47 protein-coding genes and 1 tRNA gene (1 of these 48 running past the window's edge) are annotated in these 57,671 nt (G+C 72.3%); 19 read left to right on the plus strand and 29 right to left on the minus strand.

Annotated elements, in window-relative coordinates:
* Positions 1 to 65 precede the first annotated feature (65 nt).
* Entirely contained in the window at positions 66 to 1,640 is a 1,575-nt protein-coding gene (gene cysC, locus LP52_RS00005) for an adenylyl-sulfate kinase (protein WP_040269623.1), read from the minus strand.
* A gap of 731 nt (positions 1,641 to 2,371) precedes the next feature.
* On the opposite strand from cysC, the gene mfd reads away from it, so the two are divergent.
* From mfd to LP52_RS00045, 8 genes are all read left to right on the plus strand, one after another.
* On the plus strand, positions 2,372 to 6,043 hold the full coding sequence (mfd, locus tag LP52_RS00010; RefSeq protein ID WP_040269624.1) for a transcription-repair coupling factor: 3,672 nt from the start codon (positions 2,372 to 2,374) through the stop codon (positions 6,041 to 6,043).
* A gap of 565 nt (positions 6,044 to 6,608) precedes the next feature.
* Positions 6,609 to 8,273, plus strand: coding sequence for a Wzz/FepE/Etk N-terminal domain-containing protein (locus LP52_RS00015; protein ID WP_052809245.1), 1,665 nt, complete (start codon positions 6,609 to 6,611; stop codon positions 8,271 to 8,273).
* Positions 8,273 to 9,778: a ligase gene (locus LP52_RS00020; protein ID WP_238580662.1), complete on the plus strand. Its 1,506-nt coding sequence runs from the start codon at positions 8,273 to 8,275 to the stop codon at positions 9,776 to 9,778. Before LP52_RS00015 ends, LP52_RS00020 begins: the two co-directional genes overlap by 1 nt.
* Entirely contained in the window at positions 9,775 to 11,004 is a 1,230-nt protein-coding gene (locus LP52_RS00025; protein WP_040269735.1) for a phosphotransferase, read from the plus strand. The genes LP52_RS00020 and LP52_RS00025 overlap by 4 nt, the downstream gene beginning before the upstream one ends.
* A gap of 60 nt (positions 11,005 to 11,064) precedes the next feature.
* Entirely contained in the window at positions 11,065 to 11,940 is an 876-nt protein-coding gene (locus LP52_RS00030) for a sulfotransferase family protein (protein ID WP_040269625.1), read from the plus strand.
* Positions 11,928 to 13,514: a lipopolysaccharide biosynthesis protein gene (locus LP52_RS00035; protein ID WP_238580663.1), complete on the plus strand. Its 1,587-nt coding sequence runs from the start codon at positions 11,928 to 11,930 to the stop codon at positions 13,512 to 13,514. Before LP52_RS00030 ends, LP52_RS00035 begins: the two co-directional genes overlap by 13 nt.
* Positions 13,515 to 13,604: 90 nt before the next feature.
* Entirely contained in the window at positions 13,605 to 14,063 is a 459-nt protein-coding gene (locus LP52_RS00040) for a glycosyltransferase family 28 protein (RefSeq protein ID WP_040269627.1), read from the plus strand.
* Entirely contained in the window at positions 14,060 to 15,598 is a 1,539-nt protein-coding gene (locus tag LP52_RS00045) for a glycosyltransferase (RefSeq protein ID WP_084722751.1), read from the plus strand. The genes LP52_RS00040 and LP52_RS00045 overlap by 4 nt, the downstream gene beginning before the upstream one ends.
* 212 nt (positions 15,599 to 15,810) lie before the next feature.
* On the opposite strand, the gene LP52_RS00050 is transcribed toward LP52_RS00045, so the two are convergent.
* The gene (locus LP52_RS00050) at positions 15,811 to 16,788 is read right to left on the minus strand and encodes a glycoside hydrolase family 26 protein (RefSeq protein WP_052809247.1); all 978 of its coding nucleotides are present in this window, start codon (positions 16,786 to 16,788) and stop codon (positions 15,811 to 15,813) included.
* Here LP52_RS00050 and LP52_RS00055 point away from each other — a divergent pair.
* Entirely contained in the window at positions 16,787 to 17,398 is a 612-nt protein-coding gene (locus LP52_RS00055) for a hypothetical protein (protein WP_040269628.1), read from the plus strand. The genes LP52_RS00050 and LP52_RS00055 overlap by 2 nt on opposite strands.
* Positions 17,399 to 17,711: 313 nt before the next feature.
* On the opposite strand, the gene LP52_RS00060 is transcribed toward LP52_RS00055, so the two are convergent.
* The 10 genes from LP52_RS00060 to LP52_RS00105 form a co-directional block, all read right to left on the minus strand.
* Positions 17,712 to 18,602: a sulfotransferase family protein gene (locus LP52_RS00060; protein ID WP_040269740.1), complete on the minus strand. Its 891-nt coding sequence runs from the start codon at positions 18,600 to 18,602 to the stop codon at positions 17,712 to 17,714.
* A gap of 211 nt (positions 18,603 to 18,813) precedes the next feature.
* Positions 18,814 to 20,082, minus strand: a complete 1,269-nt coding sequence (locus LP52_RS00065) for a sulfate adenylyltransferase subunit 1 (RefSeq protein WP_040269629.1) — start codon at positions 20,080 to 20,082, stop codon at positions 18,814 to 18,816.
* A gap of 41 nt (positions 20,083 to 20,123) precedes the next feature.
* On the minus strand, positions 20,124 to 21,056 hold the full coding sequence (gene cysD / locus LP52_RS00070; RefSeq protein ID WP_040269630.1) for a sulfate adenylyltransferase subunit CysD: 933 nt from the start codon (positions 21,054 to 21,056) through the stop codon (positions 20,124 to 20,126).
* A gap of 44 nt (positions 21,057 to 21,100) precedes the next feature.
* Positions 21,101 to 21,892, minus strand: coding sequence for a 3'(2'),5'-bisphosphate nucleotidase CysQ (locus LP52_RS00075; RefSeq protein WP_040269631.1), 792 nt, complete (start codon positions 21,890 to 21,892; stop codon positions 21,101 to 21,103).
* A 5-nt stretch (positions 21,893 to 21,897) separates the two neighbouring features.
* Positions 21,898 to 23,364, minus strand: coding sequence for a sugar transferase (locus tag LP52_RS00080; RefSeq protein WP_394298169.1), 1,467 nt, complete (start codon positions 23,362 to 23,364; stop codon positions 21,898 to 21,900).
* Between the two features lie 288 nt (positions 23,365 to 23,652).
* The gene (gene pth / locus LP52_RS00085; protein ID WP_084722752.1) at positions 23,653 to 24,339 is read right to left on the minus strand and encodes an aminoacyl-tRNA hydrolase; all 687 of its coding nucleotides are present in this window, start codon (positions 24,337 to 24,339) and stop codon (positions 23,653 to 23,655) included.
* Between the two features lie 114 nt (positions 24,340 to 24,453).
* Entirely contained in the window at positions 24,454 to 25,131 is a 678-nt protein-coding gene (locus LP52_RS00090) for a 50S ribosomal protein L25/general stress protein Ctc (RefSeq protein WP_040269632.1), read from the minus strand.
* A 356-nt stretch (positions 25,132 to 25,487) separates the two neighbouring features.
* Entirely contained in the window at positions 25,488 to 26,462 is a 975-nt protein-coding gene (locus LP52_RS00095; protein WP_040269633.1) for a ribose-phosphate diphosphokinase, read from the minus strand.
* Positions 26,463 to 26,492: 30 nt separating this feature from the next.
* Complete coding sequence (gene glmU / locus LP52_RS00100) at positions 26,493 to 27,968, minus strand: bifunctional UDP-N-acetylglucosamine diphosphorylase/glucosamine-1-phosphate N-acetyltransferase GlmU (protein ID WP_040269634.1); 1,476 nt, start codon at positions 27,966 to 27,968, stop codon at positions 26,493 to 26,495.
* A gap of 422 nt (positions 27,969 to 28,390) precedes the next feature.
* Positions 28,391 to 28,462: transfer RNA gene (locus LP52_RS00105), tRNA-Gln, on the minus strand.
* 257 nt (positions 28,463 to 28,719) lie between these two features.
* On the opposite strand from LP52_RS00105, the gene LP52_RS00110 reads away from it, so the two are divergent.
* The 4 genes from LP52_RS00110 (at position 28,720) to LP52_RS00125 (ending at position 32,054) form a co-directional block, all read left to right on the plus strand.
* Entirely contained in the window at positions 28,720 to 29,685 is a 966-nt protein-coding gene (locus LP52_RS00110) for an acyl-CoA desaturase (RefSeq protein ID WP_040269635.1), read from the plus strand.
* A gap of 11 nt (positions 29,686 to 29,696) precedes the next feature.
* Positions 29,697 to 30,368 (plus strand): TetR/AcrR family transcriptional regulator, encoded by a 672-nt coding sequence (locus tag LP52_RS00115; protein WP_040269636.1) that lies wholly within the window; start codon positions 29,697 to 29,699, stop codon positions 30,366 to 30,368.
* A gap of 119 nt (positions 30,369 to 30,487) precedes the next feature.
* Positions 30,488 to 30,976 (plus strand): MarR family winged helix-turn-helix transcriptional regulator, encoded by a 489-nt coding sequence (locus tag LP52_RS00120; protein WP_040269637.1) that lies wholly within the window; start codon positions 30,488 to 30,490, stop codon positions 30,974 to 30,976.
* 103 nt (positions 30,977 to 31,079) lie between these two features.
* Positions 31,080 to 32,054: a GDSL-type esterase/lipase family protein gene (locus tag LP52_RS00125; RefSeq protein ID WP_040269638.1), complete on the plus strand. Its 975-nt coding sequence runs from the start codon at positions 31,080 to 31,082 to the stop codon at positions 32,052 to 32,054.
* A gap of 70 nt (positions 32,055 to 32,124) precedes the next feature.
* Here the strand turns inward: LP52_RS00125 and LP52_RS00130 are convergent, their stop codons facing one another.
* From LP52_RS00130 to LP52_RS00145, 4 genes are all read right to left on the minus strand, one after another.
* A complete protein-coding gene (locus tag LP52_RS00130) occupies positions 32,125 to 33,927 on the minus strand; it encodes an ABC-F family ATP-binding cassette domain-containing protein (RefSeq protein ID WP_040269639.1) in 1,803 nt (600 codons plus the stop codon).
* Between the two features lie 129 nt (positions 33,928 to 34,056).
* Positions 34,057 to 34,956, minus strand: a complete 900-nt coding sequence (locus LP52_RS00135; RefSeq protein ID WP_040269744.1) for a transketolase family protein — start codon at positions 34,954 to 34,956, stop codon at positions 34,057 to 34,059.
* A gap of 53 nt (positions 34,957 to 35,009) precedes the next feature.
* Entirely contained in the window at positions 35,010 to 35,705 is a 696-nt protein-coding gene (locus LP52_RS00140) for a thiamine pyrophosphate-dependent enzyme (protein ID WP_040269640.1), read from the minus strand.
* A 139-nt stretch (positions 35,706 to 35,844) separates the two neighbouring features.
* Positions 35,845 to 36,783 (minus strand): 4-(cytidine 5'-diphospho)-2-C-methyl-D-erythritol kinase, encoded by a 939-nt coding sequence (locus tag LP52_RS00145; protein ID WP_040269641.1) that lies wholly within the window; start codon positions 36,781 to 36,783, stop codon positions 35,845 to 35,847.
* 237 nt (positions 36,784 to 37,020) lie between these two features.
* On the opposite strand from LP52_RS00145, the gene LP52_RS00150 reads away from it, so the two are divergent.
* The gene (locus LP52_RS00150; protein ID WP_052809248.1) at positions 37,021 to 39,051 is read left to right on the plus strand and encodes a serine/threonine-protein kinase; all 2,031 of its coding nucleotides are present in this window, start codon (positions 37,021 to 37,023) and stop codon (positions 39,049 to 39,051) included.
* Positions 39,052 to 39,077: 26 nt separating this feature from the next.
* Here LP52_RS00150 and rsmA read toward each other — a convergent pair whose 3' ends face one another.
* The 8 genes from rsmA to LP52_RS00190 all read right to left on the minus strand — a co-directional run bounded on the left by rsmA (position 39,078) and on the right by LP52_RS00190 (position 48,610).
* On the minus strand, positions 39,078 to 40,007 hold the full coding sequence (rsmA, locus tag LP52_RS00155) for a 16S rRNA (adenine(1518)-N(6)/adenine(1519)-N(6))-dimethyltransferase RsmA (RefSeq protein WP_040269642.1): 930 nt from the start codon (positions 40,005 to 40,007) through the stop codon (positions 39,078 to 39,080).
* 127 nt (positions 40,008 to 40,134) lie between these two features.
* Complete coding sequence (locus LP52_RS00160; RefSeq protein WP_040269643.1) at positions 40,135 to 41,130, minus strand: LacI family DNA-binding transcriptional regulator; 996 nt, start codon at positions 41,128 to 41,130, stop codon at positions 40,135 to 40,137.
* A 162-nt stretch (positions 41,131 to 41,292) separates the two neighbouring features.
* On the minus strand, positions 41,293 to 42,822 hold the full coding sequence (locus tag LP52_RS00165; RefSeq protein WP_157036136.1) for an ABC transporter substrate-binding protein: 1,530 nt from the start codon (positions 42,820 to 42,822) through the stop codon (positions 41,293 to 41,295).
* A 51-nt stretch (positions 42,823 to 42,873) separates the two neighbouring features.
* Positions 42,874 to 44,778, minus strand: coding sequence for a P-loop NTPase family protein (locus LP52_RS00170; RefSeq protein ID WP_040269645.1), 1,905 nt, complete (start codon positions 44,776 to 44,778; stop codon positions 42,874 to 42,876).
* Positions 44,779 to 45,348: 570 nt separating this feature from the next.
* Positions 45,349 to 45,702 carry an MGMT family protein gene (locus LP52_RS00175; protein WP_040269647.1) on the minus strand — a complete coding sequence of 118 codons (354 nt, stop codon included), beginning with the start codon at positions 45,700 to 45,702 and terminating at the stop codon, positions 45,349 to 45,351.
* A 54-nt stretch (positions 45,703 to 45,756) separates the two neighbouring features.
* A complete protein-coding gene (locus LP52_RS00180; RefSeq protein ID WP_052809250.1) occupies positions 45,757 to 46,140 on the minus strand; it encodes an SPW repeat protein in 384 nt (127 codons plus the stop codon).
* Between the two features lie 178 nt (positions 46,141 to 46,318).
* Positions 46,319 to 47,479 carry an adenylyltransferase/sulfurtransferase MoeZ gene (gene moeZ / locus LP52_RS00185; RefSeq protein WP_040269648.1) on the minus strand — a complete coding sequence of 387 codons (1,161 nt, stop codon included), beginning with the start codon at positions 47,477 to 47,479 and terminating at the stop codon, positions 46,319 to 46,321.
* Positions 47,480 to 47,659: 180 nt separating this feature from the next.
* The gene (locus tag LP52_RS00190) at positions 47,660 to 48,610 is read right to left on the minus strand and encodes an alpha/beta fold hydrolase (protein WP_040269649.1); all 951 of its coding nucleotides are present in this window, start codon (positions 48,608 to 48,610) and stop codon (positions 47,660 to 47,662) included.
* Between the two features lie 218 nt (positions 48,611 to 48,828).
* On the opposite strand from LP52_RS00190, the gene LP52_RS00195 reads away from it, so the two are divergent.
* The 3 genes from LP52_RS00195 to LP52_RS00205 all read left to right on the plus strand — a co-directional run bounded on the left by LP52_RS00195 (position 48,829) and on the right by LP52_RS00205 (position 50,943).
* Entirely contained in the window at positions 48,829 to 49,029 is a 201-nt protein-coding gene (locus tag LP52_RS00195) for a hypothetical protein (RefSeq protein WP_040269650.1), read from the plus strand.
* A 222-nt stretch (positions 49,030 to 49,251) separates the two neighbouring features.
* Positions 49,252 to 49,875, plus strand: a complete 624-nt coding sequence (locus LP52_RS00200) for a TetR/AcrR family transcriptional regulator (protein ID WP_238580664.1) — start codon at positions 49,252 to 49,254, stop codon at positions 49,873 to 49,875.
* Positions 49,876 to 50,106: 231 nt separating this feature from the next.
* Positions 50,107 to 50,943 carry a mechanosensitive ion channel family protein gene (locus LP52_RS00205; RefSeq protein ID WP_040269652.1) on the plus strand — a complete coding sequence of 279 codons (837 nt, stop codon included), beginning with the start codon at positions 50,107 to 50,109 and terminating at the stop codon, positions 50,941 to 50,943.
* 150 nt (positions 50,944 to 51,093) lie between these two features.
* Here the strand turns inward: LP52_RS00205 and LP52_RS00210 are convergent, their stop codons facing one another.
* The 3 genes from LP52_RS00210 to LP52_RS00220 all read right to left on the minus strand — a co-directional run bounded on the left by LP52_RS00210 (position 51,094) and on the right by LP52_RS00220 (position 52,778).
* Positions 51,094 to 51,342: a hypothetical protein gene (locus LP52_RS00210; protein ID WP_040269653.1), complete on the minus strand. Its 249-nt coding sequence runs from the start codon at positions 51,340 to 51,342 to the stop codon at positions 51,094 to 51,096.
* Between the two features lie 257 nt (positions 51,343 to 51,599).
* Positions 51,600 to 51,911, minus strand: a complete 312-nt coding sequence (locus tag LP52_RS00215) for a DUF6401 family natural product biosynthesis protein (RefSeq protein ID WP_040269655.1) — start codon at positions 51,909 to 51,911, stop codon at positions 51,600 to 51,602.
* A gap of 165 nt (positions 51,912 to 52,076) precedes the next feature.
* Positions 52,077 to 52,778, minus strand: coding sequence for a ferritin-like fold-containing protein (locus tag LP52_RS00220; protein ID WP_052809265.1), 702 nt, complete (start codon positions 52,776 to 52,778; stop codon positions 52,077 to 52,079).
* Between the two features lie 914 nt (positions 52,779 to 53,692).
* Here LP52_RS00220 and LP52_RS00225 point away from each other — a divergent pair.
* Positions 53,693 to 55,183 carry a DEAD/DEAH box helicase gene (locus tag LP52_RS00225; protein ID WP_052809252.1) on the plus strand — a complete coding sequence of 497 codons (1,491 nt, stop codon included), beginning with the start codon at positions 53,693 to 53,695 and terminating at the stop codon, positions 55,181 to 55,183.
* Positions 55,184 to 55,474: 291 nt separating this feature from the next.
* Positions 55,475 to 56,362, plus strand: coding sequence for an alpha/beta fold hydrolase (locus LP52_RS00230; protein WP_040269658.1), 888 nt, complete (start codon positions 55,475 to 55,477; stop codon positions 56,360 to 56,362).
* A 76-nt stretch (positions 56,363 to 56,438) separates the two neighbouring features.
* Here LP52_RS00230 and LP52_RS00235 read toward each other — a convergent pair whose 3' ends face one another.
* Positions 56,439 to 57,479, minus strand: coding sequence for an MBL fold metallo-hydrolase (locus LP52_RS00235; protein ID WP_040269659.1), 1,041 nt, complete (start codon positions 57,477 to 57,479; stop codon positions 56,439 to 56,441).
* Between the two features lie 166 nt (positions 57,480 to 57,645).
* Positions 57,646 to 57,671, minus strand: partial view of a PHP domain-containing protein gene (locus tag LP52_RS00240; protein ID WP_040269660.1) — the 3' end only. It continues 877 nt past the right edge of the window; 26 of the gene's 903 nt are visible here — the last part of the coding sequence; its start codon lies beyond the right edge, outside the window; its stop codon occupies positions 57,646 to 57,648.

The raw sequence follows: 57,671 nt of genomic DNA on the forward strand, positions 1-57,671 counted from the left end.
CTCCCGCCACCACCCCACCGGTGGCGCTCCGCGCCGCGTATCCCGCCGAGCGGAATTCCCGATCCTCAGGCCGACTCGGTCGGCAGCCACCCGCCTGCGCGCAGGGCGTCGAGTGCCTCGGCGACCGACTCCCCGATGGTGCGGCCCTCGGTGTCGAGCACCAGCTCGGCGTCCTCGGGTTCTTCGTAGGGGTCGGAGATCCCGGTGAACTCGGGGATCTCGCCCGCCCGGGCCTTGGCGTAGAGGCCCTTGCGGTCGCGCGCCTCGCACACTTCCAGCGGGGTGGCCACATGCACCAGGAAGAAGTCGCCCACCTCCTCCACCATCGCCCGCACCTCGGCACGCGTGGCGGCGTAAGGCGCGATGGGCGCACAGACGGCGACGCCGCCGTGGCGGGCGATCTCGGCCGCCACGTAGCCGATCCGCCGCACGTTGAGGTCGCGATCGGCGCGCGAGAAGGTCAGTCCCGCCGAGAGCATGCGGCGTACGACGTCGCCGTCGAGCAGGGTCAGTGTTCGGCCCGACTTGCGGATGCCCTCGGCCACCCCGCGGGCGATCGTGGACTTGCCCGAGCCCGAGAGCCCGGTGAAGAACACGGTGAGCCCGCGCTCGGTGCGCGGTGGGCGGATGCGCGCCAGCTCAGCGGCCACCCGGGCGGGGGTGAACCATGCGGGAAGGCCGCGGCCCAGCGCCAGCATCTCCTCGACCTCCGCCTCGTCCGGCAGTTCCGCGGCGGCCTCGGGCGCCACCTCGCCGGCCGGGCGCCACTGGGCTTGCGCCGTGTCGTAGGCCCACTCCGGCGCGCGCACCACCGCCACCGGCGCGTCGTCGGCCGCGGGAACAGCGGGGCCGGAGCCGTCGAGAGCCAGCAGGCGCGTGGCGCCGAAGGCGGCTGCGACGTGGGCACGCAGCAGCTCTCGGCGCTCGGCGGAGAGCGTGGCCGCGCCCTCGGCGGATGCGCGGGGCAGCGTCGCCACGACGAAGCGGGCGGGAGCGGGCAGCAGCGGTTCGGCGGCCAGCACGACCGGCGCCATGCCCGCGCTCTCCAGCGGGGCGTCGATGATCACCAGAACCTCCGCGCGGTCGTCACCGCCCAGCTCCTCGGCGGCGGCGCGGATCTGGTGCAGTTCGCGGTGGTGCAGCGGGCGGTCGGTGACCACGGCCAGCACCGGAACCCCGCCGTCCCCGGCGAGTTCACGCTGGCCGCGGACCTGCTCGGGTGAATCGCGCAGATGGCGCAGGGCACCGTAGACGGGCGGCTGGGCGAAGCGCACCTCGCCGGCCAGCCGGTGGCCGGGCGCGTCGTCGCCGTCGCCCTGCCCTTCCACACCCTCGGCGCCGGACCACCAGCGCTGGCCGACTCGCAACTCCGCCAACGGGGCGCCCTCGGGGTCGGTCAGTGTCAGGCGTTCGGCGTCGGCGAGCTCGTCGGGCACCGGCAGGGTGACCGGTACCGGCCATGCCCCCCCGTCGGGCATGCGGCCGTCCTTGGCCACCGAGGCGACCTCCTCACGGGTCATGAACCCGGTCAGCGGGTAAGCTCCGTTGAGGATCAGCTCCAGGTGGGCCAGGCTCACCGGATCGGGCGTGAACACCTGTGCCGCCGCCTCGTCCTCGTTGCGGTCACTGCTGTCGCTCAACCCGGCCTCCCTGATCGTCTCCGCATCCGCTTCTGCGCAACAGCGTATTCGGGTGATCAGGCGGCGGCACTCCCGCCCGTCACCCACCACCACCCACTCGAAGCGCTCCGCACCACCCACCACCCCAAACGTCACCCACCACCACCCACACCAAGCGCTCCGCACCACCCACCACCCCGAACGTCACCCACCACATCGGCGTCGCCCACCGCAGCCGGAGACGTCACGCGCATGGAACACCCCGGGCCGGTCAGGCGTTACCACTGGTGACCACTGCATTTTCCATCCATGTCGTCCCGGTGTGACCCGTCTGCGTCGCACCAGGGCATCGGGCCGGTTCCGGTCGCGGCGTCTCTCGACGCCCGGCGCTTCCGGGCCTGAGGACATGTGCGCCTCGCGGCCGTCGGCCCGGCGCACCCGATCCCGACTCCGATCGCTCCGCCGCCCCACCTGGGCGGCGCACGCCTACTGCGGCCCCGCGCGGGCGAGAAGGAGGGACATGACCTGGGACACATCCTGGATACGCCACTCCGTGCACCCGCGACAGCCGGGCGGCGTAGGCTTGCGTGCGGGGAGCCCGTCGCCCCTCCGAGGGCCGGGCACCGATCCGCCACGGCGTGCATCCGGTGCACCGCACCCGGCAGCCGCACGTACCGGGCACCCGCTCTCCCGATCGCGCGCCGCGGAGCGCAGCACGGCCGAATCCCTGTCACAGTCTTCTCTCTGGTGATATGACGCCCTCCCAATCGTCCACCGCCCACAACGGTGACGCACAGCGCCCGCTTGCCGGGCTCCTTTCCGTCGTCTCCGATGACCCGGCGCTCAGCCGGGCGGTCGAGACCGCCCGCACCGGCCGGGACCCGCGCCTCGATCTCGTCGCGCCGGCGTCGCTGCGCCCGTTCGTGATCGCGGCGCTGGCCGCCGACGCCCCCGTGGGCGCCGAGCGCCCGGTGCTGGCCATCACCGCCACGGAGCGCGAGGCAGGCGACCTCACCGAGGCGCTGGGCTCGCTGCTGCCGGAGAACTCGGTCGCCAACTTCCCGGCGTGGGAGACCCTGCCGCACGAGCGCCTCTCGCCCCGTTCCGACACGGTCGGCCAGCGGCTGGCGGTGCTGCGCCGCCTTGCCCACCCCGACCCGTCCGACCCGCTTACCGCTCCGCTGCGCGTCGTAGTGGCACCGGTACGCAGCGTCCTGCAGCCGCTGGTGGCCGGACTGGGCGACCTCAAGCCCGTGCGGGTACGCCAAGGCGACGAGGTGGGCCTGGAGGAACTGGTCCAGTCGCTGGTCGACGCCGGCTACGCGCGCACCGACCTGGTCGAGAAGCGCGGCGACATCGCCGTGCGCGGCGGGATCCTGGACGTGTTCCCGCCCACCGAGGAGCACCCGCTGCGCCTGGAGTTCTGGGGCGACCAGGTCGAGGAGATCCGCTACTTCCAGGTCGCCGACCAGCGCTCGCTCGGCGAGGGCACCCAGGCCGAGGCCGAGTCCGGGCTGTTCGCTCCGCCGTGCCGCGAGCTGCTGCTGACGCCCCAGGTGCGCGAGCGCGCCCGCGAGCTGTCCGGCCGTTACCCGGCGGTCGCCGAGGTTCTGGAGAAGCTCGCCGACGGCGTGACGGTCGAGGGCATGGAGGCCTTCGCCTCCGTGCTGGCCGACCACATGGAACTGCTGTTCGACTACCTCCCCCAGGGCGCCCACATCGTCGGTTGCGACCCCGAGCGCATCCGCAGCCGCTCCCTGGAGCTGGAGGCCACCAGCAGGGAGTTCCTCGACGCCTCCTGGATCAACGCCGCCTCCGGCGGCGAGGCGCCCATCGACCTGGGCGGCTCCGTCTACAAGTCCATCGCCGAGATCCGCTCCGACGCCGATGCGCTGAGCCTGCCCTGGTGGTCGATTTCGCCGTTCGACTCCGGCGGCGTCGCGGAGCCCGCGGAAGGCACGGCCGACGATGAGGACGGCCGCGCTGACGACGCCGGCCTGGAGCTGGGCGCGGTGGCCGCCGACACCTACCGCGGCGACACCGAGCGGGCGCTTGCCGATGTGAAGTCGTGGCTTCACGACAGCTGGAGCGTCGTGCTGCTGACACCCGGGCACGGGCCCGCCGAGCGGCTCGTGTCCATGCTGCACGACGCCGGGCTGGGGGCCCAGCTGCGCTCGGAGATCGACACCGCGCCCGAACGGGCCGTGGCCACCGTGGCCACCGGCATGATCGAGCACGGGTTCGTGTGGCGCTCGGTGCGCCTGGTGGTGCTGACCGAGACCGACCTCGTCGGCCAGCGGTCCTCCACCCGCGACATGCGGCGCATGCCCAGCCGGCGCCGCGGCACCGTCGACCCGCTGCAGCTCAAGTCCGGCGACTACGTCGTCCACGAGCAGCACGGCGTGGGCCGCTTCATCGAGATGGTCAGCCGCAGCATCCAGGGCGCCACTCGCGACTACCTGGTCATCGAGTACGCCGCCAGCAAGCGCGGCCAGCCCGGCGACCGGCTGTTCGTCCCCACCGACCAGCTCGACGAGGTCACCCGCTACGTCGGCGGCGAAGCACCCACTCTGTCCAAGATGGGCGGCGCCGACTGGTCCAAGACCAAGAGCCGTGCGCGCAAGGCCGTTCGCGAGATCGCCGGCGACCTCATCCGCCTCTACAGCGCCCGCCAGGCCTCCCCCGGCCACGCCTTCGGACCCGACACCCCTTGGCAGGGCGAGCTGGAGGACGCCTTCCCCTACGTCGAGACCCCCGATCAGCTCGCCGCGATCGAGGAGGTCAAGCGGGACATGGAGAAGCCGGTGCCGATGGACCGGCTCATCTGCGGCGACGTCGGCTACGGCAAGACCGAAGTCGCGGTGCGCGCCGCGTTCAAGGCGGTGCAGGACGGCAAGCAGGTCGCGGTGCTGGTGCCCACCACGCTGCTGGTCCAGCAGCACATGTCGACTTTCACCGAGCGCTACGCCTCGTTCCCGGTGACGGTGCGGGCCATGTCGCGCTTCCAGACCGACGGCGAGGTCGAGGCCACCCGCGAGGGACTGCGCACGGGCGCGATCGACGTGGTGATCGGCACGCACCGGCTGCTGTCCAGCGAGACCAAGATGAAGAATCTGGGTCTGATCATCATCGACGAGGAGCAGCGCTTCGGCGTCGAGCACAAGGAGACCCTGAAGCGGCTGCGCACCCAGGTCGACGTGCTGGCGATGTCGGCCACGCCCATCCCGCGCACGTTGGAGATGGGTGTCACCGGCATCCGCGAGATGACCACGATCCTCACCCCGCCTGAGGAACGGCACCCCGTGCTCACCTTCGTCGGGGCCTACGAGGAGAAGCAGATCGCCGCGGCCATCCGGCGCGAGCTGATGCGCGAAGGCCAGGTGTTCTTCGTGCACAACCGGGTGGCCTCGATCGACAAGGTCGCGTCGTCGCTCAGCCAGCTGGTGCCCGAGGCACGGATCGCCTATGCCCACGGGCAGATGAACGAGCAGCAGCTCGAACGGGTGATGATCGACTTCTGGGAGAAGAACTACGACGTCCTGGTCTCCACGACGATCGTGGAGTCGGGGCTGGACGTGCCCAACGCCAACACGCTGATCGTCGACCGCGCCGACACCTACGGCCTGGCCCAGCTGCACCAGCTGCGCGGCCGCGTCGGGCGCGGGCGCGAGCGGGCCTACGCCTACTTCCTGTACCCGCCGGAGCGGCCGCTGAGCGAGACCGCCCACGAGCGGCTGGCCACCGTCGCCCAGCACACGGAGACCGGCGCCGGCATGTACGTGGCGATGAAGGACCTGGAGATCCGCGGCGCGGGCAACATCCTGGGGGCCGAACAGTCCGGCAGCATCGCCGGGGTCGGGTTCGACCTGTACGTGCGCATGGTCGGCGAGGCCGTGCGCGAGCTCAAGGGCGACCCGAACGCGAGCGAGGACGAGACCGAGACCAGGGTCGAGCTGCCCATCGACGCCCACATCCCGCACGACTACGTGCCCGGCGAGCGGCTGCGGCTTCAGGCCTACAAGCGCATCGCCGGCGTGGGCGGCGAAGAGGACATCGCCGCGGCCCGCGAGGAGCTGGTCGACCGCTACGGCCCGCCGCCCGAGCCGGTGGACAACCTCCTGCAGGTCGCGCGGTTCCGCGTACTGGCCAAGAGCGCCGGTCTCTCCGACGTCGTGCTTCAGGGAAACCAGATCCGCTTCGCCCCGGTCGAGCTGCGCGAGTCCCAGCGCCTGCGGCTGAAGCGGCTGCACCCCAAGGCCGTCTACAAGGAACCCGCCCAGACCCTCCTGGTCCCTGCACCCAAGGCCGGCGGCATCGGCGGCCGCCAGCTGCGCGACCTGGAGCTGCTGACATGGTGCCGCGAACTCGTGGAAGCCGTGTTCGAGCCCGGGAAGAAAGAGGCACCGGCACCGGCTTCGGGCTGACGAGTGGTGGCTGACGTCCCTGCGGGGACGGCGGGCGACAGCGACGACGGCGGGCGGCCGGGGGCGGCCGCTCATCGGTCCTGCTCGCGGTTGGTCACGCGCCCGGCGTGGCGGCGGCGACCCGGTCTCGGCTCTACGCATCAGCGTTGATCTTGTACCTACGGTCATTGTGAGCGATCACATGTGACCGTAGGTACAAGATCAACGGGGGAAAGCGGTCGTCGCCGTGATCTCGCGTCGGCGCAGGTGGGCCCGGTTGGCGCGCGAGGAGTAGGCCGTGCCCCCGCCAGGGCGGCCCGCCATCCGCCGACCGCACCGACACCGGCCTTCCGCCGCCCTCGCCGCCCCGTGGGATACCTCGCCTGACGCCGACCGAACCGATCAACGCCGACCCGGACGACCGCCCTCGCCGCCCCTTCGCGCGCCCACCACCCCACCGGCTTCCGACCGACACGCTCCAACGGCCCGATCTTGCGTGTGGATCACCTGTGCGTGACCGTAAAACAACTACTCTTAGTGTTTGTTGCAGTACCGAAAGTGGTATCCGGGGAAAGGATCAGCCGGTATGGACACATCCGCCGGAGGAGACCTCACTGACGTGGCGGCCACTGTGCGCCGCCGGTGGCGGGTGGTGGCCGCGTGTGCCGCCGCCGGGCTGGTGCTGGCCGCGCTCGCGCTGCTGGTGGTACCGCCGACCTACACCTCCACGACGGCGGTCCACGTGCGCCCCACCGGCGTCCCCGAGATCACCGGCGAGCAGTCCGGGCGGACCGTCGGAGACGTCAATCTCGACACCGAGGCGCAGATCGTGCGGTCGGCCGAGGTCTCGGCGGCGGCCGCGGAGCGGCTCGGTTCCGGCGCCGACCCCGCCGAACTGCGGCGCAGGGTCGAGGTCACCGTGCCACCCAACAGCAGCGTGCTGCAGATCTCCTACCCGGGTTCCGACCGGCGGTCGGCCCGCCGGGCCTCGGCCGCGTTCGCCGACGCCTACCTCGAGTACCGGGAGGACCAGATCGACCGGCAGGTCGGCGACATCCTCTCCTCCCTGCGGGACGAGGTCGACGCCCGCTACACCGAGCTGGACCGGATCCCCGACGAGGACGGCGACGGTGCGCTCCGGCAAGGGCGCATCGCCGCTGTGCAGGACGAGATCGCCGAACTGAACAAGGAGATCCACCCGCTCACCGCCTTGCGGTCCTCGGTCGTGCCCGCACGGATCATCACCCCGGCCACCACGCCGGAGGAGGCGACCTCGCCCGTACCCGTGCTGTGGCTGGCCGCCGGAGGCGTGCTGGGTCTGGCCGCCGGGCTCACGGCGGCCTTCGGCGCGGACCGGCGCGACCGCCGTCTGCACACCGTGCGCGACGCCGAGCGCGCCGCCGGCGTTCCGGTGCTGCTGCGCACGCAGCGCTCGGAGAGCGCCGACGGCGCCGAGCCGGCGCGGGAGGCGCAGCAGGCCAACCGGGCCGCGCTGAGTCTGGTGTCCGGTATCGGGGACCTCGGCGCCCAGCGCCGTTCCGGTGCCGTCGTACTCGTACCGGGCGTCTCCCGCGGCGGGGCGTCCGCAACCGCGGCCACTGTGCTCGCCGCCGCCCTGGCTCGCGTGGGCGCCGACGTGCTGCTGGTCCGCGCCGACCCGGCCTCCGCCGGCGCGGCCGACGGTGCCGGGCTGGCCGACGCGCTGCTCGGCGGAGCCGATCCCGCCGAGCTGGAGCGGCGCACCGCCTCCGCGCCCGGGCTGCGCATCCTCGACTACGGCGGCGCCGACGCCGCGGACATGTTGCAGCGCCCGGCCATGTCCGGGCTGCTCGACCGGCTGCGCACACAGGCCGACTACGTCGTCGTCGCGACGGCACCCACCGGCGAGCGCGCCGACGCCTGCGCGCTGGCCCGCGGTGCCGATGCCGTCGTTCCCGTGATCGAGCTGGGTGCGACCCGCATCGAGGACCTGGCCTCGGCGCTGGCCGCCTTCGCCGCCGTGGACGCCACCGTTCCCGGAACGGTCGCCGCCCCCGCCGGGGTCCGCAAGCGGCTCCTGCTCCGCGGGCGGAGCGAGCGGGCGGAGCGTGCGGCCTCCCGGCACCGCGAGGAGGCCGCGGAACCGGATTCCATTGCGTCCGCAGAGCCGGAGGCGGCCGAAGAGGAGGCAGCCGCGCAGTCCCCGCAGGAGCAGACCGGGGTCGGCGGCGCCGACGCCCATGACGGCACCGACCTCGCACTGAAGCGCTGATGCCGACGTCCGAGGCCCCTTCCCCCGGCCCCGGCGGCAGACGCCCGCCGACCGGCGGCGCGGGGACCGCCACCGCGGGTTCCGCACCGGCACCGCTCGTTCGGGGCGGTCCCGTACCCGCGCCGCTGCTCCACCGCCTGTTCTCCCCCGGCTGGCCGGTGCTGTGGCTGCTGGCCGGATACCCGCTGTGGTGGGCGCTGGGGCTGGGCCGGTTCGCGTTCGTCGTGTTCGCCGTGCCGATGGCCGTCGGGCTCGTGCGGCGCCACAGGTCCGGCGGTCTCCGGCTGCCGCCGGGGTTCGGTCTGTGGGCCCTGTTCCTGCTGTGGTGCACGGCCGGTCTCACCCTCATCGGCGCCACGCTTCCGGGCACCCTGCCCGGAAGCGGCGGTCCGGTCGGGGCGCTGGCGCGGCTGGCCGGGTACCTCGCGCTGACCGTCCTGCTGCTCTACATCGGCAACCTGAGCCGCCGAGAGCTGAGTGACCTGGCCGTGGCGCGCGCGCTGGGGTGGCTGTGCCTGGCGACCGTCGCCGGCGGATGGCTGGGGCTGGCGGCACCGCGCTTCGAGTTCACCTCGCCGGTGGAGCTGCTGCTTCCCGCCGGACTGGCCGCCGATCCTTACGTCCAAGACCTCATCCATCCCGCCGCCGCCCAGGTCATGGAGGTGCTGGGCTACGACTCCGCGCGCCCCAAGGCGCCGTGGGAGTACACCAACACCTGGGGCAACATGCTCTCGCTGCTGCTGGTGTGGCTGGTGGCGGGCTGGATGCCGACGCGGGAACCGGCCGGAGCGGCGACGGGCGCGGCGCGGCGCTCCCGCGCCGACGTGGTGCGCGCCTGGATCGCGGGCGGGGCGATCGCGATGGCGGCCGCCCCCGTCGTCTACTCGCTGAACCGCGCGGTGTGGGCGGGACTGGTGCTGTCCCTCGGTTTCGTGCTGGTCCAGCTGCTGCGGCGGGGCCGCTCGGCCGCGGTCGCGGCGGTGAGCGCCGCCGCCTGCGCCGCGTTGCTGGCCGTGCTGCTGTCCCCGCTGACGGACGTGGTCCGCGAGCGACTCGACAACCCGCACAGCGACGGCGGCCGCGCCGCCACCAGCCTCGCCGCCGTGGAGGCCGCCAACGCCTCGCCGGTGCTCGGCTGGGGGACCACTCGGGACATGGCGGGCAGCTCGCAGTCGATCGCGATCGGCTCCTCGCCCGAATGCCCCGACTGCGGCAACCACACCATCGGCAACAACGGGCAGTTCTGGCTGCTCCTGGTGGCCAACGGGTGGGTCGGCACCGCGCTGTTCCTCGCCTTCTTCGCCCAGGCGCTGTGGCGCTACCGGCACGAGACGTCGGTACCGGGCTCGGCGGCGCTGCTGTCGATCCTGCTGCTGTTCTGGTACATGTTCTTCTACGTCGCGCTCGCGGCGCCCCTGGCCGTCACGATGATCGCCGTCGCCCTGCTGTGGCGGCGCGCGGCCGAGGCCCGCGGCGCCGGAGCCGTGCCGGGGGGTACGGGGTGAACGGCGAGACGACTTATCTGACCGGCCTGGCCGAGGTGCTGTGGCCCTGCGGCGGCCTGCTGGGGCGCGGCGAGCCGGGGACGGTCCCCGGCGGGTCGGCGAAGGACGGCGGCACCCGCGCGTACCTGCCGGTGCCCTCGGCTCACGATCCGCGGGTGATTCTGCCGGTGGCCGACCGCTACGCCGCGGCCCGCGCCGTGGCCGCCTTCGCCCAGCGCCACTCGGTGCGGGAGCGGCTGCGCGCGGCAGCGCTCACGACGGCCTTCGCCAGCGGGCTGGCGCCGCTCCTGCTGCGTGACCGGCTGCATGTCGGGCCCGGCCACACCATCGAGCACGAACTGTCGGCGGCGCTGGACCGCCGCGTGGTCATCGCGGTCCACGTGGGCCCTCCGCGAGCCAACCGCAAACCCGTCCTGCTGCTGCTGACCCCCGCGGGACGCACCGTGGGTTACGCCAAGATCGGGGTCAACGAGCTGACCTCGCGCCTGGTGCGCGCCGAGACCCGCGCGCTGGAGCGGCTGGCGCAGGCGCGTCTGCCCGAGATCACCGTGCCGCGGCTGCTGCACGAGGGCGAGTGGAACGGCCGTCCGCTGCTGGTTCAGGACGCACTGCCGGTGGGCGCCCAGACCCACCTGCCCACGCCGCGCCAACTGCTGCGCTGCGTCGTGCAGATCAGCGCCGTGGAACCCGTTCGGGTGCAGCCGCTTTCACAGAGCCCCTACCGCGCGGCGCTGGCCGAGCGGATCGCGGCGCTGGGCGAGCGCCCCGAGACCACACCGCTGCGCGCGTGCCTGGACCGGCTGCCCGACGCCCGCCTGCCGTTCGGCGCCTGGCACGGCGATCTGACCCGGTGGAACATCGCGGCCACTCCGCGGCGCGCGTTCGTGTGGGATTGGGAGCGGCTCGACTTCGGGGTGCCCGTCGGCTTCGACGCGTTGCACTACGAGCTCAACGAGTGCGTGCAGAACGGCGTGCACCCCGGTGTGCACCGCTGGCTGGACACCGGGGCGCGGCTGCTGCGCGATCCGCTTGTCGCCGCGGCGGGCCTCGCTCCGGGCGCGGCGGCGACGGTCATGGCCCTGTACCTGATCGACCTGGCCACGCGCTACCTGCACGACCGGCAGGCCGAGGCGGGCGCAAGCCTGGCCGCGGTGGACGACTGGCTGCTGCCTGCGCTGGCCGGCCTGCGGGACCGCGCCGCACGCGAGATCCACGACGCCGGATAGAGCCGCCGCCCCTGACGCCGCCCCGAGCCGCGGCCGGGGAAGTCCCACGGAAGGTCCACGATGCCCAACGCCAACGCCCGCCGGCTGCCTCTGCCCGAGCCGGTCAAGCATTCGGTGCGCTCGGTGCACTCCGCGCTCGGCCAGGCCACGCGCGGCGCCCGCACGCTGCCCACGTTCGTCGTGGCCGGCGCACAACGGTGCGGCACGACGTCGCTGTTCCGGTCGCTGGCGCAGCACCCCCAGGTCGCGGGCCCACCTCTGCGCAAAGGGGTGCACTACTTCGACACCGGCTACCACCGCGGGCTGGACTGGTACCGCGGGCACTTCCCCCTACGTGCTCTGGTGCGGCCCGGCAGCGGGCGCCCGCGCATCGAGGTGGGCGAGTCCAGCCCCTACTACCTCTTCCACCCGCTGGCGGCCGAGCGGCTGGCCCGCGACCTGCCGGGCGTGAAGGTGGTGGTGATGCTGCGCGACCCGGTCGAGCGCGCCTACTCCGCCCACAGCCACGAGCTTGCGCGCGGCTTCGAGACCGAACCGTTCGAGCGCGCGCTGGAGCTGGAGCCCGAACGGCTGCGCGGCGAGGAGGAGCGGTTGCGCCGCGACCCGGCGGCCCACTCGCACTCCCACCAGCACCACGCCTACCTGGCGCGTGGCCGCTACGCCGAGCAGCTGCGGCGGCTGGAGTGGCATCTGGGGCGGCACCGCATGCACGTCGTCGAGAGCGAGGCCTTCTTCGCCGACCCCGAGCGCGTGTTCGCCGGCGTCGAGGACTTCCTGGGCATCGCCCACTGTGAACGCATCCGGTTCAGCCGGCACAACGCGCGCCCCCGCCAGGGGATGCCCGAGCGGCTGCACGCCCGGCTGGCCGACCGTTTCGCCGATCCCGACCGCGACCTCGCCGCCTGGTGGGGGCGGACGCCGGTGTGGCGGGAGTGAGCACCGCCGCCCACGCCCGGGAGGGTCTGGGCCGGGTCGCCCGCGGCGGCGCGCTGAACATGGGCGGCGCCGCGGCCGGTGCGGTGCTGAACCTGGGCCTCGTCGTCACGGTCACCCGCGGATTCTCCCCGGATGCGGCGGGATCGCTGTTCGCCGCCACCTCGGTGTTCCTGATCGCTTCGGCCGTGGCCAACCTGGGCACTCCCAGCGGGCTGGTCTACTTCCTGTCCCGGTTGCGGGCGCGCGGCGCCGGGCACGCGGCCACGCGGGTGCTGCGCATCGCCCTGGTCCCGGCGGTGGCGGCGTCGCTGGGGGCCGCGGCCGTGCTCGCCGTGCTCGCCGACGACCTGGCAGGGCTCATCGGCGCTCCGGCCGCCGAGACCTACCTGCGGCTGCTGGCCGCCTTCCTGCCCTTCGCGGTGATCACCGACGCCGCGCTCGCGGCCACGCGGGCCTACCACGTGATGCGGGCGGGGGTGCTGCTGGACAGGCTCGGCCGCCCGCTGAGCCAGCTTGCACTCGTCGGCGCCGCCGCGGCGACCGGGTCGGCCGGACTGCTGGCGGTGGCGTGGGCGGGCCCCTACCTGCCGGCAGCGGTGCTCGCGTGGTGGTGGATGCGCCGCGTCCTCGGCGCGCACCGGCGCTCGGCGCCGACCGAGCCCGCGCCTCCCCCGGCTCCTCCCGACTCGCCGGGGCCGGCCCGCTCCGGCGGTTCGGGAGCCGATGCCGGCGTCTCGCCGCGTGCGTTCTGGGCGTTCTCCCTTCCCCGCTCGGTCTCCGACATCGCGCAGCTGGGCATTCAGCGGTGCGGAATCGTGTTCGCGGCCGCGCTGGGCGGCACGGCGGAGGCGGCGGTGTTCACCGCGGCCTCGCGCTTCCCGGTGGTGGGCCAGTTCGCCGGTCAGGCGCTGCAGTTCGCGGCGGAGCCGCGGCTGGCCGAACTGCTGGAGGCCGACGACCGCCGCGGCGCCAACAACCTGTTCCGCGCGGGCACCGCGTGGCTGATCTGCCTGACCTGGCCGCTGTTCCTGCCCGCGATCGTCTACGCGCCACTGCTGATGGAGCTGTTCGGTCCGCACTACGCCTCAGGCGCCCGCGTGCTCGCCGTGGTCTGCCTGGCCCAGTTGCTCGCCGCCGCCCTGGGCATGGGCGACCTGGTGCTGACCATGACCGGCCGCACCCGGACGAATCTGGCCAACAACCTGCTGGCTCTGGCCGCCGATGTCGCGCTGTGCCTGCTGCTGGTACCGATCGCCGGGGCGAGCGGCGCGGCGGCCGCGTGGGCGGGCGCCATCGCTGTACGCAAGGGGCTGCCACTGGCCCAACTGGCACGCTCGCACGGGCTGCACCCCTTCGACCGGCGGTGGGCGATGGCCGCAGGGAGCTGCCTGGTGTGGTTCGGCGGCATCCCGGCACTGTCCGCTGCGGTGCTGGGAACGGGACCGGGGTCGCTGGCCGCCGCGCTGGCCGCCGGATCGGCGGGGTTCGCCGCGACGCTGTGGCGCCTGCGCGGGCCGCTGGAGCTGGACCTGCTGCTGCGGCGCGGCGCCGCTCGAAGCGGCGCCGCCGGCTGACCCCCGTTCGAACGGGGAGCAGCCGCCACCGTCCCGCGACATCACTTTCAGCAACAAGTTAATTACTTTCTGCTGTGAAAGGATGGTGCCATGACGACCTCGCCGCTACTCTTCGTCGCGTCCAGCGGCGGCCACCTCGCCCAGCTCTGGTCGCTGCGGCCGTGGTGGATCCGACACCGCAGGATCTGGGTCACCTTCCCCACCGCCGACGCACTGCAGCTCCTCGACGGCGAGGACGTCCGCTCGGCGCACCACCCCACCACCCGCCATGCGGGCAACCTGCTGCGCAACACGGTGCTCGCGGTACGCACGCTGGCCCGTACCCGCCCCGCTGCCGTGGTCTCCACCGGCGCCGGCGTCGCCCTGCCGTTCTTCGCGCTGGCCTGGCTGCTGCGCATCCCCACCGTCTACATCGAGGTCTACGACCGCATCGACGCCCCGCCCCTGACCACCCGGCTGTGCCGGCCCTTCACCCGGCTGCACCTCACCCAGTGGGAGGAGCAGCGCGCGTTCCTGCCCCACGCCGTCACCGTTGGACCGCTGCTGTGACCGGCGACGCCCCGCAGCGCGGCGACGGACCCGCCGGTGCCGCGCAGGAGCCGGATACGGCCCCGGCCGCCGCGGAGCGCCCGCTGGTGCTGGTCGCCGTGGGCACCGACCACCACGCCTTCACCCGGCTCATCGACTGGGCCGACGGTTACGCGCTCGACAGGCCCGATGTGCGGGTCCTGGTGCAACACGGCGCCTCGGCCGCGCCGTCCGCCGCCGAGGGCACCGCCTACTTCGAGCCCGGCGGTCTCGGCGCGGCCATGGGCAGGGCCGCGGCCGTGGTCACCCACGGCGGGCCCGCCACCATCGCCGAGGCGCGCGAGGCCGGGCACCTGCCCGTCGCCGTCGCCCGCGACCCCGAACTGCACGAGCACGTCGACGACCATCAGCTGTGTTTCGTGAGCCGCCTCGACGAGGCGGGGCTGGTGCGCTCCTGCTCCAGCTACCAGCAGTTCCGCACCACCCTCGACAAGGCCCTGGCCCAGCCCCGGGACTTCCGCCTGCCGGCCCCCTCCGGCGCCGGCACCGCCACCGCCGCCCACCGCGCAGGCCGCCTCATCGACCTGCTCATCGGCACCCGCGAAGCCCGGCCCGACCGCCCGCTGCCGCGGGCGCGCGAGGACGCGCACTGGCCGGAGATCACCGCGGTCGTACCCACCCGCGACCGCCCCGACCTGCTGCGCCGGACCCTGGAGCACATCCGCGCTCAGGACTACCCCGGCACCGTGCGCACCCTCGTGGTCTTCGACGGCACAGACCCCGACCGCTCGCTGGAGCGCGACGACGGCAGACGGCCGGTGCGGGTGCTGGCCAACACCGCGGCGCCGGGACTGGCCGGTGCCCGCAACACCGGCATCCTGGCCGCCGAAACCGAACTGGTCGCCTTCTGCGACGACGACGATCTCTGGCTGCCCGGAAAACTGCGCGCCCAGGCCGCGGTGCTGTGCGCCGAACCCGCGACCGAGCTGGTGTGCTGCGGTATTCGCATCGCCTACGACGGCGCCACGTCCGACCGGGTACTGCAGCGCTCCACTGTGGACTTCGCCGACCTGCTGCGCTCACGGTTGACCGAGCTGCACCCCTCGACGTTCCTGCTGCGGCGCAGCGCTCTCCTCGACGGGTGCGGATCCGTCGACGAGGAGATCCCGGGCGGCTACGGCGAGGACTACGAACTGCTGCTGCGGCTGGCCCGGCGCGCCCCGATCCGCAACGTGGGCGAGCCGCTCGTGCGGGTGCTGTGGCACCGGCGCTCCTACTTCGGCGGCCGGTGGCAGACGATCGCCACCGCCTTGCGCTGGCTGCTCACCGCCTATCCGGAGTTCCGGCTGGTCCCGCGCGGCTACGCCCGAGTCGCAGGGCAGATCGCCTTCGCCGAGGCCGCGGCGGGCCGGCGCGGCGCCGCTCTGGAATGGTGCACGGCGGCGCTGCGCGCCCGCTGGACCGAACCGCGCGCCTACCTCGCCGCCGCCGTGGCCTGCGGACTGCCCGCCGCGGCGGTGCTGCGGGCCCTGCACAGGCGCGGCCGCGGGATCTAGCAACCGCCGCATGGGGGCACCGCTCCACCGTGCGGAAGGAATCCGAGGAATCCTCGGGAAGCGCCCCGGGGCCGTCACCCGAAGGCCGCGACGCCCCTTTTTCCGCACTCTGCACCGCCCTCGGCGGCAACGCGGCTCGCTGCGCGGCCCCCGTCGCCGCAGCCTCTCGGGGCACGGCCCCACGCGGAGGGTGCCCGACCTGAGCCGGCCTCTCAGCGGCTCCGCGATACTCCCCGCGTATTCACTTTGCGGGCCTTGTCGGCCAGTTCCATGGCCTCGTCCACGGCGTCGCGGACCTGATGGGGCACGTTGACGTAGCGGTCGCCGGAGGCCCGCAGGTAGCCGTCGGTGGCGTGGCGGTTCTCCAGGACGCGGAAGTCGCAGGTGGGCGCGGTGATCCCGTCCCAGAGCTTGACTGCGCGGATGCGCTCGTACTTCTGAAGCGCTTCGGGGATGTCGGAGTACCACTCCCTGGTGGCCTCAGGGGCGCCCGGAATCGGCACCGTTCCCATCTCGCCGATCATCACCGGCTTGTCGGGGTCGATGCCGTGTTCGGGCCCTTCGTTCTGGATCCACTCATAGGCCGGACGCAGCGCCTCCTCGAAGGTGTCGACGTGGTCCCACCTCGGCTGAAGCTCACACCCGGTCATGTTGTAGGCCTCCCAGCTGATCCAGTCGACGTAGTCGTTTCCCGGCCACAGGCCGGGCAGCCGGTCGAGGTTGGCCGGCCAGCCGGTCACGTTCCACACGAAGACGGCGTTGTCGGCGCCACTGTCGCGGTAGAGGTCGACGATGTGCCGCCAGGCGCGGACGAACTCCTCAGGCGTGCCGCGGGTGTTGTAGCGCTTCCCGGCGTCGGCCTCGTGGTCGAAGGTGACGAAGAACGGCAGGCCCAGGTCGGCGATGCGGCGCGCCTGGCCGCGCAGCGAGTCGTCGAAGCGGCCGGCGATGATGTCGCTGTAGCTCTGCGCCGGATGGCCCTGGACGTTGAACCGCTTGGCCTCGATGTTGACGTGGACGAAGCGCCCCTCCTCGGCAAGCGTGCGTTCCCTGTCCGTGGGCACGCGATGCTGGTCGACGCCGTGCCAGGTGTAGACGATGTCCAGCGGGCGGTCGGCTGCGGCCTCCAGCGGCTCGACGTTGCCCCGGTGCGGACTCGCTCCCCACCACACGCCGCATGTCGGCTCCATGATCGCGGTGACGGTGCACTCGTCTGAGGGCGGCGCGGGCGGCGCGGGGGTGGGCCCGGGAAGGTCCGGCGACGGCTGGGCGGACTCCTCCGGTGCCTCGCTCGCGGAGTGGGAGGGGAAACCGGTGGTCGGCGGGGCCGGATCGGGGCTGCCCGCAGGCGCCTCTCCCGAAGGCGAGGGCGCGGGAGCGGGATCGGGCCCTGACGGCTCCCCCGCATCAGGCGAGGCGGAAGTTCCGGCGGAGGGCTGCGGCGCCGACGCAGACGGCGAGGGCGCGGACGGCACTGACGGCGCCGACGCGGAGGCCGACGGGGAGGACGGCGCCGGTGCCGTGTGCCCGGTGCCCGCGTCGGGTGACGGGGTTCCGGCAGAGGGCTGCGGCGCACTCGCCGACGAGGAAGGGGCGGAGGGCGATCCCGAGGCGCCGGGCGGACCGCTCGGCTGCGCGGCGGCGTCGGGCCGGGGCCCTGTCGTCGGCGCGGCACCGGAGGCGCCCGCAGCCGAGGGGCGTACGGCACCCGCGGTCCCCGTCGGCGGGGTGTCCCAGACGGCGCCGCTCGGCGCCGGGGAGCCGTGGCCGGTCGCGGGCCCCGCCTCGTCGGTGGGGTAGGCGGTGGTGGTGATGGCTCCGGGCGGCGCGCACGCCGCGACCGCGATCGTCACAGCGAGCGCTGCGCCGCCGCAGCGTGTGGGAGTGCAGACTCCCAGCGCCCGCCGGACGCCGCGGCAGCTCCGCTCGGCACCTTCGACTCTCCGTGATTCTCCCATAACACAGAGCTACCATATGAATACGCATCGGCACATGCAGGCGCAACCCCTCGGCGTGCCGCATCCCGGAAAAGTCCGACACCGCCGTCGGCTGGGAACGCGCGCGGCGGCACGGTCCGCCGCCGGCGTCTGACACCGAGGCCGGATCCGACCGCTCAGTAGCCGAACCTCGGCCGGCTCGCGCAGGTCAGCGCGGAGACCGCGAACCGGCCCGGCGGCCGCAGACCGTTGCCGCGCCCCGCGTCGGCGCGCACCCGCACGGCGCCGGAGTCGAACCGCATCGGGTTGCCCGAGACCGTGTGCGTCGGTGACAGCCGCGCCGTGCCCGCGGCGTCGACCGGCAGGTCACCGGTGTGGCCGGCGAACTGCGCCAGGATGCCGAACTCCCCGGCGGGGTCGGCCACGAAATCCTCGTAGCGCACGCGCAGCGTCGGCACGCCCAGTCGGCTCACGCGCGCCAGCACCTCGTTCTGCACGGTCCACTGCACGGCTGCGCGGCCGGGCGAGTAACGGGCCATCTCCTGTTCGGGGCTGGTCGCGGTGGCATCGGGCCGCGGCACCCGTTTGCCCCATGCGTGGGCGACGTCCCGCGGGTCGCGCAGCACGTGGACCAGGTGCAGCCGTCCGCCGTAGCGGTGACGCAGGCAGGCCGCGAGAGAGGCGTGCTTGCTGGAGTCGACGACCACCCGGCAGCCGCTCACGTGGGCCGCAGCGGCGTAGAGCCGGTCGTAGAGGGCGGTGTAGTGCGCCAGCCGCTCGGCCATACGCGCCGGCGGACGGGCGCCGAGCAGAGCCGGCACGAAGCGGGTCCGGTCGACGGAGGCCTTGAGCGCGAGGACGTCGGCCGCATCCAGCCGGTCCCAGCCGCCGAACGCGGTCTCGCCGACGTCCCGCCAGAAACGGCACGCGCGGAACGGGGCTCCGCAGCCGCAGGGCTCGCCGTCGACCAGCGCCCGGCGCCACATGTGCACCACTTCGCCCAGCGAGCAGACATCGGGCAGTGCACCCAGCAGGCGCTCGATCAGCGTGGAGCCGGAGCGCCCCATACCGCCGACGTAGAGCAGTCGGAAATCGTCCACACGCGCACACTATTACCGTGCGCGCACGGGTGGTCGCGTTGCGCAGGAAAATCCGGGGCCCGCCCGTCGCCCGCCGCCGTCGGAGGAGGCGCTGAGCGCCCCGGGTGTCCAGGGCGCGATGCCGCCGCCCCTCCGCTCGGGTGCGCCGCGTCGGCGACCGGGCCGGCCCCGGCGCCGATCACTCGGTGCGGACGATCATCCCAGCGGCGACCGTGGTGTTGGTGCCTTCCTCGATGAGGACGAACCCGCCGGTCAGCCGGTTGTTCTTGTACTCGTCCACGAACAGCGGCTGGGTGGCGCGCATGCTCACGCGCCCGATCTCGTTCAGCGAGAGATCCTCGGCGCTCTCGTCGCGGTGCAGGCTGTTGACGTCCAGCCGGTAGCGCACGTCGCGCACCACGACCTTGGCGGTGCGTGTCGTGTGCTTGATGACCAGCTTGGAGCTGGGCGTGAGCTTGCGGCTCTCGGCCATCCAGCAGATCATCGCCTCGATGTCCTGCGACGCCTCGGGCTGGTTGTTGGGCCGGCACAGCATGTCGCCGCGCGAGATGTCGATGTCGTCCTCAAGCAGCACCGTCACCGACATGGGCGGGAACACCTCGTCGAGCTCTCCGTCGGCGGTGAGGATCTTGGCGATGCGGCTGGTCAGCCCTGAGGGAAGGTGCATGACCTCGTCGCCCGCCTTGAACACCCCGCCGGAGACCATCCCGCCGTAGCCGCGGTAGTCGTGCAGCTCGGGGTCGGCGGCGCGCTGCGGCCGGATGACGGTCTGCACGGGGAACCGCGCGTCGATCAGGTTCCGGTCGGAGGCGATGTGGACGTGCTCCAGGTGGTGCAGGAGCGAGGAGCCGTCGTACCACGGCATGTTGATGGAGCGGTCCACCACGTTGTCGCCGTGCAGCGCCGAGATCGGGATGAACGTGAGGTCGCTGACGTCGAGCTTGGTGGCGAAGGCTGTGAACTCCTCCTTGATCTCGTCGAACCGCTCCTGGGAGTAGTCGACGAGGTCCATCTTGTTGATGGCCACCACCAGGTGGGGCACCTGCAGCAGGGTGGTCAGGAAGGCGTGGCGGCGGCTCTGCTCCTGCAGGCCCTTGCGCGCGTCGACCAGGATGACCGCCAGGTCGGAGGTCGAGGCCCCGGTGACCATGTTGCGGGTGTACTGGATGTGCCCGGGGGTGTCGGCGATGATGAAGGTCCGCCGCGGCGTCGCGAAGTAGCGGTAGGCGACGTCGATGGTGATGCCTTGTTCGCGCTCGGCGCGCAGGCCGTCGGTGAGCAGCGCCAGGTTGGTCGTCTCCTCGCCGCGGCCGCGGCTGGTGCGCTCCACGGCGTCGAGCTGGTCCTCGAAGATCGACTTGGAGTCGAACAGGAGGCGGCCGATCAGGGTGGACTTTCCGTCGTCGACCGAGCCGGCCGTGGCGAACCGCAGAATGTCTGTACTCATATGCACGCGTTCCAAGTGGGTGGGGAGAGGGCGCCGGGGCTCTAGAAGTAGCCCTCGCGCTTGCGGTCTTCCATGGCCGCCTCGCTGGAGCGGTCGTCGGCGCGGGTCTGGCCGCGCTCGGTGACCCGGGTGGCGGCGATCTCGGCCATGATCTCCTCCAAGCTCGTGGCCGAGGAGCGCACCGCACCGGTGCAGGTCATGTCGCCCACAGTGCGGTAGCGGACGGTGGCCTCGAACAGCTCCTCGTCCTCACCGCGGTTGATGTAGGGGCCGTCGGAGAGCAGGATGCCGTCGCGCTCGAAGACCGTGCGCTTGTGCGCGTAGTAGATCGGCGGCAGCTCGATCCCCTCGCGGGCGATGTAGCCCCACACGTCCAGCTCGGTCCAGTTGGACAGGGGGAACACCCGCATGTTCTCGCCCGGGTTGATCCGGGTGTTGAAGATGTTCCACAGCTCGGGGCGCTGCTGCTTGGGGTCCCACTGGCCGAACTCGTCGCGGAAGGAGAAGACGCGCTCCTTGGCGCGGGCCTTCTCCTCGTCGCGCCGCGCGCCGCCGAACGCGGCGTCGAAGCCGTGCACTTCGAGCGCCTCCAGCAGGGCCGCGGTCTGCAACCGGTTGCGGCTGGCCATACGGCCGGTGGGCTCGACGACCTTGCCGGCGTCGATCTGCTCCTGCACCGAGGCGACGACGAGCCTTACCCCGGCCTCCGCCAAGCGGCGGTCGCGGAACTCCATCACCTCGGGGAAGTTGTGCCCGGTGTCGACGTGCATCACCGGGAAGGGGATCGCTCCGGGCCAAAAGGCCTTCTCGGCGAGCCGCAGCATGACGAGGGAGTCCTTACCGCCCGAGAAGAGCAGCACGGGCCGCTCGAACTCGGACGCAACCTCGCGCATGATGTAGATCGCCTCGGCCTCCAGGAAGTCCAGCTGGGACAGCTGGTACCTGCCGAGCGGTGCCGTACTGGCCTGACTCATGAACCCGCCTCACGCTCCTATGACTCACACGGGGGGTGTGTGCCCTACCCCGCCGCGTGTGGATCCGCGCCGTCGCGTTCGGCGACGCCGCGGATACTGGCCAACAACATATTCGACAATTCCGGTCGGCAGACAAGAATATCCGGAAGCGAGGGGTCGGTCCTGTTATAGGTGAGCTCGCTGCCGTCGATGCGCGACGTGTGCAGACCGGCCGCGCGCGCGACCGCCACCGGTGCGGCGCTGTCCCACTCGTATTGACCGCCCGCGTGCACGTAGATGTCGGCGATCCCCAGCAGCACGGCGCAGATCTTGGCTCCGGCCGAGCCCATGGGGACGATCTCCGCGCCCAGCTGGTTGGCCAGGCGCTGCACGAACTCCGGGGGGCGCGTGCGGCTGGTGGTGATGCGCAGTCGCTGCTCCGTGGGGCGCTCCTCGGGAAACCACGGGGGGTCGACGGTGGAGACCGTGGTGCCCTGGGCGGGCAGCGCCACGGCGCCCGCAGCGAGCTCGCCGTTCTCCCACAGCGCCACGTGCACCGCCCAGTCGGTGCGGCCCGACTCGGAGTACTCGCGAGTGCCGTCGAGCGGGTCGATGATCCACACCCGCCGGGCGCTCAACCGCGCCTTGTCGTCGATGCCCTCCTCGGAGAGCACGGCGTCGCTGGGGCGCAGGCGACCCAGACTGGAGAAGAGGAACTCGTGCGACGTGCGGTCGCCGAGTGTGCGCAGGACCTCGGGCTCGTCGAACCCCTGCCGCGCCCGCAGCCGGAGCAACTGCTGCCCCGCCTCGTTCGCCAGGTCACGCGCGACTTCATGATCGTTTCGGATGCTGCTCACCGGCCTTAGTACGCTCCCGCTCCGCGGACAACTGCTGACCATGTCTTCCACAGGATCTGGACGTCCAGGGTCAACGACCAGTTTTCCACGTATCGCAGGTCGAGTCGGACGGACTCCTCCCAGGAGAGATCCGACCGGCCGCTGACCTGCCACAGCCCTGTCATGCCCGGCTTGACCACCAGGCGCCGACGAACATCGCGGCCGTACCGCGCCACCTCTTCGGGCAGCGGGGGTCGCGGTCCCACGAGTGACATATCCCCCCGCACCACGTTGAGCAGTTGCGGGAGTTCGTCCAGCGAATAGCGGCGCAGCCAGCCGCCGAACGCGGTGACCCGAGGGTCGCGGCGCATCTTGAACAATACGCCGTCGTGCTCGTTGGCGAGACGCAGTCCCCCTTTGAGGTCCTCCGCCCCGGCCACCATGGTACGGAACTTGTAGAGGGTGAATTGTACTCCGTCCTTGCCCACCCGCGTCTGGCGGAACAGTGCCGGCCCGCGGTCCCGCGCGCGGATCAGCACGGCGAGGCCGAGCAGCAGGGGCGCCAGCACCACCAGGGCGAGTGCGGCGGCGGCCCTGTCGAACAGGCCCTTGACGGCGCGTCTGGCCCCGGCCAGTTCGGGGTGCTCGACGTGCAGGAGCGGAAGCCCCGCGACGGGGCGGATGGTCGTGCGCGGCCCCGCCACCTCCATCAGCGCGGGCGCCACGGTCAGGTCGGTGCCGCTCTTCTCCAGCCGCCAGGCCAGCCGGCGCAGCTCCGTCCCGTCCATCTCCGGGCACGACAGCACGGCCACCGTGTCGGCGCCGGACCGCTCGGCGGCCTCGGCGGCACCGTCGAACGCGCCCAGCACGGGGCAGCCGTCCACCTCCTCGCCCGCCTGCCGCAGCTGGTGGCCGGGCAGGCACAGGCCCATGACACGCATCCCGTGATAGGGCTCGCGGCGGAACCGGAGGATCAACTCGCGGGCGGATTCCAGGTGACCCACCGCCACCACGCCGCGCATGCACCGGCCCCGGGCGCGCAGCCGGTGCAGCCGCTTGCGCCAGGCGTAGCGCATCACCAGGCTGGCCGCCACCGCCGTGGGCAGCGCCAGCAGCACATAGCCCCGGGCGACGTCGACCCGCACGGCGTAGGCGCAGATCGCCACCGCTGCGGTCAGCACCGTTCCGGCGCTCAGTACACGGCGGAACTCCTCGGTGCCCTGCCCGATGAACCGCCGGGCGTAGCCGCCCGACAGCGCGACCGCCAGCATCCACAGCGCAGGCAGCACCAGCGAGAACAGCAGGTACCACCCCTCCGACGGCGTATCGAGGGGGTGGGCGAAGCGGGTCTGCAGCGCCGACGCCCCGGCGAGCACGCCGGCACCCGCGTCGATCCACCGCAGCCCGCGTACGTAGGAGCGCATCCACTCGGGCCACGTGCGGACGGCCGGCGCGCCTGCGGACTGCGCCGGGACCCGTTCGATGGCGACCATAAACCCCAACCTCGGCACGGCCCCCTGTTCGCGCTGCGCGGCACGGACCGGCTCACGGCTCCGCTCGCCCGTATCGGGCGCCGGAAGCGAACACGGCGAAGCGCGGTACGCGGCGAAAGGGTGCGGAAACGCGCACTGACGCGAACGATCCTAGCTAAAAGTGATCACTCAGTCGCGTAACGTGACGGAGCGTGGCCGGAAATGCTGCCTGGCAGCAGCGTGGTCGCAGACGTCCGCAATGCGGCGGACGCGGGTGCGCCGGGCGGCAGGGCGGGCGGACCGGGCCGTTCAGACCTCGGCGTGGTAGACGTTCTGCGCCTTCTCCAGGCCGTCGGTGAGGACGGTCTCGGCCGCGTCGGCGGCACGCTCGACGACGACGCCGAGCTCCTTGCGCTCGGTCGCGGAGAAGTCCTTGAGCACGTAGGAGGCCGCGTCCATCCGGCCGGGCGGACGGCCCACACCCACACGCAGCCTCAGGTAACCGGGATCCGACAGCGACGAGGTGAGCGAGCGCAGCCCGTTGTGCCCGCCCGCGCCTCCGCCGCGCTTGAGCCGCAGCGAGCCGAAGCCGACGTCCAACTCGTCGTGGATGACCAGGATGCGCTCCAGCGGGACCTTGTAGAAGCGGCTGAGCTCCGCGACGGGCCCGCCGGAGAGGTTCATGTAGGAACGGGGCTTGGCCAGCACGGCGGGAACGCCCTGGACGCGCGCCTCGGCGACCTCGGCGCGGGATTTGTGCGCCTTGAAGCGCTGCCCGGCGCGCCCGGCCAGTGCGTCGGCGATCATGAAGCCGACGTTGTGCCGGTTGCCGGCGTACGAGGGGCCCGGGTTGCCGAGCCCCACCACCAGCCACCGCTCGGTCTCGACCGGGGCCACCTCACCGCTCCGCTTCTCGGCCGGTGCGGCGGCGTCCGCGGCCGCACCGCTGGACGGCGGCGCGCCGCCCCGCAGTATCCGCCGCAGGAGAGCGCGCATCGCCGTCCGCCGTTTCGTCTCTCGTGATACTCCGTGCGCCGCGCTGCCGCAGGCAGCCGACGCACGGGGCGCGACCGGGACGCCCGCGCGGAGCGGTCCCGGCCAGGCGCCGACCTACTGTTGCTCGGAGGTGGAACCGCCCGACTCGCCGCTGGAGGACTCGGCGGACTCGCCGTCGCCCTTGGCGGCCTCCTCGGCGGCCTCGGCCGCGACGTCGGCCTCCTCGGTCTCCAGCGCCTCGACCTCCTCGTCGCTGCGCTCAGGGGCGATCGTCAGCACCATGGTCTCGGGGTCGGTGACCAGCTCGGTGCCCTGAGGCAGGTTGAGGTCGGCAGCGGTGACGTGCGCGTCCGTCGTCAGGCCGTCGACGCTGTACTCGACGCCCTCGGGGATGCGGGTCGCCTCGGTCTCGACCTCGACGGTGACCAGCTCCTGGTTGAGGACGCCGCCCGGCGCGATCTCGCCCGTCAGGCTCACCGAGATCTCGACGTGGACCTTCTCGCCCTTCTTCACCACGAGCAGGTCGACGTGCTCGAGCCAGCCCTTGATGGGGTCGCGCTGGACGGCCCGGGGCAGAACGAGGTTGTCGGTGCCGGCCAGGCCGTCGACGCGCAGCAGCACGTTCGGGGTCTTCAGAGCCAGCATCAGCTCATGGCCCGGCAGTGCGATGTGGCGAGGGTCGGTGCCGTGGCCGTAGAGGACGGCCGGCACCTTACCCGCGCGGCGGACGCGCCGTGCGGCGCCCTTGCCGAATTCCGTGCGCGGCTCGGCAGCGATGCGTACCTCGGACACGACAAAACTCCTCGGGATCGTCCCCGCGAACCGCGGGGAACACGACTTTACGTAAAAACGGCTCCCGCGTAGACGGCGACGTCCTCAGGGGCCGAGGGCCGCTGCCTGCCGACGACGGGAGCGGACCGCGCCGCGTGGAACGCACCCGCATCGGGTGCGAGCACTCGCCGACGGCGCCGCACCGGCCGCGGCGGTGCGGCCACGTTCCTGTTCAGCGCCCAGCGCGTCCCAGCGGGAGCTGGGGACACTCGGCCAAGTCTAATGGCTCTACCGGGCCCCTCGAACACATACCCCTTCGGCGGACGCGCTGGACCGCGCCCGCCGACGCGTCGACGGTCCTCGAACCGGCCCTCGGACTAGCCCTCGAACAGGCTGGTGACCGATCCGTCGCTGAAGACCTCGCTGATGGCCCGCGCCAGGAGAGGGGCGATCGACAGCTGGGTGAGCTTCTCGAACCGGCGGTCCTTGGGGATGGGCAGCGAGTTGGTGATGACCACCTCCGAGATCCGCGAGTTCTGCAGCCGCTCGGCCGCCGGACCCGAGAGCACACCGTGGGTGGCCGCGGCGATGACCTCGCGTGCGCCCTGTTCGAACAGGGCGTCGGCCGCCTTGACGATGGTGCCGGCGGTGTCGATCATGTCGTCGACCAGCACGCAGGTGCGGCCGTTCACCTGGCCCACGACCTCGTGCACCTTGACCTGGTTGACCACGTCGGGGTCGCGCCGCTTGTGGATGATCGCCAGCGGCGCGCCCATCCGGTCGGCCCAGCGGTCGGCGGTGCGCACCCGCCCGGAGTCGGGCGAGACGACGGTGGCCTCATCGGGCGAGCCGACGCGCGACTGGACGTAGTCCGCCAGCAGCGGAAGCGCGAAGAGGTGGTCCACCGGGCCGTCGAAGAATCCCTGGATCTGGTCGGTGTGCAGGTCGATCGACATCAGCCGGTCCGCGCCCGCGGTGCGGAACAGGTCGGTCATCAACCGCGCCGATATGGGTTCGCGGCCCCGGTGCTTCTTGTCCTGGCGGGCATAGCCCAGGAACGGCGTCACCACCGTGATGCGCTTGGCCGAAGCCCGTTTGAGAGCGTCGACCATGATCAGCTGCTCCATGATCGACTCGTTGATCGGGTCGGAGTGGCACTGCAGCACGAAGGCGTCGCACCCGCGCACCGACTCCAGGTAGCGCACGAAGATCTCGCCGTTGGCGAAGTCCTGGAACTTCGTCGGCGCGACCTCGATGCCGAGCTGATCGGCCACCTGCTCCGCGAGATCGGGGTGCGTGCGCCCCCCGAACAGCATGAGCTTCTTCTGACCCGCGGCCTTCATGCCGGTCACTTCAGAGATCCCCCACAGACACTGACGCAGTCAATCTTCATCGCGGCGCTCCTCGGCGGACTCGGACTGTCCGCCCTGCGCCCGCTCGGCCGCCTCGGCGGCGGCCGTTCCGGGACGCTTGCGCCCGACCCAGCCCTCGATGTTGCGCTGCTTGCCGGCCGAGACCGCCAACGCGCCGGGCGGGACGTCTTCGCGGACCACGGTGCCGGCACCGGTGTAGGCACCGTCGCCCACGTGCACGGGTGCGACGAAGGTGTTGTCGCTGCCGGTGCGGGCGTGGTCGCCGACGGTGGTTCGGTTCTTGGTGACGCCGTCGTAGTTGACGAACACCGAGGAGGCGCCGATGTTGACGCCCACCCCGATGTCGGCGTCACCGACGTAGGTCAGGTGCGGGACCTTGGAGCCCTCGCCGACGGCGGAGTTCTTGACCTCGACGAACGCGCCGATCTTGGCGTCGGACTCGATGACGGTCCCGGGACGCAGGTAGGAGTAGGGGCCGACGCTGACCCCGGGGCCGATGTCGGCGTCGTCGGCGACCACGTGGCGCACGACGGCCTCGGCTCCGACGCGGGTGGCGTTCAGGCGGCAGCCCGGACCCACCACGGCGCCCTCGTCGACGACGGTGCGGCCCAGCAGCTGGGTCTGGGGTTCCACGACGGTGTCGGGGCCGAGTTCGACCTCGGCGTCGACCCAGGTCGACGCGGGGTCGACGATTGTTGCGCCGGAGCGCATGTGCTCGGCCAGCAGGCGGTCGTTGAGCAGCCGGCGGGCCTCGGCCAGCTGCACGCGGTCGTTGACGCCCTGGATCTCGGTCCACTCTCGGGCGACGGAGGCGCCGACGCGGTGGCCGTCGCCGCGCAGGATCGCCGCGGCGTCGGTGATGTACTCCTCGCCCTTGGCGTTGTCCGTGGACAGGCGCCGTACGACCGAGGCCAGGTGGGTCCCGTCGAAGGCGTACATGCCGGAGTTGATCTCGCTGACGGCGCGCTGCTCGTCGGTGGCGTCGGCATGCTCGACGATGGCGGTGAACTCCCCGGAGGCGTCGCGCACGACCCGGCCGTAGCCGGCGGGGTCGGGGACTTCGGCGGAGAGCACGGTGACGGCGTTCCGGGCGCTCTCGTGGGCCTCGACGAGGTCGGACAGGGTGCGCCCGCGCAGCAGCGGGGTGTCGCCGTAGGCGAGGACCACGGTGCCGGAGAGGGAGACGCCCTGGGCTTCCAGCTCTTCCACGGCCATCCGCACGGCGTGGCCGGTGCCGTTCTGCTCCTCCTGGACGGCGGTGGAGACGGCCGGAGCGGTGTCCTTGAGGTGCTGGACCACCCGCTCGCGGGCGTGGCCGACCACGACCACGGTGCGCTCGGGCGCGAGGTCGTCGGCCGCGGCCAGCACATGGCCGAGCATGCTGCGGCCGCAGATCTCGTGCAGGACCTTGGGACGCCTGGACTTCATTCGGGTGCCCTCGCCCGCCGCAAGGACGATGACGGCAGCCGGACGGCTCACGCTCACTGGCGGAGACTCCTCATGTCGCTGGCGGATGCGGATGATCCCCGCGCTGACGCGGGCGGGGTTCCCGGACGCGGCACGGCGCGGCTCCCACAGGCGAGCGCGGGCCGACGTGACGCGTCCGTACGACTGACGGCGCCGGAGGAGAGCAACCTGACGTCGAAGGCGGACAGACCGCTCAGGGCCGACATGGGCAGGATACATGTGGGCTTTGCCCGACGAGGCTGCCACCGCCGCGCCCGTGCGGATGCGGTGGCGTCCGCGGGGAAGCGAAGACGGGCGCGAGCGCGGTGCGCAGGGCCCGGTGTGCGGCGGGAGCGGCGCTGCGGGAGAGTGCACGGCGCTTGCAGCGAAAGCGGCGGCGGGCGCGGGGCGTGCTGTGACATACCCGATGGGCCGACAGGCCGCGCCCCGTACTGAGCGGGCTCCCGGGGAAGGATTCGAACCCTCACCTCAAGGCACCAAAAGCCTGTGTCCTGCCCTTAGACCACCCGGGAAGAAACGAGCCGACCCGCCACGCGGCGGCGGTCCGGTCCGCATGCCAACGATAGCGGCTCCGCCCGGGTCTCGGCACATCCGTATCCCGCGCACGCGTTCTCCGCCGCGGGCTCTCCGCCTGCACCGCTTTGAACTTACGAGACCGTAGGTTACGGTTACGTAGGTATAGGTTCTTGAAAACCGGCTAGCGGTGGGGTGAGCGGAGCCGCCGCTCCGCTCCGACATCCGCAGTCGGGCCCACGAACAAGGTGGACATATGACCGCAGCACCCGAGATCGCGCCCGCACAGGCGAACAAGCGGACGCGTGAACCCGAACTCGATCCCGAAGGCCGGGGCAAGGTGGAGCGCTACACCGTCTTCGCCTTCGTCTTCATCCCACTCCTGGCGCTGGCCGCAGCGGTGCCCTTCGCCTGGGGCTGGGGGCTCACTCTGACCGACATCGCGATCGGCACGGCGTTCTACCTCGTCAGCGGCCTGGGTATCACCGTCGGCTACCACCGGCACTTCACCCACGGCTCGTTCAAGGCCAACCGCCCGCTGCGCACCGCACTGGCCGTGGCCGGCAGCCTGGCCATCCAGGGTTCGGTCATCAAGTGGGTCGCCGACCACCGGCGCCACCACAAGTACGCCGACGCCGACGGCGACCCGCACTCGCCGTGGCGCTTCGGCGACGACTGGCGCTCGGTGGCCAAGGGCCTGTACTACGCCCACATGGCCTGGCTCTACCTCGACGAGGAGAAGACCTCGCCCAAGCGGTTCGCGCCGGATCTGCTCAAGGACACCGACATCCGCCGCGTCGACCGCTTGTTCGGTCCGCTCGTGCTCTTGTCTCTGGTGGGCCCGGGGGTCGTCGGCGGCCTCGTCACCATGTCCTGGTGGGGCGCGCTCACCGCGTTCTTCTGGGGCGGCCTGGTGCGCGTCGCGCTGCTGCACCACGTCACCTGGTCGATCAACTCCATCTGCCACACCATCGGCGAGGAGAACTTCGAGGTCCGCGACCGCTCGCGCAACGTGTGGTGGCTGGCGATCCCGTCCTTCGGCGAGTCCTGGCACAACCTGCACCACGCCGACCCCACCTGCGCCCGCCACGGAGTGCTCAAGGGCCAGATCGATATTTCCGCGCGCGTCATCTGGGTGTTTGAGAAACTCGGATGGGCGAGTAAAGTCCGGTGGCCCAACGCCGACCGGCTTTCCGCCAAGCGCGTCGGCGCCGAGAGCTAGAGTGAGATTCCATGGCAGCGGTCAGCGAAAGCGAGCAGCCACGGTCGCGCCGTAGGCGCATGACCGGAAAACAGCGCCGTGAGCAACTCCTTCAGATCGGGCGCGAACTCTTCGCCGAGCGCGGGTTCGACGCCACCTCGGTCGAGGAGATAGCGGCCCGGGCGGGTGTGTCCAAACCCGTCGTCTACGAGCACTTCGGCGGTAAGGAAGGTGTCTACGCGGTCGTCGTCGACCGTGAGATGCAGACACTGCTCGAGATGATCGCCGAATCGCTGACCGCTGACACCCCGCGCGGCAAGATCGAGAACGCCGCGCTGGCGCTGCTGCGCTACGTGGAGGAGTACAGCCAGGGCTTCCGCATCCTGGCACGCGACTCCCACGCCGCTTCGGGCACCGGCAGTTTCGCCAGCCTGATCAGCGACATCGCCACCCAGGTCGAGCACATCCTGGCCGAGGAGTTCAGCAGCCGGGGCTATGACCCCAAGCTCGCGCCGATGTACGCGCAGTCGCTGGTGGGCATGGTGGCCATGACCGGGCAGTGGTGGCTGGAGGTTCGCAAGCCCAAGCGCGAGATCGTGGCGGCGCACCTGGTCAACCTCGCCTGGAACGGCCTGTCCAATCTGGAGTCCCGGCCGCGGCTGGACCACGTCCACCCCAGGCGCGGCCAGGGCCGGCTCCACTAGGGGCGTTCGGCCCGCCGTGCGCGGCGGGCCGATCCCCGCCCGCCGCGCGAACACCGCCTCCGCGCGGCGATATCCGCACCGGGCGCCACTATCTTGATATCAAGAGATAGGCTGGCGGCATGCGTGATGAGGTCGACGGTCTGGTCGAGGCGTGGCGCGCCGAGCGCCCCGACCTCGACATCGAGCCCCTCCAGGTGTTCAGCCGGGTATCCCGCCTGGCCCGGCTCCTGGACCGCGCCCGGCGCGCCGTCTTCACCGAGCACGGCCTTGAGCCCTGGGAATTCGACGTCCTGGCCGAGCTGCGCCGATCGGGCCCGCCCTACGAGCTCAGCCCCGGCCGACTGCTGCGCGCCACGCTGGTCACCTCCGGCACCATGACCAATCGCATCGACCGGCTCGCCGCCGCCGGGCTGGTGCGCCGCGGCCCGGATCCCGCCGACAAGCGCGGCGTGCTGGTGCGGCTGGCCCCCGAGGGGCGCGAGCGCGTCGACGGGGCGCTGGCGGCGCTGGTCGACTACGAGGAGTCGCTGCTGTCCGGGGTGCCCCGCGAAGACCGCCGGGCCCTGGCCTCGCTGCTGCGATCGGTGCTGTCACCCCTCGACGAGTGACGGGCCCGTCGGCCACTCTTGTCACCCGGCGGTATCCGCCCCGCTCTCACCGGGATGCCGCCCCGGCACGCCGGTTTCAGGGTGCAAGAGAAAGTGTGACGACGTGGACGACCGCTGGTGTTCCGCCGCCGCCGCGGCGGCGGCCCTGATCCTCGCAGGCTCGCTGACGGCCTGTTCTTCCGAGGACGACGCGCAGGAGGCGCCGCGCAAGCGCTTCTACCTCTCGCTGGGCGACTCCCTGGCGGTGGGTGTGCAGCCCGACGAGGACGGGACTCTCGAGCAGACCCGGCAGGGCTACACCGACGCCCTCCACACGATCCTCTACGACCGCGACTCCACGCTCGCCCACGAGCGCCTGGGCTGCGGCGGCGAGGACACCACAAGCTTCGTCGACGGCGGGCTGGAGCGCTGCGCCGACCGCTACGAGGAGGGCTCCCAGCTGGCCCAGGCCGAGCGGTTCCTCAAGGAGAACGGCGACCGCACGGAACTGGTGACCGTCGGCATCGGAGCCAACAACTTCACGGGCTGCGTCCTGGAGGCCGTGGAGAGCGGGGACGGCTCGAGCACCGGCTCGGCGGAGGGGGCCGACGGGCCCGCCCTGTCCCGGCTCACCGACATCGACCGCGAATGCGTCGACGAGGGCCTGGAACGCCTCACGGAGGAGATGCCCGTCATCGCCACGCGCCTGCGCGACGCAGCAGGCGACGACGTGCAGATCGTCGGCATGACCTACTACAACCCGTTCCTGGCGGCCCTGCTGCTGGAGGACGGCGCGGCGGGCGGCGACGGTGCCGCCGCGAGCGAGACCGTCGACTACGCCACCGGCGTCTTCGAGGAGATGAACTCCGTGATCACCGAGTCCTACTCCGATGCGGGCATCGATGTCGCCGACGTGGCCGAGGCGTTCGAGTCGTCCGACTTCGAGGTCCCCGAGGACAGCGATACGGACATGCCCGCGAACGTGCAGAACATCTGCGACTACACCTGGATGTGCGACACCGCCCGCGGGCCCGACATCCACACCAACCAGGCCGGCGCCGCCGAAATAGCCGAAACCTTCGCCGCCAACGTCGAGTAGCCGCCACCCGCCGCCGGGCGGCCGATCGCCGCCGACCGGCACCCTGCTGCCGGTCGACGGCCGACGCCGGTCAGTCGCTGATCTTCTCCGCTTCGTTGAGCCAGGCCTCCTCGAGCTCCTCCTTCTCGGCCTGGAGGGCCTTGAGCTCGGAGTCGAGTTCGGCCAGACGCGTGTAGTCGTCGGCCGCTTGGGCCATCTGCTCGTGGAGTTCGGACTCGCGCGTGCCGATGCGGTCGAGGCGGCGCTCGATGCGCTGGGTCTCCTTCTGCACGGAGCGCCGCTCGCCCGCCGAGAGCCTGGGGGCGGCCTCCGGCTCGGACCCGCCGCCGGACCCGCCGCCGGTGCCGGCCTCGGGGCGGTGCCCGGGCACGGCGGCGCCGGCGTCGGTCTGGCGTGCGCGGCGCTGCAGGTACTCGTCGACGCCGCCCGGCAGGAACAGCAGGTCGCCGTCGCCCATCAGCGCCATCACACGGTCGGAGACGCGCTCCAGGAACCACCGGTCGTGGCTGACCACCACCAGTGTGCCCGGCCAGCCGTCGAGGAGGTCTTCCAGCTCGGTGAGCGTCTCGATGTCGAGGTCGTTCGTGGGCTCGTCCATGAGCAGGACGTTGGGCTCGTTCATCAGCAGCCGCAGCAGCTGCAGGCGCCGCCGCTCGCCGCCGGAGAGTTCGCCGATCGGGGTCCACTGGCGCTCGCCGCGGAACCCGAACCGCTCCAGCATCTGGCTGGCGGTGACCTCCTTGCCGCCGAAGGTGATGTGCCGTCGGACCTCCTCGACCGCCTGCAGCGGGCGCTTGTCGGGGTCCAGCTCGGCCAGCGTCTGGGACAGGTGGGCCAGGTTCACCGTCTTGCCGTGGCGCACCCGTCCGCCGTCGGGATCGCGCTCCCCGGCCAGTGCCCGCAGCAGCGAGGTCTTGCCCGAGCCGTTGACGCCGACCAGACCGATGCGCTCCCCCGGCCCCAGCTGCCAGTCGAGTCTGTCGAGCAGGACGGTGCTGTCGGCGGTGAGCGTGAGGTCCTCGGTGTCGACGACCGTCTTGCCCAGGCGGGAGCTGGCGAAGCGCACCAGTTCCACGGTGTTTCGGGGCGGCGGCTCGCCCGCGATCAGGGCGTTGGCGGCCTCGACGCGGAACTTCGGTTTGGAGGTGCGGGCCGGCGGCCCGCGGCGCAGCCACGCCAACTCCTTGCGCATGAGGTTCTGGCGCCGCTCCTCGGCCGCGGCCGCCAGTCGCTCGCGCTCGGCCTTGGCGAGCACGTAGGCGGCGTAGCCGCCCTCGTAGCGTTCGACGCGGCCGTCGACGACCTCCCAGGTGCGGTTGGTCACGGCGTCGAGGAACCACCGGTCGTGGGTGACGACCGTGAGCGCTTCGCGGCGCCCGCGCAGGTGCTCGGCCAGCCACGCGATGGCCTCAAGGTCCAGGTGGTTGGTGGGCTCGTCGAGGATGACGAGGTCGTGGCTGTCGATCAGCAGCCGCGCGATCGCCGCCCGGCGGCGCTCGCCGCCGGAGAGGGTGGACATGGAGACGTCGAGGTCCCACCCGCTGAGCAGCCCCCGCAGAACGTCGCGCACCCGGGCGCTGCCCGCCCACTCGTGCTCGGCGAGGTCGCCCAGGACGAACCCGCCGACGGTGGCCTCGGGGAAGGTGTCGCTCTGCTGCAGGAAGCCGATGCGCAGGCCGCGGCTGTGCACGATGCGCCCGGAGGCGGGCGGGGTACGCCCCGCGATCACCGAGACCAGAGTGGACTTGCCGCCGCCGTTGCGCCCGACCACGCCGATGCGGTCGCCTTCGTCGACACCGAGGGAGACGTTGTCGAGCAGTACGAGCGGCCCGTATGCCAGGGACACGTCTTGCAGGTTCACGAGATTCGTCATCGTGCTTCCCATTGTGGTGGCCTGCGCGGGTGCCCGCGAACATGGTCCACAGGAACGGCTCCCCGGCGCGGCGGCCGCGGCGAGGAGGGCCGCGCCGGCTCCGCCCGCGGTCGGGCGGAGCCGCCGTGATCACGGCAGGAAGAACGCGCGGGCCCGCTCGGCGATGCCGGCGGTGTCGAGGCCGTGGGCCCGGTCGTGGTCGGCGGGGGTGCCGTAGCCGCGCACCTCGGTGTCGCGGCGCACGCCCAGTGAGCGCTGCCGGTGGCGGCGGTCGGCGAGCGCGGCGGCGACCTCGTGAGCCGAGGTGCCCTCCAGGTAGGGCTCGACCACAAGCACGTCGGCCTGTCCGGCCCGCGCCACGAGGCGGTTCAGCCCCTCCCTGTCGAAGGGGCGCACGGTGGCGGCATAGGCGACCGTGACGTCCAGGTCCTCGGTGGCGGCGAGCACGCGGTCCAGCATGGGACCGACCGCGACGGCGACGCCGGTGGAGCGCGCCGAGCCCGACCGGACCGTCTGCAGCCCCGGCCCGGTGGGGCGGGCCGCGGCGTTGCCGCGCTCGCTCAGCCGCAGGTAGACGTTGCCCTCCTGGTGCAGCGCCGATTCAAGCAGCGGGGCGACCTCGTCGGCGTGGCCCGGCACGTGCACGGTCCACTCGGGCAGCGAGTCCAGCAGCGCGACGTCGCCGGGCGCCATGTGGGTCCTGCCGTAGTAGGGGCTGTCGTAGGAGGCCCCGGAGCTGACCAGGACCGCTCCGACGCCTTGGTGGCCCAGGTCGAGCTTGACCTGCTCGAAGGGCCGCTCCACCAGGAAGGGCGCGAAGGTGTGGGCGATCGGCCGCATACCGGTGAGCGCCAGGCCGCCGGCCACCCCGATCATCAGCTGTTCGCGGATGCCCAGGTTGACGACGCGGTCGGGGTGGCGCCGGGCCGCGTCGGTGAAGAGGCCCGCCGAGATGTCGGCGAGGACCAGGGCGAGCCGCGGGTCGGTGTCCAGCGCGGCGGCGACGACGTCGGCGAAGGTGTCGCGCATGGGTTGGGCGGCCACTGCCGGAGCCGGTGCGGGCGGTGCTGCTGTCATGGCTGTCATCCCTTCGGGCGGACGCGGGCGACCACGGCGAGCGGCCGTCCGCGGTGCGGCCGCGTCAGTGCGTCGTAGAGGGCGGACCGGTCGCGGCCGGGCGCCGAACGGGTCTGCCAGTCCTCGGCGGAGAATCGCGCGTCGATTCCGCCGGGCCAGCCGTGGGTGGCCGAGGAGTTGTCGACCACGACGGCGGTGAGGTTGTCGAGGCCCATGCGGCCTGCGGCGGCGATGGCCTCGTGGTTGCTGCCCTCGTCGAGCTCGCCGTCGCCCATCAGGACGACGACGCGCGGCCGGGGGCGGCCCTGGGCCCTCAGTCCGAGCGCGGTGCCCACGCCCAGCCCCAGGCCGTGGCCGAGCGAGCCGCTGCTGATCTCCACGCCGGGGATCAGCGTCCGATCGGGGTGGTGGCCCAGCGGGGAGTCGAACGCGGCCCAGCGCCGCAGGGTCGCCAGGTCGATGAAGCCCTTCGCGGCGAGCACCGCGTAGTAGGGCACGGGCCCGTGGCCCTTGGACAACAGGAACCGGTCGCGGTCGGGGTCGTCAGCGGTCTCGGGCGAGACGTCGAGGACGCGGTCGTAGAGCACCCACAGCACCTCGCGGGTGGACTCGGCCGCGCTGCGGTGCTTCTCGTCGCCGGTCATCAGGCCCGACAGCGCGGGCAGGTCGGCGTATCTGGTGAGCGCTGGTGCAGTCGGCATGGCGCCAGTCTCCGACCTGAACCGAACTTGAGGTCAATACCCCGGATGCGACGCACGCGAAGCCGGGTGTGAGGTGCGGCACCCGGCGGCGCAAGGGGCCCGGGTCGGTGGCGAACGGCAGGCGCGCGCCGCGCGGCGCTCAGAGGATCGTCGTGCCCGGTACGTCGCCGTAGGCGGTGACGGCGTACGCGCAGTCGGGGGCGGTGCGCACCGCTGCTGCGACCCGCTCGGCATGCTCGGCGGAGGCGGCCAGGAACGCACACGTCGGGCCGGATCCGGACACGAAGGCGCCCAGCGCCCCCGCCGCCCTGCCGGCCTGCAGCGTCTCGGCCAGTACCGGGCGCAGCTCCAGCGCGGCGGGCTGCAGGTCGTTGCTCAGCGCGGCGCCGACGGCGGGTGCGTCGCCCTCCGCCAGCGCCGCCATCAGCGCGGAATCGCCTTGGGGCTCCCGCGCGTCGGGGCGCAGGCGGTCGTAGGCGGCGAAGACGCCGGGCGTGGGCAGTCCGCCCTCGGACAGCGCGAAGGCCCAGTGCAGCCGCGCCGCACAGCGGGCCGGCGCGAGCACCTCGCCGCGGCCGGTACCCACCGCCGTGCCGCCGAGCAGCGGGAACGCGACGTCGCTGCCGAGCCGGGCGGCCAGCTCCAGCAGCCCGTCGCGGTCCAGCCCGGTGCCCCAGAACGCGTCGCAGGCCACCAGCGCGGCTGCGGCGTCGGCGCTGCCGCCCGCCATCCCGCCGGCGACCGGGATCGCCTTGCGCAGGTGCAGGCGCACCGGTTCCCGCGCGCCGGTCTCGCGCGCGAGCAGCTCGGCGGCACGCCAGGCCAGGTTCGTGGAGTCGAGCGGCACGCGGGCCACGTGCGAGGCCAGCCCGCCCCCGCTCGCGTCCTCGGCCGTCAGCTCGACTGGGCCTCCGGTTGCGCGCGTTCGGGCACCGGTGACGGTAACCTCGTCGAACAGCGCTACTGCGTGGAAGACATTGACCAGATCGTGGTATCCATCTTCGCGCGCCGGCCCAACCGCCAGCTGGAGGTTCACCTTCGCGGGGACCCGAACGGTCACGGCGGTCGTAGTGGTCACGAGTCCTAGATCGTAAAGGAATCCCCGCCCCGGTGAACCCCCGTACTGCGACTTCGGTCGCCCCTGCCCCGGGCGCGGCCGAGTGACGGCGGCGGGCGGTTCATCGGCGGTCTCCTGCCCGCGCCGGGTTCCCGGCTGTCCGGATGCGGGCGCCGTGGCCTGCCCGGGTGGGTATCTGGGCACGAACACCGCTACCTTGGGGCCAGGCGGAGTTAGGACACCGTCGGGGAGGGTCGCTTGCCGTCGGATGGGCTCCCGAAGAACCTGGAACCGTTGGCCGCCGGAGATCCGGCGACCATCGGCCCCTATGTGCTGGCCGGCCGCCTGGGCAGCGGAGGAATGGGGACGGTCTACCTGGGCCGTACCCCCGAGAAGGGCGCCCAAGTCGCGATAAAGGTGATCCGGCCCGAGCTCGCCTTCGACGAGCCCACTCGCGCGCGCTTCCGCGACGAGATGGAGAACGCCCGCAGGGTGGCCTCCTTCTGCACGGCCAAGGTGCTCGACCACGGCACCTTCGAGGGCCGCCCCTACATGGTCACCGAGTACATCGCGGGCACCGCGCTGGCCGAGCACGTCTCCGAGCACGGGGCCCTGGACTCCAGCACGCTGCACGGCTTCGCGCTCGGGATCGCCGCCGCGCTGGCGGCCATCCACCGCACCGGCCTCGTGCACCGCGACCTGAAGCCGGCCAACGTGCTGCTGTCGCTGTCAGGGCCGCGGGTGATCGACTTCGGCATCGCGCGGGCGATGAACACCTCCGCCAACCACACGCAGACCGGCATCGTCATGGGCAGCCCCGGCTGGATGGCGCCGGAGCAGCTGCTGGAGGAGAACGTCACCACCTCCGCCGACATCTTCGCCTGGGGATGCCTGGTGGCGTTCGCGGGCAGCGGCGTCCATCCGTTCGGCAACGGCGACGCCATGACTCTGGGCAAGCGGGTACTGTTCGCCGAACCGCAGATCGGCGGCCTCGACAGCCCGTTGGACCGGCTGGTGGCCCAGGCGCTGGCCAAGGAGCCCGAGCGGCGCCCCAAGGCCCAGGACCTGCTGCTGGAGCTGGCCGGCGGCGAGGAGGCCACCAGCGGCGGCGGTGACGCCAACGAGATGGTCAGCCACGCGCTGCACAACTCGTGGCGGCCCAATCTGCCGCCCGCGGCTCCCATGCCGCCCCCGCCCGGGCCGCCGCCCAATCCGCGCCAGAGCGCCACCGGCATGCCCTACCCCGCCCAGCCGGGGCCTCCCGGACCGCCCCACGGCGGCGGCCAGTCCGGCCAAGCCGGCCAGCCCTACCCGGGGCCGCCGCAGCATGCGCCGATGCCGGCGCAGCCCAACCACCACAGCCAGCCCATGCCGCGTGCTGCGGGCATGGCGCCCCAGGCCCCCCAGGCTTCGCAGGGCCCCTCGGCGCCGCCTCCGCCCCAGTCGGCCCCCGGGCCTCAGGGGCAGAGCGGTCCGGGCGGTCACGGCGGACCGCAAGGGCCCGGTCCGCAGCCGCCCCAGGGCCAGCAGGGGCGCCAGACGGGCCAGTTCCCGGCGGTCGCGCCGAACCAGACGGGGCCCGTTCCGCAGGTGCCGCCCGGCCAGGAGCAGGGCGGCCGCAACGCCCGCCCGCACGCACAGCCCTACGTGCCGCCCGCCTCGCTGCCGCCGCATCGGCCCATGCAGCCGGGCAAGCGGCGGCGCTGGGTGGCGATCACCGCGGTGGCCGCCATCGTCCTCGTCGTGCTGCTGTTCACCACGCTGACCCTGCTGGGGATGCAGAACCTGCTCTGGCCGGGGGCGGCCGCGGGTTCGGAGGACTCCGGCGCGGACGGCGGCGAACAGGCCGCTCCCGAGGGCGCGGACGAGGACCCGGACGCCGGTGCGTCCTCGGCGCCTAACACCGCCAGCGACGGCCGCATGGTGTTCCGAGTGCAGGAGTACGAGTGCTCCCCCGAGGTCGAGGGCCGCTCCAGGGTCCACCGCGGAACCTACTGCGTGTTCGCGCTGTCGGTGCAGAACACCAGCCCCGAGCGCATCTCCCTGGAGCACAGCAGGCAGCGGCTGGCAAAGGGCGAGCAGGAGTTCCTGACGGCGTCGGAGCCCTTGGGGGCCGAGAGCCAGGCCCCGCTGTGGCGGTCGGTCCCCAGCGGCGAGCAGGCCGAGGGCCAGCTGGTGTTCATCGTCTCGGACGGGGAGGAGGTCGACACCGGCGCGCTGCACTTGAGCAGCGGAGACGGCGGTCCCCCCGCCGTGGTCGAGGTCGCCGACGTCACCAAGGCGGGCTGAGGCCCGGGAAGCCCAGAGCCTCGGGTTCAGCCGCTCTCGCGCCCTGCGCCGTCCGCGCCGCCCGGTTCCGCGGCGCTGTCGGCGTGCGCGGCGATCCTGGCGAAGGCCCCGATGTCCAGCGACTCCCCGCGGGCGCCCGGGTCGATGCCGGCGGCTCGCAGCACCCGCTCGGCCGCAGGCGCCGAGCCCGCCCAGCCTGCCAGCGCCGCACGCAGCGTCTTGCGCCGCTGCGCGAAGGCCGCGTCGACGACGGCGAACACCGCACGGCGGTCGGGAAGCGCCCCCTCGGCGCCGACGGGCGGCGCGGTTCGGCGCCGCAGCGCGACGAGCCCGGAGCCGACGTTGGGCACCGGCCAGAACACGCTGCGCCCGACCGACCCCGCCCTGCGCACCTCGGCGTACCAGGCCGCCTTGGCCGAGGGCGCCCCGTAGGTACGGCTGCCCGGCCCGGCGGCGAGCCGGTCGGCGACCTCCGCCTGGACCATGACCAGCACTCGGCGCAGGCTCGGCAGCCGCTCCAGCAGATGGAGCAGCACGGGGACGGCGACGTTGTAGGGCAGGTTGGCGACCAGCGCCGTGGGGGCGGGGCCGGGTATCTCGGTGATGCGCATCGCGTCGGCGGTGACCACGCGCAGCCGGTCGACGTGGGCGGGGCAGAACTCCTCCGCCGTCTTGGGCAGCGCATCGGCCAGGCGCGGATCGATCTCCACGGCCGTGACCGCGCGGACGTGGGGCAGCAGCGCGAGAGTCAGCGACCCGAGTCCGGGGCCGACCTCAAGCACCACGTCGTCGGCGCCCACCTCGGCCGTGCGCACGATGCGCCGCACGGTCCCGCCGTCGACGACGAAGTTCTGCCCGAGCGTCTTGGTCGGCCGCAGCCCTGTGCGCTCGGCCAGCCGCCGCACGTCGCCGGGTGTGAGCAGACGCGCATCGCCGGAGGAGTCGGATTCGGTCACCGTAACATTCTGCCAGCACACGGTCCGGCCGCGCCGTGGAGCACCGGAGCGGGCGCCGCCCCGCCCTCGGCCTTCGACCCGCCGGATCGCCGGATCGCCGGTTCCGGGAATCGGATTCCGACGCGGGTCACTCCTTGCGGGAGCGTCCCCGCTCGACGAGCTCCGCGCTCAGCACCGTGGTCTCAGGAGCCCGCTCGGCGTCGCCGATGCGGGCCAACAGCAGGTGGGCGGCCGTCGTGCCGACGTCGTAGGCCGGCTGGGAGACCACCGACAGCGGCGGGTCGACCAGCGTGGCCCATGACGCCTCGTCGAAGGCGACCACGCCCACGTCTCGTCCCGGCCGCAGTGCCAAGTCGCGCATGGTGTGCAGGACGCCGGTGGCCATGGAGCTGCTGGCCACCAGCAGGGCGTCGGGGCGCTCGGCGCCGTCCAGCATCCGGCGCGCGGCGGCGGCCGCTCCCTCCTCCTTGAACGGGGCGCGGCGCACCAGGTGAGGCGACGTGTCCATGCCCGCTTCGCGCAGGGCCTCGCGGTAGCCGGCGAGGCGGTCGTCGGCGGTGCGGATGCCCTCGGGGCCGGTGATGCACCCGACGCGGCCGTACCCCTGGGCGAGCAGGTGGCGCGTGGCCTCGGCGGCGGCCTGCCGGGAGTCGACGAGCACCGTGTCGGCGGGAGCGCCGGGCGCGGGGCGGTCGACGGCGACCATGGGCATGCCGTCGGCGCGCAGCAACTCGGTGTTGCGCTCGTCGCCGGTGCTGGAGATGATCACCCCGGCGGCGCGGTCCTGGACGGCCACCCGCACGTACTCGCGCTCCTTGCCGACGCTCTCGTCGGAATTGCACAGCAGCACCGAGTAGCCGCCGGCCCGGGCCACGTCCTCCACACCGCGTGCGACCGCGGTGAAGAACGGATTCTCCACGTCGGAGATGACCAGGGCGACGACGTCGGTCTCCTGGCGGCGCAGGTTCCGAGCCAGGGCGTTGGGCCGGTAGTCCAGCGCCTCCGCGGCCCACAGCACACGCTCGGCCATCGCGGGATCGACCGTGGCCTTGCCGTTGAGCGCCCGCGAGGCCGTGGCCACGGACACCCCCGCACGCGCCGCCACATCGCTGATGGTCGCCATCACCCGCTCCCTCGTCCCGGAGCCTTCCGGGCCCGGCCGCCCCGTGGACCGAACCGCGCGCCGACGTACGCAGGCTCCCACACGAGCGTTTCGAAACGAGTTCACCCGCGGTCGAGGGTGGCGGGCCGCCGGGCCTTCCGGCAGGCCCGCCACCACGCGGCCCTACGGACTGCCGGTGATGTGGGGATCGTCGTCGGCCGCCTCTTCGGTGTAGGGGACGGGGACGACGGGAACGTGCTTGCCCACCGGATTGCCCGACCGGTTCTCGGTGAAGCTCAGGGTGCCGGTCGCGCCCCGGACCTCGTGCTGCTCGTTCAGCAGCAGCAGGTGCTCGCGGACCTCTTGGGGCGTCGGAGGGGCCTCCTGCCACGGCTTGGTGATCCGGATCGCGTTGACGGTGATGGACATCGCGTCGTGGTAGGTGATGGCGTATCCGTTCTCCACTTCCGCGGGATCGCCGCTGACGAGGTCGCTGAATCGGGAGTGGAAATCGGCGAACCCGGCAGGCGCGTCCGGGGCGCCGTCCTGCCCCCATCGGGGGTCGGCGCCGGTGGCGTTGAGGAGGGTGATGTTGCCTTCCCGCAGCGTGGAGAGGTCTTCGTCGTCCCAGGGGTACTCCCCGATCTCCGCGAAGAGCACGGAGATCGGCTCGGACCGGCAGACGCGTTCGCTCAACGCGTCCAGGAAGACACGCAGGTCGGTCGCGCGACCGGCGAAGAGGACCATGTCGGGGCCTGCCGAGCAGATGTTCTGTGTGACGGGATAGAAGACGTTCACCCCGCCTTCGGCTATCGAGTGCCCGGCGAACGGCTGGTCGGGGAAGGCGATGTGGTCGCTGAGCCGGTTGCGGTAGGCCTTCCGCAGGGAGGTGACGAACAGGTCCTCGGGGACGCGGTCGTAGACCATGATCGCCGTTTCCAGATCGTCCCGGCCCTGCAGATAGCGATCGAGCGCGGTGGCGAAGTCGGTGTTGCTCGGCGCCGTCCTGATGAGGCCGGGGATGCTGCCGTGGTCGAGCCCGTCCGCGGTCGTGGCCCCGGTGATGATCGGAATCCCGTTCTCGGACAGCCGCTGCGCCGCCTGCTCGGTGCGCGTCGTGCTCAGTGCCTGGCCCATCACAGCGACCAACGGGGGATCTTCCTCGGTCATCTCCTCGATCCGGGCCACCGGGACCTCCCACTGCTTCTGCCGAGTCCCCTCGTTGGCGAGGTAGAGCTGGACCAGCGGCTTCTGGTCGCCCAGCTCCCTGGTGCGGTTCGCCCGGTGCAGTGCCACGTAGGCGCCTTCCAGCGCGTTGCGCACCTGGTCGGGGGCGATCGCCGTGCGCTCGGAGGCGGTCAGCGGCGCCAGCAGCGCCACCCGTACCAGCGAACGGTCCTCTTGGGCGGCTTTCTCCGCCGCCCACTGGTTCTCGTCCACGATGTCCTTCTGGACCGCGCTCAGGTGGGGAGCGAATTCGAAGGACCCGTCGGTGACCCCGACGCACTCGCCGCCGACGTGGCGTACCCCGTTCCCCATCCCTCCGCAGCGCAGATCGGGCACCCCCCACCACACGGCGCCTGCGACGAGTGCGAGCACCGCGCCGGCCGCCGCCCATGCCAGGATGCGGCGCTTGCGCCGCATCGCCCCCACAGGCGATGGGCTCGCGATACCTCCCGAGTCGGCGTGCTGGGCCGTACTCTCCTGTGACACGTGTCCCTCCTCGGTTCGGCTGCCCTGTCGCGGCGGCTGACGGCCTGCCGACTAGCTCTTCCAGTCCTGGGCGAGTGCGTCGTGCCGGTCGGCCTCCTCGAACAGGCCCACCGGGCGCGCGGAGCGGGTGGCAAGCTCCCTGAGATCGTTGGCGATCCAGGTGTGCAGGTAGTAGCGGTCGACCGCGGTTCCGGGGTCGCCGGCGATCCACATGCCGACGGTGACGCGGGCGACGGTGGGAAGGTGGCCGGGTTCCGCGTCCGCCACCTGTCCGGCCAGTTCGATCTGCAGCTCGTGCGGGGACGGCGGGGCGTGCGCGTCAGCGGCACGGGGAACGGTCGTGACGGCATGCAGCTGATCGAGCCAGGGCCGGGCGTCGCCGGTGTGGGGCAGGCTCTCGGCGAGTCCGCGGACGCACGCGGCGACGTCGCCGACCCCCAAAGCGTGGTAGAGCTCGCCGACGGTGTCGCCGCTCGTTCGGCAGCGGTCCCGCAGTTCGCGGCGCAACCGGGGCACGGTGTCGTCGCCGTGCCGATAGGACCAGCGCAGCAGCAGCCAGCGCAGGAGAGCCCGGTCCCCGGTCGTGGCGCCCTCGTGCCACAGGCACGACCGCCACAGTGCTTCCGCGCCGAGCAACGCGCCCTCCAGGCGCTCCGAGATGATCCACGCGGCGTCGTCGGCGCTGCGGGCGACGGCGAGCGCGGCCAGCGTCGCCAGCAGCGCGTCGTCCACGGGCACGGCCTCGGGCAGGTCCGGAACACTGCGCAGCAGGTCCTCACGCAGACGCTGCTCGACCAGGACCCCCGGCTTGCCCTCCGCGGCACTCCGGGGGTCCTCCTGGGCCAGCAGCGCGCCGGCTCCCTCCCGGACGGCCGACGGCCATGTCGCCGCGGCCTCCAGCATCAGCGCCGTCGAGCCCGGGTGGCCGCCAGTGAGTCCGTGGACCAGGGGTGCGACGCGGTGGTCCACCCCTCCGGGCAGCTCCGGCCGCGCCAGCTCCTCGGTCTCGCCGGGGGTGAGCTCCCTCAACGGCACGACTCGTATGTGCTCGTTGGCATGGCGTTCGCTCGCCTGCCGGGCCGTGGCCGCGGCCACCAGGGGCACCGCACGCGGCTTGTGGCCGATCGCCCGCAGGTAGTGGCGCCGGAAGCGTTCACCGAGCTCGGAGTCGATGTTGTCCAGCAGCACGACGCAGTCATACATGCCCGGCTTGGAGCGGATGCCGTGGCTGAATGCCGCACGCAGGTCGGCGAGGAACGCCTCGGTGAGCAAGCCCTCCACGGCCTCGCGGTTCTCCCGGTCGTCGAGATTGCCGGCGCGGCGGTTGAGCGCCCCGAGGACTCTCATGGGGTCCGCCGTGTGTTCCCGGTCCTGGTGCCCGTACCAGCGGTACGGCTCACCCAGCAGGAAGGAGCTCCCGGCCTCACGCGAGGTGACGTAGTCGACGCCGAGCGACGCCAGCGCTCCGAAGGTGGGCCGCAGCGGCGCGGGGACGCCCAGGAGGCCGGCGAGGTCTCCGGCGCTGGCCCGGGTGAATTCCCAGACCTTGTCGTATCCGCGGTTCCTGCGAAGCACGTCGATCATCGTGCGCCGCGCCTTGTCGGGGTCGGAGACGTCGACGTCCTCGCTCATCGCCAGCAGCCCGACGACGAGCCGGTGGAACCGCAATCGGCCGTAGCCCGGGCATCTCCGTCCCAGTTCGAACGCGAGAGCCGAAAGCACCTCCGGCAGCCCGGCGTTCTTTTCCACCCGGCCGAAGTCGAAATGCGCGTACGGCACGACCTGATCGATCTCCGCCGCGAGCTTGTTCAGCAGTGCCGTCTTTCCACTGCCACCCGTTCCCGTGAACAGGAGAAAGGCGGGCTGCTCTGCGGATCCGCTCCTGGTGATGCATTCTTCGAGTGCCTCGACCGCCTCCTGGCGGCCGAGGATCCGACCGGTACTTCCGGTGAGCACTCAAACTCCCCTCCACCGCGCCCGGCGCCTGGACCGCAATCCCCTCGCCGACCGATGAGCCGGCGCCGGAGTGGGAACGGATGCGAGGTGGGCGCGCCGAGCTTGTTGCGGAAGTGTCCGAGGGAAATGCGGTGATCCGTGAATCCAGCCTGCCGCACCAGGACGGCCGTTGTGCGCGACTAGCGTGCAGGTTCAACGTGAATGTAGCAGTGGTTCCCTGCACGCCTCAGCGAAAACGGAAAACAGATGACCGAAATCGGTGTGCACCCCGGGATACTGAACTCTGACTCCCGAGGCGCCCCGTGGTTCACACGAACACCGAGGATATTCTGTCCGCTATCGGAAACCGTCGGCACGTTTACCGACCCGATACCGCATCATCTGCGCTTCTGCGGGAAAGGCCGGCCACCCGACGCCTTCGCCGCCGCGAAGAGAATCGGATCCTCCTGTGGACCCACGTCGGACGAATGCGGTGCCGTCGGCGGCCGCATTCTGTGATCAAGGAGGTGTTCGGCGCCCGGAGCACGCGGTGAACCACCGGCGCGTTTTCCGCGGCGCGGCAAGGCGCGTCTACCCGTCGCTCTCCGGCTGCCCCATGCGCTCCGGCGGCGCTTCGCCGTCCCAGGCGGCTCGGCGCATGTCGACTCGGTCGCCGCTCGGCCGCATGGGGGTGGCTTCCGCGGCGTAATGGGCCAGCGCCTCGACCTCGTGGCCGGAGGGCGGGCTGCCGTCGGCCCGGATGACGCGCCACCAGCAGACGGCGCCGCCCCAGGCCGACATCACCGCGCCGACCTGGCGAGGACCGGCCTCGCCCAGGTACTCGGCGATGTCGCCGTAGCTCATGACCCTGCCGGGCGGAATCGCCTCGACGACTTCGAGGACACGCTCCACATACGCGGTGGGGCGGCTGAACGCGTGCGGCATGGGCCGATCGTAGTACCGCACAGGCCGACCCGGTCCTGGGGAGTCGGACGGCTTCTAGCTGCTGGGCTGCCGATCGACCGTGGGCTGCGGCGGGACGATGCGGCGGTACATCGCGACGGAGCCCGGCAGCGTCACCAGTCCGGTGACCACCGCGACGGCGCCGGCGATCCACGCCGTCATGGCCGCGGACGGGGTGTCGGCGAAGCCGAACAGCCACGGCGTCGCGATCAGGAGCAGGCCCGTGACGACGGTGGCCGCCTCGGTGACGAACAGTTCCGGGTGGATGACGGCCAGGCAGGCCAGGAACACCAGAAGCACGCCGAGCAGGAACAGCATGGCCATGCCGATTCCCAGCAGGCCGTGCCAGGCGTGGCTGACGGAGACGGCCGTGCCCGCGATAAGGGCCAGCCAGTCCGCCCACCTTCTGGCGTTTCGCATTTCGCCCTACCTCCAGGCTCGTCGGGTGCCGCCGCGAGCATACCTACCCAGACGTGGGGCCGTAGGAACGGAGGCCGCCCCCTGTGGCTGCGGTGGAGTACGCGGCTCCGGAGGCGAAACGGGCCGCCGCGGCGCAGTGCCGCGGCGGCCCGGGAGCGTATCGGCGCCGATAGCGGTCTCAGTAGGTGGGCAGGCTCGGGTCGACCTGGTTGACCCAGGCCAGCACGCCGCCGCCGACGTGGACGGCGCTGTCGAAGCCCGCGCCCTTGAGCGCACCGAGGGCCTCGGCCGAGCGCGCGCCCGACTTGCAGTGCAGGACGATGCGCTTGTCCTGCGGCAGCTTGCCGAACGCCTCGCCGCTGAGGAACTCCCCCTTGGGGATGAGCTCGGCGCCGGGGATGTTGACGATCTCGTACTCGTGCTTCTCACGGACGTCGACGAGGTGGAAGTCCTCGCCCTTGTCCATCATCTCCTTGAGCTCGCCCGCGGTGATGGTCGAGCCCTGGGCGGCACGCTCGGCCTCGTCGGAGACCTGGCCGCAGAACGCCTCGTAGTCGATGAGCTCGGTGATCGGCTCGCCCTCGGGGTCCTTGCGGACCTTGACCGTCTTCCAGCTCATCTCCAGGGCGTCGTAGATCATCAGGCGGCCGACCAGCGGTTCGCCGATGCCGCAGATCAGCTTGATGGCCTCGTTGACCATGACCGAGCCGATCGAGGCGCACAGCACGCCCAGAACTCCGCCCTCGGCGCAGGAGGGGACCATCCCGGGCGGCGGGGGCTCGGGGTAGAGGTCGCGGTACTGCGGGCCGTACTCGTTCCAGAAGACGCTGACCTGACCGTCGAAGCGGAAGATCGAACCCCACACGTAGGGCTTGTTCAGCAGCACGCAGGCGTCGTTGACCAGGTAGCGGGTCGCGAAGTTGTCGGTTCCGTCGAGGACGAGATCGTAGCCCTCGAAGATCTCCAGCGCGTTCTCGGAGTCGAGGTGCTCCTTGTGCAGGACGACCTTCGTGTTCGGGTTGATCTCCTCGATGCTCTCGCGCGCCGACTCGGCCTTGGGCTTGCCCACGTCGCTCTGCCCGTGGATGACCTGGCGCTGGAGGTTGGACTCGTCGACCTCGTCGAAGTCCACGACGCCCAGCGTGCCGACGCCGGCGGCGGCCAGGTAGAGCAGCGCGGGCGAGCCGAGCCCGCCGGCGCCCACCACGAGCACCTTGGCGTTCTTCAGACGCTTCTGACCGTCCATCCCCACATCGGGGATGATCAGGTGGCGGGAATAGCGGCGAACCTCGTCGACGGTGAGCTCGTCGGCCGGTTCGACCAGCGGCGGCAGCGACACAGCAGCTCCTCAGCATTCCTCATCGATGTCACGTCCCCGGGGCGTCGCCGGGTGAACGCGGGTGTTTACGGGCACGTGACGAGCTTGCATTCATAGCCAACCTACGGGGCGGGGTTTCGCATTCCCGCCGCGGGCCGAGCGTTCCCTCCGCCTTCGTCACTCCGGCCCGAGCCGACCGCCTTAGGGGGCCGCAGCCTCCTGCTCCCCGCGCGACCGGGCCGAACCCCTGCTGTCGACGCTGCGCAGGAAGGTGCGTACCTCGCGCCCCACGCGCTCGGGGTACTCCATCATCGCCACGTGGCCGGTCTCGGGCATCAGCACCAGCCGGCTGCGGGGGAAGGCGCGCGCGGCCCGGGCCGCCATGCGCGGGTCCACGAATCTGTCGCCTGTGGCATAGATCAGCAGTACCGGACACCGCACCCGCGAGGCCTGCTGCCACAACGAGCGGTAGCCGCACCGCAGGTACTCGGCGACCATCCCGCGAAGCGAGCGCAGGACCGCGGTCGTGGCGTGGGGGTGGGTATCGCGCTCGCGCTCGGCCTCCAGCGCCTCCATGACGCGCCGCGTCGGCACCGAGGAGGGGTCGTAGTAGGTGGTGGCGAACATGTCCTGCACGCGGACCTCGGGTGGGCGGCGCTGCATCAGCGCGTAGGCCGCCGGGCCCAGCAACGGGAACAGCGATGCCGCCATCTGGTAGGGCACCAGGCGCGGGCGCAGGTCGGGCAGCGCCGGGGAGACCAGGGTGAGCGACTTCACCAGGTCGGGGCGTTCGGCCGCCACGCGCACGGCCGCGGCGCCGCCCATGGAGTTGCCGATCAGGTGAACGGGCTCCCCTCCGGCGGCGATCAGCCGGGCGACGGTGCCGGAGTGGCCGTCGACGCTGTAGTCCTCGCCCGGCGGCGGCGGTGAGCTTCCGAAACCGGGCAGGTCCAGCGCCTCGCCGGCCCACTCGGTGCACAGGACGCCCATCAGGTCCGTCCAGTTGGTGGAGTCGCCGCCGAGCCCGTGGACGTAGAGCGCCCGGGGCCGCGTGCCGAGGGGAGCGGGGCAGGAGTCGCTGCGGACGAAGACCTGCCGCCCTTCTCCCAGATCGACGTGCTCGCCCGGCCAGGGGTCGATGGGCTCCGCCATGGTGCGGCCTCCTGTGGATCGCCGGCGTGCGGGACTTCTCGTGCGGGAGTGCGGGGGCCCGCCCGGACACCCGCACGCGTCCATGCTCCACACAGCGTGCGTATCCATGCAAGGCCGGGTAGAGGGGCCGCAGACCCGCGCTGGCGCGATCCGGCGTCGGCGGCCCAGTACCTTGGGCCGGTACCGTAGGCACGAACCGACTACGCAGGGGGAAAGCTGTGTCTCAGCCTCAGGACGACGGCGCCGATCGCCCCATCGAGAGCGGCGACGCCGATTACAGCGAGCAGCGCGCCGAGGTGGCCTCCGAGGAGGGCGACTGGACGCGCCGCGGTCGGCTGGCGGCCGAGGACGAGGTGTCCGAGGCTGACGCCGTCGAGCAGCTGCGCGAGATCGAGCTCGACGAGGACGAGTACCGCTAGGGCGCCGTCGCACGGCCGTCCGGCCCCGTCCCCGGCGGCCGCCGGGGACGGGGCGGTGCGCAGAGGGCGCCGGGCCACTGGCTGCGGTGAACCTACGTGCGAGTAAGATAGTGGCGGTGCGCCGGGTCGAGGCCGAAGGTATCCGGATCCGAACAGGCGTTCCAGGCAAGGTCGTCGAGCGCGGCAGGCTCCAGGCCGCGAGGAGTTCGGAGGGTGTTGGCTGTGACAGCTCCTTCAGACGCCCGTCCGCGCGGGACCCGCCTGCCCCGGATGGCCCGTCGGCGCCAGCTGCTGGCCGCCGCGCAGGAGGTCTTCGTCGCCCACGGCTACCACGCCGCGGCGATGGACGAGATCGCCGAGCGTGCCGGCGTCAGCAAGCCGGTGCTCTACCAGCACTTCCCCGGCAAGCTTGAGCTGTACCTGGCGCTGCTGGAGCAGCATTCCGAGGCGCTGATCGAGAAGCAGCGCGAGGCGCTGCAGAGCACCGACGACAACCGCCAGCGGGTGGCCGCGAGCTTCCGTGCGTACTTCGACTTCGTCGCCGGGGAGGGCGAGGCGTTCCGCCTGGTCTTCGAGTCCGACCTGCGCAACGTCGCCGCGGTCCGCGACAAGACCGAGCAGACGCTGCAGCGCTGCGCCGAACTGATCAGCGACGTGATCAGCCAGGACACCAGCATCTCCGACGAGGAGGCCCACCTCCTCAGCATCGGGCTGGTGGGCATGGCCGAGACCAGCGCCCGCTACTGGCTCAACAACGAGGGCAGCATCCCGCAGGAGGCCGCCGAGCAGTTGATCGCGCGGCTGGCCTGGCGCGGCATCAGCGGCTGGGACCTCACCCGCGGCTGAAACACAAGCGGCTGCGCGGGCTCCGCGCCTGTGTCGTCCTGACCCCGGTTGGTCAACAGCAGGTCAAGGACCGGCAAATTGTGACTTTGGATGTCCGTCTGTCACTCTCCGGTGATTCGGTGTGCCCACCACGGGGTAGTCGGCGTTGTGACAATGAGTCGTCTCGGTTTCGCCGGGCGGACGCGGGGCGGACCCCGGGTACCGGTCGGGGCGCCATGGAGGTGAAATCGCATGAACATCCAGCAAGGGTTAACGGACGCCTGGAGCGCCGTCGCCTCCTTCGTTCCATTGCTGGCCGCATTCCTGGTGATCCTGGTCCTGGGGTGGATCATCTCGAAGATCGCCGGCCGTCTGGTAGGCAAGGGGCTGGGCAAGGCCGGACTCGACCGCGGCCTCGACCGCAGCGGTGTGGGTGAGTACTTCCAGCGCAGCAGCTACAGCGCGAGCCAACTGTGCGGCAAGATCGTTTACTACGTCCTGCTGCTGATCACGCTGCAGCTCGCGTTCAGCGTCTTCGGGCCCAACAACCCGATCACGCAGCTGCTGAACGATGTGGTCGCCTGGATTCCGCTCGCCATCGTCGCGCTGGTCATCGTCGTGGTGGCCGGCATGATCGCCAAGGCGGCACGGGACATCGTCTCCAACGCCCTGGCCGGCGTGGGGTACGGCCGCTTGCTGGGCAACATCGCCGGGATCTTCATCATGGGCCTCGGTGTGATCGCCGCGCTGAACCAGATCGGCGTGGCCACGACCGTGACCCAGCCGGTGCTGATCGCCGTGCTGGCCACCGTCGGCGGAATCCTGGTCGTGGGCCTCGGCGGCGGACTGATCCGGCCGATGCAGGAGCGCTGGTCCAACTGGCTGCAGGTCGCCGAGCAGGAGACCGGACGGCTTCGCGAGGACTCCTACCGCGCCGGGCGCACCGACGCCATGCAGCAGGGCCCCTCCCAGGGCGCCCCGCAGCAGGCGCCGCGTGAATCCGGTGCACGGGACACCGCGACCATGGGCGGCCCTTCCCAGGGCAACCGCGCCGGCGGCGAGCAGCCGCCGGGCTCGCCCGAGCGGTGAAGGCCGCGCCGGCGCCGCGGGCGCCGGCGATCCGATCCCACGCACGCAAAGGGGGCGGGGCCGTCGAGCGGCCCCGCCCCCTTCTGCTTGTGCTTGCCCGCCTGTGCTCGCCGCCGCCGACCGGGCCGCCGGGCCCGCATCCGGGCGGGCTCAGAGCAGTTCGTCGTTGCCGAGCTCGTCGCGCGCAAGCCGGTTGATGCGGCGGACGATAAGCGCCCCGGCGATCACGACCGGAACGACAGTGAGCCAGAAGGCGATGCTCGCCCAGCCGATGCCGATGAGCACCATGACCGCCAAGGCGATCACGATGATCGAGGTGTACAGCGAGAAGTCGATGCGGTCCTGCTGAACCAGGACGCCGATCGGCGGTCGCGCCGCACCATGCCGGCCGCTCCCCATGCGCTCTTCCTTTCTTGCGGTGCGGAACACCGCGCGTACTTGTCCCAGAGTGCGGTCCCTTGCGGGTCGCTGCGGGCCCGCCTCCCGGCGCCGGCGCATCGACGCGCCGGTGCGCGTACGCCTCTGCGGCGAGCCGCGTGGCCACCCCGGATCAGGCCAAGCCTACGCTCAGTCACCACATCCGCGGGGCACTTCGCGGCTCGCCGGCGCCGCGGCGCCGGACCCGCCCCCGGGTTCGGGTGAGAGTGGGACCAAACCTAGCGGACGAAGCCGTGTTCCTTCGCCAGTCTCAGCACCGCCAGCACGCGCAGGGTCTCCCAGTCGTAACCGTCGCAGGAGGAGTGCCAGCCGCGTTCGCGGCAGCCGTCCATGAACCCGTCGAGGTAGCGGGAGAGGCCGAGCCGGGTCAGCCTGCCGCCGTCGGCGACGATCGAATCACGCACCGCCGCGGCGTGCTGGTCCAGCTCAGCGGTCATCCAGGGCTCCGTGGAATCGCCGAGCGGGCCGAACAGTCCGAACTCACGAGTCAGCCGGGCCAGCGGACCTTCGGCGAAGTACCCAGGACGCATGGAGAGCTACCTCAGACAGGGGACGGAGCAAGAACGCGACCGACTATATACGAAACAAAGAGCAAATCGTGACGCTCTATTTCAGACGCGGCAACCATGACATTCCTGGACACAGCACTGGATACCCGACAAGGCGGGCATCTGAGGCCCGGCGCGGCGCACCCGTCATGTGCTCAGGCCCATGGCCTCCAGGCGCGCCGTGTGGCTCTCGGTGAGGTCGGCGAAGATGCGGCTGACCGTCGCCAGATCGGCCGCCTGCGCCTCGGACACGTCCGCGTCCTCGGTCCCGTCGGCGGCGTGGGTGTCGGCCTCCGATGCGACGCTGCGCACACCCGACCCCAGTAGCGCCGCCAGCTCGGGCCGACGCGAGGCCACGCTCTGCGCCTGGCTCAGCGCCTCGCCCACCAGCCGACGCGCCCACAGGGACAGCCGCCCGGCCAGGGCCGGGTCCTCGGCGATGGCGCTGCGCACCTGGGAGGCGACGAACTCGGCGCGTCCCGACTCCACCAGGGTGTCGCGGACCAGCTCCTGGGTCTGCTCGTCGCACAGATCGGCGATCTTGCCGTAGAAGTCGCCGGCGATGCCGTCGCCGACGTAGGCCTTGACCAGGCTCTCCAGCCAGCTCTGCGGCTCGGTGCGCGCGTGCCAGGCGTCCAGCGGTACCGAGAAGGGCTCCATCGCCGACTCCGGCTGCACGTCCAGCTCCGCGAGGCGGTCGTGCAACCGCCGGTAGTTCGCGTGCTCGGCGGCGGCGAGGTCGGCGAGTGCGCCCTTGCTCGCCAGGGTCGGTGCCAGCTCGGCGTCGCCGGCCAGTCGGAAGAAGGCGACGAGGCGCGCGTAGGCGAGCAGGCCCAGCAGGTCGATCACGCCGCGCCCGGCCTCGGCGAAGTCGCCGCTCACGCCCGAGTCGGCACCGCGCTCCTCACTCACCGCGCACCCCCGTCGCGGCGCCGGGGCACAGGGCCCGCGCCGTCGGCTCCACTCGCTTGCGAGCACGCTTGGTCATGGGCGACAGGTTATCGCTCCGCGGAGGCTCCGCGGCCCCGGACCGCCACGGGACTATTCCTCCGCGGCAGTGTGTTGTACGTGTCGGACGACCGTTCGCGAGCGTCACGGCGCTCTTTCGCTGCGTGCCCGAAAGCGGCATATCCAGCAGAGGAGCGGCAGGTTAGAATCTGTCGCAGTGGCCGCCACGAGTCGGCCATCGCGCGGCGACCTCGCCGCAGCCGCACCGCTCCGCACAGGCGCGGGCGAGCTGCTGCAAGGCCCCGCGCGGCGGTCACCGCGCGGTCCCCCGCGCCCACCGCCGCGCGGTGTGCGCCGCGGCCAACCATGACAACAACCGTCACCGGCGCCGCGAACGCGAAGCGAGCGTCAGCGTCGACCGCCTTACGTGCCGGAACCGCCGGGACCGCGGCAGGCAAGGAGCGTGAAGTGCGGCAGACCCGTACACGCGCGCCCGCCCAGCGGCGCCCGCTGACGCTACGACAGGCGGCGGACGGCCACGCGATTGCCATCGACCCGCGCCGCCGGGCCGCGCCGGAGGTCGGAACCGACCGAGCTCCGAGCCGCGCCGGACGAGCCCGCCATCGGGCACGCGCGCGAAGCACCCGGCCCGGCCACGCCGGGCCCGTCCGCCATACACCACGGCCACGAACGCAAAAGCGGCCCGCCCAGAGGAGGCATGAGCCCTGACAAGCACAGACACCAACGAAGAACGACGAACCTTCCGCGGACTCGGTGTCAACCCCGACATCGCGGACGCGCTCGAAGCCGAAGGCATCGTCGAGCCCTTTCCGATCCAGACCCTCGCCCTCCCCCTCGCTCTCGGGGCCTCCGACATCATCGGCCAGGCCCGTACCGGCACCGGCAAGACGCTCGCCTTCGGGCTGCCGCTGCTGCAGCGGGTACAGGAGGCGCCGGGATCGCCCAAGCGCCCGCGGGCGCTGGTGGTGGTACCGACCCGCGAGCTGGCCATCCAGGTCGCCGCCGACCTCACCACGGCGGGCAAGCGCACCGGCGCGCGGATCGTCACCGTTTACGGCGGCCGCGCCTATGAGCCGCAGATCGAAGGACTCAAGGACGGCGTCGACGTCGTCGTGGGGACCCCCGGTCGGCTGCTCGACCTGGAGAACCAGAAGCACCTGAGCCTCAACGAGGTGTCGGCGGTGGTGCTGGACGAGGCCGACAAGATGCTCGACCTCGGCTTCCTCCCCGACATCAAGAAGATCCTCACCAAGATCCCCGACGAGCGCCAGGTGATGCTGTTCTCGGCCACCATGCCGAGCGAGATCGTCTCCCTGTCGCGCAACTACCTGCGCCAACCCACCCACGTGCGGGCGGGCGACGACGACGATCCCAGCCAGGCCCGCATCAGCCACGTCGACCAGCACGTCTTCCGCACCCACCCCATGGACAAGCCCGAGATGCTCGCGCGCCTGCTCCAGGCCGAGGGCCGCGGATTGACCATGGTCTTCTGCCAGACCAAGCGCGCCTGCGACAAGGTCGCCGCCGACCTCAAGGACCGCGGGTTCGCGGCCGCGGCCGTGCACGGCGACCTCGGCCAGAGCCAGCGCGAGCGCGCTCTGCGGGCGTTCCGCAGCGGCAAGATCGACGTGCTGGTGGCCACCGACGTGGCCGCGCGAGGGCTGGACGTCGACGACGTCACCCACGTGGTCAACTACGAGTGCCCCGACGACGAGAAGACCTACACCCACCGCACCGGCCGCACAGGCCGGGCCGGGCGTTCGGGCACCGCGGTGACCTTCATCAGCTGGCAGGAGGTCGCGCGCTGGAAGCTGATCAACACCGCGCTGGAACTGTCCCATCCCGACCCCGCCGAGACCTACTCCACCTCCCCGCACTTCTTCGAGGAGATGGGCATCCCGGCGGGCACCAAGGGCCGCCTGGCCGCCGACCGGCGCGAGCGCGCGGGTTTGGAGGCCGAGCAGGTCGAGGACATCGGCGACACGGGGCAGCACCGCACCGGCGGCAAGGGCGGCGGCAAGAGCGGCCGTGAGGAGAGCGGCGGCGCCAAGAGCGGACGCTCCGGCAACCGGCGGCGCACCCGCGGCTCCGGCGGGACGGGCAAGGCGTCCTCCGGTGGCGCGGGCAAGGCGTCCTCGGGCAGCGGTACGAGTGCCGATGCCGGATCCGGCGCCAAGGCCGAGGCATCCGGCGGCGGCTCGGGCGAGTCCCCGGCCCCGCGGCGTCGGCGCCGCCGGCGCACCCGCAGCGGTGTCGAGCAGCCCGGCAAGGACCAGGGCCAGTAGGCAGCGACACCCCGGAAGCCGCCACCGCGGCGGCATCCGGCGAATCCGCACCGGTCGCGGACAGCGGACCGCGACCGGGGCGTGTGGGAACAGACCGCTGACGGGGCCTTCGCCGCCGAGAGCGCGAGCACCGGCCCCGCCGCCGGCACCGCCGACCTATCCCGGTCGGCGGGTGCCCGCCCCTTTCGCCCGGAGCCGCGCCGCGCCCCTCGGCCGCGGCGGCTCCCCGGCGCTTGCGGCCGCTCAGGCGGCGCACAGCAGGGCCGAGTACGGCGCATATAGTGAGCCGACGTGAGCACTCCTCGATTCCTGGGCCTGCCGCCCGGCGTCCGGCACACCACCGTCCGCACCCCCATGGGCAGCGTCGCCGCCCTGCAGGCCACGCCCGCGGCCGGCGGCTGCGAACGCCAACCGGCGCTGCTGGTCCCCGGCTACACCGGCAGCAAAGAGGACTTCATCGCGCTGCTGCAGACGCTGGCGTCGGCGGGGCGCGCGGTGACGGCCGTCGACATGCCGGGGCAGTACCAGTCCCCCGGCTTCGTCGACCCCGAGGAGTACACCCGCGTCGGCTTGGGCCGTGTCATCGGCGAGGTCGCTCTGACACTGGACGACGGGCCCGTGCACCTGCTGGGCCATTCCTTCGGCGGGCTGGTCACACGCGAGACCGTCATCTCGGCGACGGTGCCGCTGCTGTCCTTCACCCTGATGAGCTCGGGCCCCTCGGCCATCGGCGGCTCCCGTGCCCTCGACGCCCGCAGCCTCGTAGCGGCCATCGGCCAGGCGCGCACGCGTGAGCGCCTGGAGGAGATCTGGGCCGAGCACCTGGACGCCCCCACCAGGGAGAGCGGCGTCTCCCCGGAGATCCACGCGTTCCTCCGCCGGCGCATGGTCGCCAATCACCCCGACGCGCTCGTGCGCATGGCCGAGGAGTTGCTCAACGCCGTCGACCGCACCCCCGAACTGGCCCGGTCCCAGCTGCCGATGCTCGTGCTCTACGGCGAGGAAGACGACGCCTGGCCGCCCGAGGCCCAGTCGGCGATGGCCGGCCACCTGGGCGCCGAACGGGTCGTCATCCCGGGTGCGGCCCATTCGCCCAACGTGGAGGCGCCGGAGACCACGGCCGAGGCCCTGACCGCCTTCTGGAACCAGGTGGAGTCCAAGGAGCGCGGCGGAGCGTAGCGGCCGCTCCCCGCAGCCGCTCGATCGGTACCGCCCCGGCCGGGCGGTCGCTGCCGCACGGCCGGGGCACGAGCCGCTATCGGGTGGCGACCCAGCTGTCGAAGTTCTCCGAGGCCTCGCCCACCGTGGTCTCCGGGCCGCTGTCGGGCAGCACGCGGGTGTCCGGGGGCAGGGTCAGGATCATCTCGCCGATGGAGTGCAGCTGCTGGGTGAAGTCGATGTAGCCGCCTGCCACGGTGCCGACCTCGTCCTTGCGCAGCGAGTCGCCGGTGAACACGACGCCCTTCTCCGAGATGTAGTAGGCGACGCTGCCGGTGGAGGTGCCGGGGATCGGCAGGATGTCGATCTCGATGTCGCCGGCCTTGAGCGAGCCGCCGCCTTCGATTTCGAGATCGGGTCGGCGCTCGGCGCCGTGCACCCGCCGCCAGGCGCGCACCTCGCGGCGGTGGAGGGCGATGGGCGCCTCGTCGCGCTCGGCCACCTCGACAGCGGCGGCGATGTGCGTGTTGTAGCCGTTGGTGCAGGCCACGAGGTAGACCTCGCGCTCGCCCACGGCTTCCATGACGGCTTCGGCGTCGTGGGCCGGGTCGATCACCACAACACCCTCGTCGTCGACGTCGACGATCCAGGTGTTGCTGACGACGTCGACCTCCTGGTCCTCGGCCTTGAGTACGCCGACGGTGCGCACCCGCTGCACGCCTTCCTCGTCGGGCTCGGTGACGCCCGCGGTCTCGGGCTCGTCGGCGTCGGCGAACGCGCCCTTCTTCGCGGGCGCGGCGGGGGCGGTGTCCTCGTCGTCCTCGGCGGCGTCCTCCTCGTCGGCCTCATCGGCCTCGATGCCGTCGGGATCGGCGTCCTCGGCTCCGGCGGCGTCGGGCTTCTTCGCCGCGGGGACGTCCTCGTCCGATTCCTCCGGCTCAGCGGCCGCGTCGGAGTCGTCGACGCCCTCGGCGCCGTCCGGGGTACCCGCCTTCTTCGCGGCGGACTTCTCCTCGCTCGCCCGCTCCCCGGCTCCGGTGTCCTCGGTGTCGGTGCTCGTGGTCGTCACCGCCGACTCCGCACCGGAGCCCTCGGCCTCGTCGCCGTCCTTCTTCTTGCCCTTCCGCTTCCAGAACACGGTGCCGACCCTTCGCTGTCCGTTTCGAGCACTGGTGGTTATCGGGACCATTGTCACCGCCCCGCGGGCGAGGCGGTACCCGGCCAGGCAGCTGGCCAGTGTCCCCTTCGACGGCTAAACCGCCGATAAGCCCGCGGTCCGCGGCGATCGCGCCGCTGAGCCCGCCTTATTCGGCGGTAACGGGCGCGGATC

This window comes from Streptomonospora alba (assembly GCF_000826685.1).
Taxonomy (GTDB): Bacteria; Actinomycetota; Actinomycetes; order Streptosporangiales; family Streptosporangiaceae; genus Streptomonospora; species Streptomonospora alba.

Coding starts and splice junctions, on each gene's coding strand:
- mfd (WP_040269624.1), top strand. CDS start 2,372: ATGACGCCCTCCCAATCGTCCACCGCCCACAACGGTGACGCACAGCGC.
- LP52_RS00015 (WP_052809245.1), top strand. CDS start 6,609: ATGGACACATCCGCCGGAGGAGACCTCACTGACGTGGCGGCCACTGTG.
- LP52_RS00020 (WP_238580662.1), top strand. CDS start 8,273: ATGCCGACGTCCGAGGCCCCTTCCCCCGGCCCCGGCGGCAGACGCCCG.
- LP52_RS00030 (WP_040269625.1), top strand. CDS start 11,065: ATGCCCAACGCCAACGCCCGCCGGCTGCCTCTGCCCGAGCCGGTCAAG.
- LP52_RS00040 (WP_040269627.1), top strand. CDS start 13,605: ATGACGACCTCGCCGCTACTCTTCGTCGCGTCCAGCGGCGGCCACCTC.
- LP52_RS00055 (WP_040269628.1), top strand. CDS start 16,787: ATGATCGCGGTGACGGTGCACTCGTCTGAGGGCGGCGCGGGCGGCGCG.
- LP52_RS00050 (WP_052809247.1), bottom strand. CDS start 16,788: ATGGAGCCGACATGCGGCGTGTGGTGGGGAGCGAGTCCGCACCGGGGC.
- LP52_RS00060 (WP_040269740.1), bottom strand. CDS start 18,602: ATGGGGCGCTCCGGCTCCACGCTGATCGAGCGCCTGCTGGGTGCACTG.
- LP52_RS00065 (WP_040269629.1), bottom strand. CDS start 20,082: ATGAGTACAGACATTCTGCGGTTCGCCACGGCCGGCTCGGTCGACGAC.
- cysD (WP_040269630.1), bottom strand. CDS start 21,056: ATGAGTCAGGCCAGTACGGCACCGCTCGGCAGGTACCAGCTGTCCCAG.
- LP52_RS00080 (WP_394298169.1), bottom strand. CDS start 23,364: ATGGTCGCCATCGAACGGGTCCCGGCGCAGTCCGCAGGCGCGCCGGCC.
- pth (WP_084722752.1), bottom strand. CDS start 24,339: ATGCGCGCTCTCCTGCGGCGGATACTGCGGGGCGGCGCGCCGCCGTCC.
- LP52_RS00110 (WP_040269635.1), top strand. CDS start 28,720: ATGACCGCAGCACCCGAGATCGCGCCCGCACAGGCGAACAAGCGGACG.
- LP52_RS00115 (WP_040269636.1), top strand. CDS start 29,697: ATGGCAGCGGTCAGCGAAAGCGAGCAGCCACGGTCGCGCCGTAGGCGC.
- LP52_RS00120 (WP_040269637.1), top strand. CDS start 30,488: ATGCGTGATGAGGTCGACGGTCTGGTCGAGGCGTGGCGCGCCGAGCGC.
- LP52_RS00130 (WP_040269639.1), bottom strand. CDS start 33,927: ATGACGAATCTCGTGAACCTGCAAGACGTGTCCCTGGCATACGGGCCG.
- LP52_RS00135 (WP_040269744.1), bottom strand. CDS start 34,956: ATGCGCGACACCTTCGCCGACGTCGTCGCCGCCGCGCTGGACACCGAC.
- LP52_RS00140 (WP_040269640.1), bottom strand. CDS start 35,705: ATGCCGACTGCACCAGCGCTCACCAGATACGCCGACCTGCCCGCGCTG.
- LP52_RS00160 (WP_040269643.1), bottom strand. CDS start 41,130: ATGGCGACCATCAGCGATGTGGCGGCGCGTGCGGGGGTGTCCGTGGCC.
- LP52_RS00175 (WP_040269647.1), bottom strand. CDS start 45,702: ATGCCGCACGCGTTCAGCCGCCCCACCGCGTATGTGGAGCGTGTCCTC.
- LP52_RS00180 (WP_052809250.1), bottom strand. CDS start 46,140: ATGCGAAACGCCAGAAGGTGGGCGGACTGGCTGGCCCTTATCGCGGGC.
- LP52_RS00190 (WP_040269649.1), bottom strand. CDS start 48,610: ATGGCGGAGCCCATCGACCCCTGGCCGGGCGAGCACGTCGATCTGGGA.
- LP52_RS00205 (WP_040269652.1), top strand. CDS start 50,107: ATGAACATCCAGCAAGGGTTAACGGACGCCTGGAGCGCCGTCGCCTCC.
- LP52_RS00210 (WP_040269653.1), bottom strand. CDS start 51,342: ATGGGGAGCGGCCGGCATGGTGCGGCGCGACCGCCGATCGGCGTCCTG.
- LP52_RS00215 (WP_040269655.1), bottom strand. CDS start 51,911: ATGCGTCCTGGGTACTTCGCCGAAGGTCCGCTGGCCCGGCTGACTCGT.